This window comes from Nocardia sp. NPDC049707, from assembly GCF_040674855.1.
Classification (GTDB): Bacteria; Actinomycetota; Actinomycetes; order Mycobacteriales; family Mycobacteriaceae; genus Nocardia.
Window position 1 is genome coordinate 1 of record NZ_JBFANN010000040.1, and the last position, 55,635, is coordinate 55,635.

Annotated in this window: 56 protein-coding genes and 4 tRNA genes (1 of these 60 only partly in view); 28 read left to right on the plus strand and 32 right to left on the minus strand. The window is 65.5% G+C overall.

What is annotated here, in order from left to right; translation table 11 throughout:
* Positions 1–114: 114 nt before the first annotated feature.
* The 5 genes from tgt to AB0J29_RS28200 all read right to left on the minus strand — a co-directional run bounded on the left by tgt (position 115) and on the right by AB0J29_RS28200 (position 6,364).
* Positions 115–1,350, minus strand: coding sequence for a tRNA guanosine(34) transglycosylase Tgt (gene tgt / locus AB0J29_RS28180; RefSeq protein WP_364792692.1), 1,236 nt, complete (start codon positions 1,348–1,350; stop codon positions 115–117).
* A 61-nt stretch (positions 1,351–1,411) separates the two neighbouring features.
* Complete coding sequence (locus tag AB0J29_RS28185; protein ID WP_364792695.1) at positions 1,412–3,325, minus strand: ABC transporter ATP-binding protein; 1,914 nt, start codon at positions 3,323–3,325, stop codon at positions 1,412–1,414.
* Positions 3,322–5,133, minus strand: a complete 1,812-nt coding sequence (locus AB0J29_RS28190) for an ABC transporter ATP-binding protein (protein ID WP_364792698.1) — start codon at positions 5,131–5,133, stop codon at positions 3,322–3,324. Before AB0J29_RS28190 ends, AB0J29_RS28185 begins: the two co-directional genes overlap by 4 nt.
* A gap of 104 nt (positions 5,134–5,237) precedes the next feature.
* Positions 5,238–5,732 carry an Rrf2 family transcriptional regulator gene (locus AB0J29_RS28195; RefSeq protein WP_364792701.1) on the minus strand — a complete coding sequence of 165 codons (495 nt, stop codon included), beginning with the start codon at positions 5,730–5,732 and terminating at the stop codon, positions 5,238–5,240.
* Between the two features lie 38 nt (positions 5,733–5,770).
* A complete protein-coding gene (locus AB0J29_RS28200) occupies positions 5,771–6,364 on the minus strand; it encodes a TetR/AcrR family transcriptional regulator (protein WP_364792704.1) in 594 nt (197 codons plus the stop codon).
* A gap of 245 nt (positions 6,365–6,609) precedes the next feature.
* On the opposite strand from AB0J29_RS28200, the gene AB0J29_RS28205 reads away from it, so the two are divergent.
* Positions 6,610–8,907: an MMPL family transporter gene (locus AB0J29_RS28205; RefSeq protein WP_364792707.1), complete on the plus strand. Its 2,298-nt coding sequence runs from the start codon at positions 6,610–6,612 to the stop codon at positions 8,905–8,907.
* Positions 8,908–9,148: 241 nt separating this feature from the next.
* On the opposite strand, the gene AB0J29_RS28210 is transcribed toward AB0J29_RS28205, so the two are convergent.
* Positions 9,149–9,400 (minus strand): hypothetical protein, encoded by a 252-nt coding sequence (locus AB0J29_RS28210; RefSeq protein WP_364792710.1) that lies wholly within the window; start codon positions 9,398–9,400, stop codon positions 9,149–9,151.
* A gap of 698 nt (positions 9,401–10,098) precedes the next feature.
* Here AB0J29_RS28210 and AB0J29_RS28215 point away from each other — a divergent pair.
* Positions 10,099–10,275, plus strand: coding sequence for a hypothetical protein (locus AB0J29_RS28215; protein ID WP_364792713.1), 177 nt, complete (start codon positions 10,099–10,101; stop codon positions 10,273–10,275).
* The gene (locus AB0J29_RS28220; RefSeq protein ID WP_364792716.1) at positions 10,275–10,436 is read left to right on the plus strand and encodes a hypothetical protein; all 162 of its coding nucleotides are present in this window, start codon (positions 10,275–10,277) and stop codon (positions 10,434–10,436) included. Before AB0J29_RS28215 ends, AB0J29_RS28220 begins: the two co-directional genes overlap by 1 nt.
* On the opposite strand, the gene AB0J29_RS28225 is transcribed toward AB0J29_RS28220, so the two are convergent.
* A complete protein-coding gene (locus tag AB0J29_RS28225; RefSeq protein WP_364792720.1) occupies positions 10,433–10,633 on the minus strand; it encodes a hypothetical protein in 201 nt (66 codons plus the stop codon). The genes AB0J29_RS28220 and AB0J29_RS28225 overlap by 4 nt on opposite strands.
* Positions 10,634–10,842: 209 nt before the next feature.
* On the opposite strand from AB0J29_RS28225, the gene AB0J29_RS28230 reads away from it, so the two are divergent.
* A complete protein-coding gene (locus tag AB0J29_RS28230) occupies positions 10,843–11,130 on the plus strand; it encodes a DUF6191 domain-containing protein (protein WP_364792723.1) in 288 nt (95 codons plus the stop codon).
* A gap of 55 nt (positions 11,131–11,185) precedes the next feature.
* A complete protein-coding gene (locus AB0J29_RS28235; RefSeq protein ID WP_364792726.1) occupies positions 11,186–11,371 on the plus strand; it encodes a hypothetical protein in 186 nt (61 codons plus the stop codon).
* Between the two features lie 74 nt (positions 11,372–11,445).
* On the opposite strand, the gene AB0J29_RS28240 is transcribed toward AB0J29_RS28235, so the two are convergent.
* On the minus strand, positions 11,446–11,886 hold the full coding sequence (locus AB0J29_RS28240; protein WP_364792729.1) for a nuclear transport factor 2 family protein: 441 nt from the start codon (positions 11,884–11,886) through the stop codon (positions 11,446–11,448).
* Between the two features lie 336 nt (positions 11,887–12,222).
* Between AB0J29_RS28240 and AB0J29_RS28245 the strand changes: the two genes are divergently transcribed.
* Both AB0J29_RS28245 and AB0J29_RS28250 read left to right on the plus strand, forming a co-directional pair.
* The gene (locus AB0J29_RS28245; RefSeq protein ID WP_364792732.1) at positions 12,223–15,495 is read left to right on the plus strand and encodes a protein kinase; all 3,273 of its coding nucleotides are present in this window, start codon (positions 12,223–12,225) and stop codon (positions 15,493–15,495) included.
* A 55-nt stretch (positions 15,496–15,550) separates the two neighbouring features.
* Positions 15,551–15,781, plus strand: a complete 231-nt coding sequence (locus tag AB0J29_RS28250; protein ID WP_364792735.1) for a hypothetical protein — start codon at positions 15,551–15,553, stop codon at positions 15,779–15,781.
* A 37-nt stretch (positions 15,782–15,818) separates the two neighbouring features.
* Here AB0J29_RS28250 and AB0J29_RS28255 read toward each other — a convergent pair.
* From AB0J29_RS28255 to AB0J29_RS28265, 3 genes are all read right to left on the minus strand, one after another.
* A tRNA-Ser gene (locus tag AB0J29_RS28255) sits at positions 15,819–15,909 on the minus strand.
* Positions 15,910–16,049: 140 nt separating this feature from the next.
* Positions 16,050–16,484: a nucleoside deaminase gene (locus AB0J29_RS28260; RefSeq protein WP_364792890.1), complete on the minus strand. Its 435-nt coding sequence runs from the start codon at positions 16,482–16,484 to the stop codon at positions 16,050–16,052.
* Positions 16,485–16,512: 28 nt separating this feature from the next.
* Complete coding sequence (locus AB0J29_RS28265) at positions 16,513–17,052, minus strand: tRNA adenosine deaminase-associated protein (protein WP_364792738.1); 540 nt, start codon at positions 17,050–17,052, stop codon at positions 16,513–16,515.
* A gap of 58 nt (positions 17,053–17,110) precedes the next feature.
* On the opposite strand from AB0J29_RS28265, the gene AB0J29_RS28270 reads away from it, so the two are divergent.
* Complete coding sequence (locus AB0J29_RS28270) at positions 17,111–18,061, plus strand: prephenate dehydrogenase (protein ID WP_364792741.1); 951 nt, start codon at positions 17,111–17,113, stop codon at positions 18,059–18,061.
* A gap of 169 nt (positions 18,062–18,230) precedes the next feature.
* Here AB0J29_RS28270 and AB0J29_RS28275 read toward each other — a convergent pair whose 3' ends face one another.
* The 5 genes from AB0J29_RS28275 to AB0J29_RS28295 all read right to left on the minus strand — a co-directional run bounded on the left by AB0J29_RS28275 (position 18,231) and on the right by AB0J29_RS28295 (position 26,487).
* Positions 18,231–18,836 carry a putative glycolipid-binding domain-containing protein gene (locus tag AB0J29_RS28275; protein WP_364792744.1) on the minus strand — a complete coding sequence of 202 codons (606 nt, stop codon included), beginning with the start codon at positions 18,834–18,836 and terminating at the stop codon, positions 18,231–18,233.
* A gap of 36 nt (positions 18,837–18,872) precedes the next feature.
* Positions 18,873–21,107, minus strand: a complete 2,235-nt coding sequence (locus AB0J29_RS28280) for an ABC transporter ATP-binding protein (protein WP_364792747.1) — start codon at positions 21,105–21,107, stop codon at positions 18,873–18,875.
* Between the two features lie 2 nt (positions 21,108–21,109).
* Positions 21,110–22,927, minus strand: a complete 1,818-nt coding sequence (locus AB0J29_RS28285) for an ABC transporter ATP-binding protein (RefSeq protein ID WP_364792750.1) — start codon at positions 22,925–22,927, stop codon at positions 21,110–21,112.
* Positions 22,928–23,210: 283 nt separating this feature from the next.
* Positions 23,211–25,127: a long-chain-fatty-acid--AMP ligase FadD32 gene (fadD32, locus tag AB0J29_RS28290; RefSeq protein WP_364792893.1), complete on the minus strand. Its 1,917-nt coding sequence runs from the start codon at positions 25,125–25,127 to the stop codon at positions 23,211–23,213.
* Between the two features lie 109 nt (positions 25,128–25,236).
* Positions 25,237–26,487 carry a KasA/KasB family beta-ketoacyl-ACP synthase gene (locus AB0J29_RS28295; RefSeq protein WP_364792754.1) on the minus strand — a complete coding sequence of 417 codons (1,251 nt, stop codon included), beginning with the start codon at positions 26,485–26,487 and terminating at the stop codon, positions 25,237–25,239.
* Positions 26,488–26,742: 255 nt separating this feature from the next.
* On the opposite strand from AB0J29_RS28295, the gene dcm reads away from it, so the two are divergent.
* Positions 26,743–27,897, plus strand: a complete 1,155-nt coding sequence (dcm, locus tag AB0J29_RS28300) for a DNA (cytosine-5-)-methyltransferase (RefSeq protein ID WP_364792757.1) — start codon at positions 26,743–26,745, stop codon at positions 27,895–27,897.
* A 13-nt stretch (positions 27,898–27,910) separates the two neighbouring features.
* A complete protein-coding gene (locus AB0J29_RS28305) occupies positions 27,911–28,333 on the plus strand; it encodes a very short patch repair endonuclease (protein ID WP_364792760.1) in 423 nt (140 codons plus the stop codon).
* A 101-nt stretch (positions 28,334–28,434) separates the two neighbouring features.
* Here AB0J29_RS28305 and AB0J29_RS28310 read toward each other — a convergent pair whose 3' ends face one another.
* Positions 28,435–28,563, minus strand: a complete 129-nt coding sequence (locus tag AB0J29_RS28310) for a hypothetical protein (protein WP_364792763.1) — start codon at positions 28,561–28,563, stop codon at positions 28,435–28,437.
* A 147-nt stretch (positions 28,564–28,710) separates the two neighbouring features.
* On the opposite strand from AB0J29_RS28310, the gene AB0J29_RS28315 reads away from it, so the two are divergent.
* Positions 28,711–29,421, plus strand: coding sequence for a DUF998 domain-containing protein (locus AB0J29_RS28315; RefSeq protein ID WP_364792766.1), 711 nt, complete (start codon positions 28,711–28,713; stop codon positions 29,419–29,421).
* Between the two features lie 271 nt (positions 29,422–29,692).
* Here AB0J29_RS28315 and AB0J29_RS28320 read toward each other — a convergent pair whose 3' ends face one another.
* The gene (locus AB0J29_RS28320) at positions 29,693–30,187 is read right to left on the minus strand and encodes a MarR family winged helix-turn-helix transcriptional regulator (protein ID WP_364792896.1); all 495 of its coding nucleotides are present in this window, start codon (positions 30,185–30,187) and stop codon (positions 29,693–29,695) included.
* Positions 30,188–30,257: 70 nt separating this feature from the next.
* Between AB0J29_RS28320 and AB0J29_RS28325 the strand changes: the two genes are divergently transcribed.
* Both AB0J29_RS28325 and AB0J29_RS28330 read left to right on the plus strand, forming a co-directional pair.
* Complete coding sequence (locus AB0J29_RS28325) at positions 30,258–30,932, plus strand: hypothetical protein (RefSeq protein ID WP_364792769.1); 675 nt, start codon at positions 30,258–30,260, stop codon at positions 30,930–30,932.
* 4 nt (positions 30,933–30,936) lie between these two features.
* Positions 30,937–31,755 carry an SGNH/GDSL hydrolase family protein gene (locus AB0J29_RS28330; RefSeq protein WP_364792772.1) on the plus strand — a complete coding sequence of 273 codons (819 nt, stop codon included), beginning with the start codon at positions 30,937–30,939 and terminating at the stop codon, positions 31,753–31,755.
* 7 nt (positions 31,756–31,762) lie between these two features.
* On the opposite strand, the gene AB0J29_RS28335 is transcribed toward AB0J29_RS28330, so the two are convergent.
* Positions 31,763–32,017, minus strand: a complete 255-nt coding sequence (locus AB0J29_RS28335) for a hypothetical protein (RefSeq protein ID WP_364792775.1) — start codon at positions 32,015–32,017, stop codon at positions 31,763–31,765.
* Here AB0J29_RS28335 and AB0J29_RS28340 point away from each other — a divergent pair.
* Both AB0J29_RS28340 and AB0J29_RS28345 read left to right on the plus strand, forming a co-directional pair.
* Positions 32,016–32,408 (plus strand): RidA family protein, encoded by a 393-nt coding sequence (locus tag AB0J29_RS28340; RefSeq protein WP_364792778.1) that lies wholly within the window; start codon positions 32,016–32,018, stop codon positions 32,406–32,408. The two genes, AB0J29_RS28335 and AB0J29_RS28340, sit on opposite strands and share 2 nt — an antisense overlap.
* A gap of 45 nt (positions 32,409–32,453) precedes the next feature.
* Positions 32,454–33,179 carry a maleylpyruvate isomerase family mycothiol-dependent enzyme gene (locus AB0J29_RS28345; RefSeq protein WP_364792781.1) on the plus strand — a complete coding sequence of 242 codons (726 nt, stop codon included), beginning with the start codon at positions 32,454–32,456 and terminating at the stop codon, positions 33,177–33,179.
* 155 nt (positions 33,180–33,334) lie between these two features.
* Here the strand turns inward: AB0J29_RS28345 and AB0J29_RS28350 are convergent, their stop codons facing one another.
* Both AB0J29_RS28350 and AB0J29_RS28355 read right to left on the minus strand, forming a co-directional pair.
* Positions 33,335–34,030 (minus strand): DUF2064 domain-containing protein, encoded by a 696-nt coding sequence (locus AB0J29_RS28350; protein WP_364792784.1) that lies wholly within the window; start codon positions 34,028–34,030, stop codon positions 33,335–33,337.
* Positions 34,027–34,698, minus strand: a complete 672-nt coding sequence (locus AB0J29_RS28355) for a glycosyltransferase family 2 protein (protein ID WP_364792787.1) — start codon at positions 34,696–34,698, stop codon at positions 34,027–34,029. The genes AB0J29_RS28350 and AB0J29_RS28355 overlap by 4 nt, the downstream gene beginning before the upstream one ends.
* A gap of 133 nt (positions 34,699–34,831) precedes the next feature.
* Between AB0J29_RS28355 and AB0J29_RS28360 the strand changes: the two genes are divergently transcribed.
* Genes AB0J29_RS28360 through AB0J29_RS28370 form a run of 3 tightly spaced genes read left to right on the plus strand, consistent with a single transcriptional unit; the run spans position 34,832 to position 37,871 of the window.
* Positions 34,832–36,154 (plus strand): hypothetical protein, encoded by a 1,323-nt coding sequence (locus AB0J29_RS28360; RefSeq protein WP_364792899.1) that lies wholly within the window; start codon positions 34,832–34,834, stop codon positions 36,152–36,154.
* A 3-nt stretch (positions 36,155–36,157) separates the two neighbouring features.
* Positions 36,158–36,853, plus strand: a complete 696-nt coding sequence (locus tag AB0J29_RS28365) for a response regulator transcription factor (protein WP_364792790.1) — start codon at positions 36,158–36,160, stop codon at positions 36,851–36,853.
* Positions 36,846–37,871, plus strand: coding sequence for a HAMP domain-containing sensor histidine kinase (locus tag AB0J29_RS28370; protein WP_364792794.1), 1,026 nt, complete (start codon positions 36,846–36,848; stop codon positions 37,869–37,871). The genes AB0J29_RS28365 and AB0J29_RS28370 overlap by 8 nt, the downstream gene beginning before the upstream one ends.
* A 1-nt stretch (position 37,872) precedes the next feature.
* Here AB0J29_RS28370 and AB0J29_RS28375 read toward each other — a convergent pair whose 3' ends face one another.
* The 4 genes from AB0J29_RS28375 to AB0J29_RS28390 form a co-directional block, all read right to left on the minus strand.
* Positions 37,873–38,931: an NAD-dependent epimerase/dehydratase family protein gene (locus tag AB0J29_RS28375; RefSeq protein WP_364792797.1), complete on the minus strand. Its 1,059-nt coding sequence runs from the start codon at positions 38,929–38,931 to the stop codon at positions 37,873–37,875.
* Between the two features lie 310 nt (positions 38,932–39,241).
* Positions 39,242–39,859 carry a hypothetical protein gene (locus AB0J29_RS28380; RefSeq protein ID WP_364792800.1) on the minus strand — a complete coding sequence of 206 codons (618 nt, stop codon included), beginning with the start codon at positions 39,857–39,859 and terminating at the stop codon, positions 39,242–39,244.
* A 2-nt stretch (positions 39,860–39,861) separates the two neighbouring features.
* Entirely contained in the window at positions 39,862–40,185 is a 324-nt protein-coding gene (locus AB0J29_RS28385; RefSeq protein ID WP_364792803.1) for a hypothetical protein, read from the minus strand.
* Positions 40,186–40,231: 46 nt separating this feature from the next.
* Entirely contained in the window at positions 40,232–41,305 is a 1,074-nt protein-coding gene (locus AB0J29_RS28390; RefSeq protein ID WP_364792806.1) for a nitric oxide synthase oxygenase, read from the minus strand.
* A 716-nt stretch (positions 41,306–42,021) separates the two neighbouring features.
* Between AB0J29_RS28390 and AB0J29_RS28395 the strand changes: the two genes are divergently transcribed.
* Positions 42,022–43,086 (plus strand): alpha/beta hydrolase family protein, encoded by a 1,065-nt coding sequence (locus AB0J29_RS28395; protein ID WP_364792809.1) that lies wholly within the window; start codon positions 42,022–42,024, stop codon positions 43,084–43,086.
* Here the strand turns inward: AB0J29_RS28395 and hisC are convergent.
* Positions 43,083–44,165, minus strand: coding sequence for a histidinol-phosphate transaminase (hisC, locus tag AB0J29_RS28400; protein WP_364792812.1), 1,083 nt, complete (start codon positions 44,163–44,165; stop codon positions 43,083–43,085). The two genes, AB0J29_RS28395 and hisC, sit on opposite strands and share 4 nt — an antisense overlap.
* 97 nt (positions 44,166–44,262) lie before the next feature.
* Here hisC and AB0J29_RS28405 point away from each other — a divergent pair, with 97 nt between their 5' ends.
* From AB0J29_RS28405 to AB0J29_RS28420, 4 genes are all read left to right on the plus strand, one after another.
* Positions 44,263–45,003, plus strand: a complete 741-nt coding sequence (locus AB0J29_RS28405) for a dienelactone hydrolase family protein (protein WP_364792815.1) — start codon at positions 44,263–44,265, stop codon at positions 45,001–45,003.
* Positions 45,004–45,094: 91 nt separating this feature from the next.
* Positions 45,095–45,184 (plus strand) — tRNA-Ser (locus AB0J29_RS28410).
* A 39-nt stretch (positions 45,185–45,223) separates the two neighbouring features.
* A tRNA-Arg gene (locus tag AB0J29_RS28415) sits at positions 45,224–45,296 on the plus strand.
* Positions 45,297–45,394: 98 nt separating this feature from the next.
* On the plus strand, positions 45,395–45,721 hold the full coding sequence (locus tag AB0J29_RS28420) for a hypothetical protein (RefSeq protein WP_364792818.1): 327 nt from the start codon (positions 45,395–45,397) through the stop codon (positions 45,719–45,721).
* Between the two features lie 398 nt (positions 45,722–46,119).
* On the opposite strand, the gene AB0J29_RS28425 is transcribed toward AB0J29_RS28420, so the two are convergent.
* Both AB0J29_RS28425 and AB0J29_RS28430 read right to left on the minus strand, forming a co-directional pair.
* Positions 46,120–46,599 (minus strand): hypothetical protein, encoded by a 480-nt coding sequence (locus tag AB0J29_RS28425; RefSeq protein ID WP_364792821.1) that lies wholly within the window; start codon positions 46,597–46,599, stop codon positions 46,120–46,122.
* A gap of 821 nt (positions 46,600–47,420) precedes the next feature.
* Positions 47,421–48,422 (minus strand): NAD(P)H-quinone oxidoreductase, encoded by a 1,002-nt coding sequence (locus AB0J29_RS28430; protein ID WP_364792824.1) that lies wholly within the window; start codon positions 48,420–48,422, stop codon positions 47,421–47,423.
* A gap of 76 nt (positions 48,423–48,498) precedes the next feature.
* Here AB0J29_RS28430 and AB0J29_RS28435 point away from each other — a divergent pair, with 76 nt between their 5' ends.
* The 3 genes from AB0J29_RS28435 (at position 48,499) to AB0J29_RS28445 (ending at position 50,709) form a co-directional block, all read left to right on the plus strand.
* The gene (locus AB0J29_RS28435) at positions 48,499–49,674 is read left to right on the plus strand and encodes a lactate 2-monooxygenase (RefSeq protein ID WP_364792827.1); all 1,176 of its coding nucleotides are present in this window, start codon (positions 48,499–48,501) and stop codon (positions 49,672–49,674) included.
* A 498-nt stretch (positions 49,675–50,172) separates the two neighbouring features.
* Positions 50,173–50,580 carry a MarR family transcriptional regulator gene (locus AB0J29_RS28440; protein WP_364792902.1) on the plus strand — a complete coding sequence of 136 codons (408 nt, stop codon included), beginning with the start codon at positions 50,173–50,175 and terminating at the stop codon, positions 50,578–50,580.
* A gap of 44 nt (positions 50,581–50,624) precedes the next feature.
* A tRNA-Ser gene (locus tag AB0J29_RS28445) sits at positions 50,625–50,709 on the plus strand.
* Positions 50,710–51,204: 495 nt separating this feature from the next.
* Here AB0J29_RS28445 and AB0J29_RS28450 read toward each other — a convergent pair.
* Together AB0J29_RS28450 and AB0J29_RS28455 are read right to left on the minus strand one after the other, a co-directional pair.
* Positions 51,205–51,798 carry a TetR/AcrR family transcriptional regulator gene (locus AB0J29_RS28450; RefSeq protein WP_364792830.1) on the minus strand — a complete coding sequence of 198 codons (594 nt, stop codon included), beginning with the start codon at positions 51,796–51,798 and terminating at the stop codon, positions 51,205–51,207.
* Between the two features lie 114 nt (positions 51,799–51,912).
* Entirely contained in the window at positions 51,913–52,680 is a 768-nt protein-coding gene (locus tag AB0J29_RS28455; RefSeq protein ID WP_364792833.1) for an SDR family NAD(P)-dependent oxidoreductase, read from the minus strand.
* A 132-nt stretch (positions 52,681–52,812) separates the two neighbouring features.
* Here AB0J29_RS28455 and AB0J29_RS28460 point away from each other — a divergent pair, with 132 nt between their 5' ends.
* The gene (locus AB0J29_RS28460) at positions 52,813–53,439 is read left to right on the plus strand and encodes an NAD(P)H-binding protein (RefSeq protein ID WP_364792836.1); all 627 of its coding nucleotides are present in this window, start codon (positions 52,813–52,815) and stop codon (positions 53,437–53,439) included.
* Positions 53,440–54,024: 585 nt separating this feature from the next.
* Here the strand turns inward: AB0J29_RS28460 and AB0J29_RS28465 are convergent.
* Positions 54,025–54,270, minus strand: coding sequence for a hypothetical protein (locus AB0J29_RS28465; RefSeq protein ID WP_364792839.1), 246 nt, complete (start codon positions 54,268–54,270; stop codon positions 54,025–54,027).
* A gap of 505 nt (positions 54,271–54,775) precedes the next feature.
* Between AB0J29_RS28465 and AB0J29_RS28470 the strand changes: the two genes are divergently transcribed.
* Positions 54,776–55,306 carry a nuclear transport factor 2 family protein gene (locus AB0J29_RS28470; protein ID WP_364792842.1) on the plus strand — a complete coding sequence of 177 codons (531 nt, stop codon included), beginning with the start codon at positions 54,776–54,778 and terminating at the stop codon, positions 55,304–55,306.
* 240 nt (positions 55,307–55,546) lie between these two features.
* Here the strand turns inward: AB0J29_RS28470 and AB0J29_RS28475 are convergent, their stop codons facing one another.
* Positions 55,547–55,635, minus strand: the final stretch of a protein-coding gene (locus AB0J29_RS28475) for a cysteine desulfurase-like protein (protein WP_364497554.1). It continues 1,114 nt past the right edge of the window; only the last 89 of its 1,203 coding nucleotides appear in the window; the start codon falls outside the window, past its right edge; the stop codon is at positions 55,547–55,549.

A 55,635-nucleotide genomic window follows, 5' to 3' on the forward strand; every position in this document is an offset into this window, starting at 1 on the left:
TCCGATTTGTTCGGGGTGGTGGTTGCTTGTTGCTGCGACTATGTCGCGAGTCTCGACGACTCGGACGCGAGACTGAAGGGGGCCGCGAACCCGCCGCGCCGAAGGCGCGGCAAATCAGACAGAGCCCTTCCAGCGTCCCAGGGTTTCGGCTTTGTACTCATCGAAATAGCCGCCATCGATGCTCTCGCGAATCTGGTCGACGAGCCGAATCGTGAAGCGCTCATTGTGAATTGTGCACAGGGTCGAGGCCAGCATCTCCTTGGCCTTGAACAGGTGATGTATGTAGGCCCGGGTGTAGTTCGCGCAGGTGTAGCAGTCGCAGGTGTCGTCGATCGGGGTGAAATCGCGGCGGAATCGGGCGTTATTGATATTGAATCTGCCGTCGGCGACATAGATCGCCGCATTGCGCGCGACCCGGGACGGGTTCACACAGTCGAAGGTGTCCGCGCCGTTCTCCACCGCGACGAAGATGTCCTCCGGTTCGCTGATGCCGAGCATATGCCGCGGCTTATCCTCGGGCAGTTCGTCGCAGCACCAGCCGACAATGCTGCCGAGGTTGTGCTTCTCCAGCGCACCGCCGATGCCGTAGCCGTCGAACCCCGTTCCGGCACTACCGCGCAGTGATTCCAGTTCCCGACAAGCCTTGCGGCGCAGGTCTTCGTATTGCGCGCCCTGGATCACCGCGAACAGCGCTTGATATGGGCGATGCGTGCGCGCGGCGGTCAGCCGTTCGTGTTCGTCGATGCAGCGCTGCGCCCATTCGTGCGTGCGCTGCAGTGACTTCTCCTGGTAGGCACGGGTATTCAGCAGTGTGGTCAACTCGTCGAAGGCGAACATGATGTCCGCGCCGAGCTGATGCTGGATGCCCATCGAAACCTCTGGTGTGAACCGGTGTTTCGAGCCGTCGAGATGGGAGCGGAAGGTGACGCCGTCATCGTCGACGGTGGCCAAGCGCTCTTTGCCCGCGGCGATCACGTCATCGCTTCGGACGTCGACCGCCTCCATGGCGAGCACCTTCTTGAAGCCGACTCCCAGCGACATCACCTGGAAGCCGCCGCTGTCGGTGAAGGTCGGGCCGGGCCAGTTCATGAATGTGCTCAGCCCACCCGCCTCGTCCACGATGTCGGATCCGGGCTGCAGGTACAGGTGGTAGGCATTCGCCAGCAGCGCTTGTGCACCGAGTTCCCGCATGGTCTCGGGCAGTACCGCTTTCACCGTCGCCTTGGTACCGACCGGAATGAATGCCGGCGTCGCGATATCACCGTGCGCTGTGCTGATCACGCCCGATCGACCATGTCGTCCCGGGAGACGGGTACCGACGGTGAACGAGAAGCTATCAGGATCAGACACGCGAGTATCCTCCCAGGACCACAATCGGCCGGACGCACCAGGCACCCGGCCGATGTTCCGGTCAGGCCTCGGCGGCTGCCGCGGCGAACTGGGCGTTGTAGAGGCGGTAGTAGGCACCGCGTTCTTCGAGCAGGCGCTCGTGGTTGCCGTGTTCGACGATGCGGCCCGCCTCCATGACGACGATCAGGTCGGCGTCGCGGATGGTGGAGAGGCGGTGGGCGATGACGAAACTGGTGCGGTCCCGCCGCAGCGCCGCGGTCGCGTGCTGGACCAGCGCCTCCGTGCGAGTATCCACCGAACTGGTCGCCTCGTCCAGGACCAGGATGGACGGCTTGGCCAGGAAGGCGCGGGCAATGGTGATCAGCTGCTTCTCGCCCGCGCTGACGCCCGAACCCTCCTCATCGATGACCGTGTCGTAACCGTGCGGCAGCGCGTGGACGAAGCGGTCGACATAGGCGGCGCGCGCAGCCTCGAGAATATCCGCCTCGCTGGCATTCGGATTGCCGTAAGCGATGTTCTCTCGAATGGTGCCCTTGAACAGCCAGGTGTCCTGCAGCACCATGCCGATTCTCGAACGCAGGTGATCGCGGGTGATCTCGGTGATGTCGACACCGTCGATGGTGATGGTGCCCGCATCGAGTTCGTAGAACCGCAGCAGCAGATTCACCAGGGTGGTTTTGCCCGCACCGGTCGGACCGACGATGGCGACCACATGTCCGGGCTCGGCGACCAGCGACAACCGCTCGATGACCGGCGTCTCGGGTTCGTAGCGGAACGACACCGCCTCGAACTCGACCCGGCCGCGATCGACCGGACGGGTGTTCTCCATGACCGGGTCCGGCGACTGTTCCTCGGCATCGAGGATCTCGAAGATCCGCTCGGCCGAGGCGACACCGGATTGCAGCAGGTTGGCCATCGCACCGATTTGGGTCAGCGGCTGGCTGAACTGTCGTGAGTACTGGATGAAGGCCTGTACCTCACCGAGCGACAGATTGCCGGTCGCGACCCGCAGACCGCCGACCAGCGCCACCAGCACGAAGTTCACATTCCCGAGGAACATGATCGAGGGCATGATCAGCCCGGAGATGAACTGCGCCTTGAAACTCGACTCGTAGAGGTCGTTATTGCGCTTATCGAATTCCTGACCGACCTCGCGGTTGCGGCCGAATGCGCTGACCACCTCGTGCCCGGTGAAGGCCTCCTCGACCTGCGCGTTCACCATGCCGGTGTACTTCCACTGGTTGACGAAGTGCGGTTTGGAGCGTTTGGCGATCTGCGTGGTGACCACGATCGCGGCGGGCACGGTGAGCAGGGCGATCACCGCGAGCAGCGGCGAAATCCAGAACATCATGATCAGGATGCCGATCACCGAGAACAGCGAAAGGATCAGCTGGCTCATGGTCTGCTGCAGACTCTGCGACACATTGTCGACGTCATTGGTGACGCGGCTGAGCAGGTCACCGCGCGGAGTGGAATCGAAGTAGCGCAACGGAAGTCGATGGATCTTGTCCTCGACCTCGCTGCGCAGCCGCTTCACCGTGCGGTTGATGACCATATTGAGCAGGAAGGACTGCAACCAGCTGAACACCGCGGCGCCGATATAGAGCAGCAATACCAGCATCAGCACCCGGCCGACCGCGCCGAAATCCACACCGACACCCGGGGTGACATGCATCGCGCCGAGCATGTCGGCGAAGGTGTTGTTCCCCGAGGCCCGCAGCTGCTGGATCGCCTCTTCCTTGGTGATGCCACTGGGCAACTGGCGGCCGACCACACCGTCGAAGACCACATTGGTGGCCTTGCCGAGAAGGTAGGGACCGAGCGTATTCAGCACCACCGAGACGATCGCGAGCCCGACGATCACGCCGACGTATCCGCGCTCCGGCGCCAACCTGCGCAACAGCCGTTTCAGCGACGGACCGAACGATTTCGCCTTCGCGTCCGGCGCACCGGGATTCACCCCTCCGGGTCTCATCGGACCTCCTCCCGCCGGGTCTGGTGCCCGTCTCCGCTCACATCGGGTGGCGATCCGTTGCGCTTGGCGAAGACGACCGCGGCCTCATCGGCGCCGAGCTGCGAGGCGACGATCTCCTGGTATTCCCCGCAATCGCGCATCAACTGCTCATGGGTGCCGATCCCGGCCACCACGCCGTCCTCGAGCACCACGATCTGATCGGCATCGCGGATGGTGGTAACTCGTTGCGCCACAATGATTACCGAGGCGTCCCTGGTCTCCGGCCGCAATGCCTCGCGCAGTCGGGCATCGGTGGCGACATCGAGTGCGGAGAACGAATCGTCGAACAGGTAGACCCGCGGCTTCTTCACCAGCGCCCGCGCAATGGCCAATCGCTGACGCTGTCCGCCCGAAACAGTGGTGCCGCCCTGCGCGACCGGCGTCGCCAGTCCCTGCGGCATATCGCGCACGAAGTCGGCGGCCTGCGCGATCTCCAGACAGCGCCACAGTTCCTCGTCGGTGGCGTCCGGATTGCCGTAGCGCAGATTGCTGGCGATGGTTCCGGAGAACAGATATGCCTTCTGCGGCACCAGCCCGACCTGTGCGCGCAGCACTTCGAGGTCGATATGACGGACATCGGTGCCGCCGACGTAGACCGCGCCGTCGGTCACGTCGATGAGCCGGGGAATCAGATTGACCAGCGTTGTCTTACCCGCACCGGTGGAACCGACGACCGCCGTGGTCGTACCCGGCTCGACCTGGAACCGGATCGCCGAAAGCACCGGCTTCTCCGCACCGGGAAAGGCGAATTCGGCGAATTGCAGATCGACCTGCGCCGGATCGGTCTTGAACGGCTGCGGCAGCCGCGGCGGCACCACCGAGGTCTCGGTCTCGAGCACCTCACCGATCCGGTCGGCCGAGACAGCCGCGCGCGGCGCCATCATGGCCAGGAACGAGGCCATCATGACGGCCGTCAGGATCTGCATGATGTAGGACAGCATCGCGGTGAGCGAGCCGATCTGCATCTCGCCGTCGTTGATCAGATGTCCGCCGAACCAGATCACCGCGACCGCGGTGGCATTGCTGATCAGCATCACCAGCGGGAACATCAGCGCCATCAGCCGCCCGACCCGCAGCGCGGATTCGGTGAGTTCGGTGTTGGCCAGTCCGAAGCGCCAGGTCTCCTGCCGTTCGCGCACGAACGCGCGCACCACTCGGATACCGGTGATCTGCTCGCGTAGCACTCGGTTGACCTCATCGATCCGGTGCTGCATATCGCGGAAACCGGGCACCATCTTCGCCACGATGACACCCATCGAGATGGCCAGTGCGGGCACCGCGATGAGCAGCAGCCAGGACAGGCCGAGATCCTCGCGCAGCGCCATGAAGATGCCGCCGACACACATGATCGGCGCCATCACCAAGATGGTCGCCGACATCACGATCAGCAGCTGAACCTGCTGAATGTCGTTGGTATTGCGGGTGATAAGCGAGGGCGCGCCGAACATACCGACCTCGCGCGCGGAGAAGGTGCCGACTCGATGCAGTACCGCAGCGCGCAGATCCCGACCCGCACCCATCGCGGCCTGCGCGCCGAGATAGACCGAACAGGCCGAGGCGATGATCTGCACGCCGGTTACCGCGAGCATCCACAGTCCGGTGGTCCAGATGTAACCGATATCGCCCTTGGTAACGCCGTTATCGATCAGGTCGGCGTTCAGGGTCGGCAGGTACAGCATCGCGATGACCGAGATGAGTTGTAGGCCGACGACGCCCGCCAATTGGGCCCGATAGGGGGCCAGATGAGTGCGAAGCAGTCTGATCAGCATAATGAAAAGGAGGCTACCGTCATTCCGCCCGGTACGTCGTGAGCATTCGTGACCAGCAGCGATATTGGCGCGTGAGGTTTTCGGCCCGCATGACTCGATGCGAATTATCGCCGCGCCCAGGCACCAGGATCCTCGGTGAGCGCGCGGATGAATTCGGGCAGCCGATCCCGCGCGATGTCGTCGATGGACACATTCTCCAGCACCGCACGAATATTCACCCGCAATGCGATCCACACCCGCTGCAATGGTTCGGCCGCACCCGAATAGCGCACATCCTCAGGACGCTCGCCGCGCACCGAGGCCAGCGGACCCTCGATCGCCCGGATCACGTCGGCGATGGAGATCTGCGCGGCCGGGCGGGCCAGCCAATAGCCGCCATCCGGGCCGCGCCTACTTGTCACCAGATCAGCTCTGCGCAATTCCGCGAGTACGGTCTCCAGCACCTTGGGCGGTATATGCTGCGCGGTCGCGATCGCCTCGGCCTTCACCACCGGCGCGACCTGCACGGCGACCCGATCCGACGCACCGAAGGTCTGTGGTGCGCGGGCGATCTCCAATAGGGTTCGCACCGCGTAATCGACCCTCGCGGTGATGTGCACGGCGGCTACTCCCTGGCCTCTTCGGTGTTCGAACGAATCTACGCGGTCTGACAGCCGGTGAGTACACAGGTGGCCGCATCCAGCAGTGTGCGCTCCACCACGGAATCCTCTACGCCGGGCACGATTTCGTCGGACAACAGCGCGACCCCGAGCACCTCCAACGCCGCACTCGCACGCAGCTCGGCGACAGCGTCGGCGCCGGGTCCGGCGAGCCATTCGCGCAGCACCCGAGTTGAATCCAGCATGTCGGGATACCGGTCGGCCATGACATTGATGATCGCGACGGTGTCGCGGACACACAGCGCACCGGCGTCGCGATGGCGGATCATGCCGCGCAGATAGGCGCGCAGCACAGCGCGCACGCCCTCGGCATCGTGCGGGACCGCATCGATATCCTCGATCACCGAGCGCAGGTGATCGATGATCGGATCGACGATCGCCAGCAGCAGATCGAGCTTCGAGGCGTAGTGATAGTAGAGCGAAGCCTTTGTGATTCCTACCGCATCCGCGACCTCGCGCAGGCTCGTCTGTTCGAATCCTTTGGCCGCGAACAGCCTCACCGCGGCGTCGCGAATTGCCATTTTTGTGCCGCCAGCTGCGACAACAGCGTCTCCCGCTTCACGAACGGTCATCGGATGATCCTCTCATCACTTATGCGCTGAGCTAATGTTGCCACCAGAGTTGAGGTTGTACCTCCGCTTAGCCCCTGGGTAGTCTACCTACCGCACGGTAGGCGGGAAGCGTCAATTGGAGGCGGGGTCGGCAGGGCAATCCCCGCGAGTGCTTGTCTACGCGCCGCGCACCAGCACGTAACTCAGCCACCCGCTAGCGACTTGCCTGCAGGTCGCTCGAAAAGGTCAGCTAGGAGAACCCTTTCGTGTCCGTTTATCTGTACAGATGGGGAAAGTTCGCTTTCCGCAGGAAATGGATAGTGCTTCCGGTCTGGCTTGTCCTGTTCCTGCTGCTCGGCGGACTCGGCACGCAGTTGAAGGAGCCGATGACCAATGACTTCAGCATGCCGGCCCTGCCCTCCGCCCGTGCCAACGACATTCTCGACAAGCACTTCCCCGGTGCCTCCGACGCCTTCAAATTCGACGCCGTCACCGGCACCTACGTCATTGCCGCACCCGATGGCCAGAAGCTGACCGATCCGACGAACCGGGCGGCGCTGACGGCCTTCATCGACAAGCTCGGCACGCTCGACATCGTCGACCACAGCAAGCCGGTGCTGAATCCGGTCGAGGCCGCCGAACAGTCGGGCTGCATCGCCGACCCGGACCCGTCCAAGTGCAGTGGCGCACCGTTGAACGTGCTCAGCAAGACGGCTCCCGATACCGTCGCCTTCTTCAGCGTCCCGTTCACCATCAAGTCGTTCACCGATGTCACCGACGAGCAGCGCCAGGCGGCCTACGCCATCGCCAGCGATGCCCGCAATGCCGGGCTGCAGGTGGAGATGAGCGGCTCGATCGCGATGCAGAACGCGGCCCCGAGCGGTAAGTCCGAGCAGATCGGTATGGGCATCGCACTGGTCGTGATGATCATCGCCTTCGGCGCCATCGTCGCCGCCTTTGTGCCGATCATCACCGCGATCGTCGGCCTCGGCGCGGCCACCTCGCTGATCTTCCTCGGTACCTCGATCATCGAGGTGCCCAGCTTCACGACCTTCCTCGCGTCCATGATCGGCATCGCCCTGTCGATCGACTACGCGTTGTTCATCGTGTCGCGCTACAAGCACGAACTGGCAGTGCAGGATTCGCCGGAGGAGGCGGCCGGTACCGCACTCGGTACGGCGGGTTCCGCGGTGGTGTTCGCCGGTTTGACCGTCATCATCGCGCTCGGCGGACTCAGCATCGTCGGCGTGCAGTTCATGACGTTCATGGGGCTGGGTGGTGCGATTGCCGCGGCGTTCGCGGTGCTCACCGCCATCACGCTGATGCCCGCGTTGCTCGGTGCGTTCGGCCGGTTCCTGTTCAAGCCGAAGCTGCCGATCGTGGCCAAGCACAATCCCGAGGATGACAAGTCGGTCACCAACGGCATGCGCGTCGGCCGGTTGATCGGCAAGGCGCCCGCGGTGACGCTGCTGCTCAGCGTGGTCGTACTCGGTCTGCTCGCGGCACCCGCCGCCGGTCTGAACCTCGGCCTGCCCGGCGACGACAGCCAGCCCAAGACCTCCACCATCCGTAAGGCCTACGAGCTGCGCACCGAGGGTTTCGGCGAGGGCAGCAACGGCGTGCTGAATGTCGCGGTCGACCTCGCCAACGTGCCCGCCGACCGGCGCGAGGCCGCGGTGAACGCGCTGCGGTCCAAGCTCGCCTCCTACTCGGGCATGGACTATGTGACCGAACCCAAGTGGAGTGGTGCGGACAAGGCGGGCGCGCTGCTCGACGGCGTGCCGAAGTCGGGGCCGAACAACCAGGCCACCAAGGATCTGGTCAGTGACGCCCGCGATGCCGAAGCGCAGATGCAGTCCGAGTACGGCATCGAATACGGCATCACCGGCACCACGGCGATCTATGCCGATGTCGACCATGTGCTGCTGAGCAAGATCGTGCCGTACCTGGCGATCGTGGCCGGCGCCGCATTCCTGCTGCTGATCCTGGTATTCCGCTCGATCCTGGTGCCGCTGACCGCGGCGCTCGGCTTCCTGCTCTCCATGGCGGCCACCTTCGGTGCGACGGTGCTGATCTTCCAGGAGGGCAAGCTCGGGCTGATCGAGGATCCACATCCGCTGATCAGCTTCCTGCCGATCATGCTGATCGGCCTGGTGTTCGGTCTGGCCATGGACTACCAGGTATTCCTGGTGACCCGGATGCGTGAGGAATTCGTCAGCGGCAAGTCGCCGAAGGATGCGATGATCGCCGGTTATCACCACGGCGCCCGGGTCGTCACTTCGGCCGCGGTCATCATGATCTCGGTGTTCGGTTCCTTCCTGCTGGAAACCGATGTCACGGCGAAGTCGTTCGGCTTCGCGCTGGCGGCGGGCGTATTGATCGACGCGTTCATCGTCCGGATGCTCGTGATCCCGTCGCTGCTGGTGCTGATGGGCAAGTGGTCCTGGTGGATTCCGAAGTGGCTGGATCGGATCCTGCCGGATATCGACATCGAGGGCACGAAGCTGCGTGAGCTGCAGCAGCGGTCCGCGGAGACGGTGCAGGTGCCGGTCGGCGTGAGCTGATCGGAACCAGCCGCTCGGCCCCGCACCCGGAGATTCGGGTGCGGGGCCGAGTGCGTTTCGGGGCGACCGCGCTTTCACGACGGCCGCGTCTTGTTCTTGTGGGCGGTGCGCAGCAAACTCGGAGAAGTTCGACTCTTCAGCTCCAGCCGACGTGTGTGATCGGTGCGGCAGTTCGTGACATGCTGAGCTTCGAATTCAGAACGCTCCCACTACGAACCGAATTCCGGTGGGAACCAGGGCATCAACGGCTGGGCTGCGGAAGATCACATTCATTGACCTTCGGGTTCACACCCAGGTAGTTGAGTGGACCGGCCAGCGCCGTCACGGCAATGGTGCCGAAACCAGCACAGTTGATCGGGGCGTTGTCGAAGTTATGGCGCTGAACCGCGGCGATAACGCCGATGGCCAGCCAGACCAGCAGGAGCAGTCCTAGCAGTCGGGTCCCAGCAGAAGGCGCTGGTCTCCGGTCGGGCACCCGCTCGCGCATCGTCATCGCTTCCTTTCGCACTCGCGTACCACTCCGAATACCCGAACACGAGACGAACACTCTTCCGGCCGGTGAGTACCTGTACCGACCACCGCATATCGGACATCGACCGGCAAGGTATGCAGCGTTTTCGAGAATCCGACCGGTCCATCGTCATTTACTTAGGACACCTAGCTTTCGGGCTGTGCAGATTCAGCCACGCACGGCTCGCGCGGTGCCAGCGCCCACCCTCATCCTCGCCGCTATGGTCAGTATCCAACTGAGTGCGGGCTTGGCCAAGTACCTGTTCGACGTTATAGGCGTCAGCACTGCGGCGAGCATGCGGTTGGCCGTCTCGATTGCGCTGCTGCTGTGGTGACCCTCGCTGCGCGTCGATCGCGCGACATTGTCCGGCATCATCGGGCTCGGTGCGGCCCTCGCCGGGATGAATCTGTGCTGCCCCTCGAACGGATGCCGCTCGGTTCGGCAGCGACCCTGGACCTTCTCGGACCGCTCACCGTCGCGGTTATCGCCTCGCACCGCTCCCGCGACCTGGTGTGGACACTGCTGGCCGGGCTGGGGGTGCTGATGATGAAAACCGGTGGTCCGGTGTTCTTGACCGGCGTGTTGTTCGCGGTGGCCGCGGGCGCGGGGTGGGGTACCTATATCGCGTGCCCCAGGCGGTCGGAAGGTATGCGTCAGGGCACGACAGTTTGGCGCTCGCGATGGCGTCCGGCGGTTTGCCGGCGCTACCCGTTGCCTTCGCGAACGCGGGTCCAGCACTGTTCGATCCCCTGGTGCTTGTGGCGCTCGCCGGTGTCGCGGTGCTCGCGTCACTGGTGCCGCACGCCATCGAACTCGAAGCGCTGCACCGGATTTCGGCCGCACCTTCGGTGTGTTGATGAGTCCGGAACCGGCGGCCGCGGCTTTGCCCGGCGAAGATCTCGCGCTCGTCCAGTGTGCCGGTATCGGCCTCGTCATCATCGCCTCGGCGGGCGCTGCCGACAGTGTTTCGACGAAAGCTACTGAACCACAGCAGGTTCTGGAGTCGGTACCGGTCTAAGGACTCGGTTGCGGGACGTTGCAGTCGGCGATCTTCGGATTCACGCCCATGTAGTTGAGCGGGCCGGCCAGTACGGTCAGGGCGATCGTGCCGAAGCCCGCGCAGTTGATCGGACCGCTGTCGAAATAGTGTCGCTGCCCCGCCGCGACAACGCCGATGACAAACCAGATCACGATAAGCACGCTGCCAAGTTTCATCTCGCCCAATCTCTCCCGCGGATCACGCGCACGCGGTTGGTCGTTCGGCGAATTATCGCATCGCGTCCGGCCCGCACTCGGTCATTCGGCGCATATCGCACGCGCGGTCGGGCGTGCCCGATTGCGCGGTATGTCGCGCCTATTCGCCGTATACCGCCCGCGGCCCACCTTCCGAGGAACTCCACCGCCGACGGATTCGTTTGTGCGACATGGCAGATTTGCTGGGCTGGACCATTCCCGGTTGGGTCCTACTACTGCTGGCCGTCGCCCTCTACGAAGCCCTGACCCGAAAACGCCGCACACGCCGGACCCCCATCTCCGGCACCTTCACCGACGAGTTCACCGCCATGTTCTACGGGACCAAGCGCATGGAACTGGACCACCGCGATTCGGTGTCGATGCTGCGGGACGAACAGAACCAGGGCGCTCCCCCTCGCGTCGGCGTCGACCTGGAACGTCAGGCCGCTGTCCTGCGTCGGCAGGATCCCGAGCAGTAATCCAGGCGACCCCGCACTGCGAACATATCCGGAGCCAAGCGCATACCATCGTGTTATGGGTGGTATGAGGATCCGGATTGCCGTCCGACGTCCACAAGAAATGGCCCCGTTCATCGATACGCACAGCGACAATCGGACCGCGAGCGTCCTGGAAGCGCTGGCGCACTTGCGGCGCCGCCGGATGTCCGAAGCTGGAGCGATCACCATCGGTGTGCGCCAGGCTTTCCCGAACGTGGACTAGCAGCGACCGATCCACCGGACCTGGCCCGAAAAGGGTGCGCCGGGCCCGCGGGAGAACTCATGCCCAATACCGAATCAGCTGCGGCAGCGGCGATTACAGGCGCCTTTGTTCATCGGAGGGCCGTCCGGCCGCCTCGGCGGCAATCTACGAGGGCTGACGGATCTCGGTGACGATGGTGTAGAGCTCGATGATGACGCCGTCCTTGATACGAGCGATATCCATGCCGTTGACCACCGACGGTTGGTTGGCGGGCCCGTATTGGAACCCGAGGTGGCCGATATCGTCGAGTTCCGACGCTGGGCCCAAGGGGGGAAGATCCAGTCCGGGTTTTCGGCACGCACCTCTGCGGCGCGGCGTTCGAGGTCCTTGCGCCCGTGGACAATTCGGCCCGGTTCGTGCCACACCACGTCTTCGTGATAGGTCTCGGCGATGGCCACAGCCCGACGGGCCGGGCCGGGTTCGTTGAATACGTCGAGAAGGTTGCGTCGCATGAGGTCGGCGGGGGAACGGTTCATGGCGAGTCCTTTCAGGCGGAGTAATTACCAATTTGAACGTTCCACTCAGTTAGTCCCGGTCGATCTCAGACTGCCCGGCTCCGTTCGAAGCTTGCAATACCACTTGGTGAGCAGGCGAGGACTGGAGCGGTGGCGGAGGGATTTGAATCACCCCGCGTCATCGGCGCTGGATCCAGCCGCATTTTCGGCCGGTAGCGGCTGATATGGATACCAAGCATTCGCAATACCGAACGGGTGGTTCGTTTCCCGTGGTTGGCGATACGCTGAGTGTTGTCGGAAAGGTGAGCGTATGCCGCCTGGGTTTCGTATATATGCCGAGTGGATTGCCCGCCGCTGATGGTCGAGGATGATCCGCTGCGGACCCGCCGTGACGTGAGTGTGCCCATCGCGGGGGAGATGAGCGCGTGCGGGTTCGAGGATGCCGAAGAGATCGGTCGCGGTGGTTTCGGTGTGGTGTACCGGTGCACGCGGGTGGCGCTGGATCGTACGGTGGCGGTGAAGGTGCTGACCGCGGAGTTGGATGCCGACAACCAGGCGCGGTTTTTCCGTGAGCAGCGGGCGATGGGCCGGTTGACCGGGCATCCGAACATCGTGACGGTGCTGCAGGCGGGGGTCACCGCCAGCGGGCGGCCGTTTCTGGTGATGCCGTATCACGAGTTGGATTCGCTGGATGCGTGGATCCGCAGGAACGGCCCGGTGCCGATCGAGACGGTGTTGTGGGTCGGGGTGAAGATCGCTGGTGCGCTCGACAGCGCACATCAGCTCGGGATCGTGCATCGCGACGTCAAGCCGGGCAATATCCTGCTCACCGACTGCGGTGAACCGGCGTTGACCGATTTCGGTATCGCCCACATCGCGGGCGTATTCGAGACAACCACGGGTGTGTTGACGGCCTCCCCGGCGTTCACCGCCCCGGAGGTGCTCGGTGGCGATGCCGCGACGCCGGCTGCGGATGTGTACGGGCTCGGTGCGACCTTGTTCTGCGCGTTGACCGGACATGCGGCGTTCGAGCGGCGCAGTGGTGATCAGGTGGTGGCTCAGTTTTTGCGCATCACCGGTCAGCCGGTGCCGGACCTGCGCGAGGGCGGTATCCCCAGCGACCTGGCGGCGGTGGTGGAGTCGGCGATGAACCAGGATCCGCGGCAGCGGCCGTCGGCGGCGGGGTTGGGCGAGCTGATCCGGCAGGTGCACCGGGACCACGGATACCAGGTCGGTGCGATGGCCCTGCACGGGAAACCGGCGACGGCTCGAGGGCTACGGGACCACATACCGCCGGTGCGGGAACCGACTCGGCCGTCAACGGCTGGGAGTCGCGGCAGTACCGGTGAGCTGCCGGACGAGCTGACCACTTTCGTCGACCGCCGCGCTGAGACGTCGCAGATAAAGAACCTCCTGCCCGTGTCTCGACTGGTGACGTTGGCCGGGATCGGTGGTGTCGGCAAGACCCGGCTGGCATTGCGGGCGGCGTCGAATGCTCGATCGAGTTTCGCGGATGGGGTGTTGTTGGTCGAGCTGGCCGACGTGCGGGACCCGGCACTGCTGATCGACGTCGTGGCGGCAACGTTGGGCCTGCGCGACGATTCGACGCGGCCGATGCAGCAAATGCTGGTCGAGTTCCTGCGGCCCCGGGAAGCGCTGCTCGTTCTCGACAACGGCGAGCAGGTGGTGGACGCATTGGCCGCGCTGGTCGAGACATTGTTGCTGACGTGCCCGAGCCTGCGGATTCTGGTGACCAGCCGGGAACCATTGGATGTCGCCGGGGAAGCGGTGCTACGGGTATCGCCGCTGGCCGTACCCGACTCCCACGGTGCGGCGACGCTGCGGGGGCTGCCCCAATACGATGCGGTGACGTTGTTCGCCGAGCGCGCCATGGCGGTGGTGCCGGGTTTCGAGGTCACCGAGGACAACAAGGCGGCGGTGGCGGGGATCTGTGCCCGGTTGGACGGGTTGCCGTTGGCGATCGAGTTGGCCGCGGCGCGGATGCACACGATGTCGCCGGAGCAGATCCTGGCGCGATTGGCCGACCGGTTTGCTCTGCTCACCCGTAGCAGCCGCACGGCGCCGCGGCGGCAGCAGACACTGCGGTGGTGCATCGATTGGAGCTACCAGTTGTGCACGCCGGTCGAGCAGCGGTTGTGGGCCGGGTTGTCGGTGTTCGCCGGCGGTTTCGAACTCGACGCCGCCGAACAGGTGTGCGGCGGCGACCTGGCGCCGGAGAGTCTGCTGGACGCGTTGTCGTCGCTGGTAGATAAGTCGATCGTGCTGCGGGAGGAACTCGATGGTGTCGTGCGTTTCCGAATGCTCGAGACGGTGCGCGACTACGGACGGGACAAGCTGAACGAGTCCGGTGAATACCAGGATCTGCGTCGCCGGCACATCGACTGGTACCAGCGGTTGGTGCTGGACGCGGCGGACGGGTGGATCAGCGACCGGCAGCCCGATTGGCTGGCTCAGCTAGAGCGTGAGCAACCGAATATGCGACAGGCGTTCGAATTCTGTCTGTCCGACGACAACGCAGACTCGGCCGAGGCCGGGCTGCGTACCGCCGCCGCTTTGTTGCCGTTCTGGATCTTCCGGGGTCTGTACGGTGAAGGCCGGCGCTGGCTCGATCGTGTCCTCGCCCACCCCGGCGCGCGCTCGGTACCCGACCGTTTCTCAGCGCTTCATACCAGCAGTGTCATGGCCTCGATGCAGGGAGACCTTCAGGTGGCGGCTACCTTGTTGGAGCAGGCGCGCACACTGGCCGAACAGGATCCCACTCCCGAAAACCAGGCAATGCTTGCCTACGCCGACGGCACGCTGGCGCTGTATCGAGATGAACCTGCTCGCACCGTCTTCTTCCTCGAGCCTGCCCTCGAGATGCTCAGCTCGAGCACGCGAGAATACCTCTATGTTGGTGCGTTGAGCACGCTCGGCTGGGCACACACCGCGCTGGGCGACACCAGGCGGGCAATCGAGTATTACGAGAAAATACTTTCCATCACCGAAGCATGCGGCGAGTCGCTGCTCCGGTCGACCGCGCTGTGGGGGATGGGTATGGTCGTCGCGCTGCAAGGCCAGCGGTCCCACGCACAACAGCTGCTGCAGGAATCGCTGCGGGTCAACCGGCGCGTGCGCAGCCCCTTCATCGCGGCGCTCGATCTCGAGGGGCTGGCCTGGACCACCGCCGATGGCGAAGGTGAGCGCGCGGCCGTCCTGATGGGTGCCGCGGGAAATCTGCTGCGGTCCGACTCCGGTGTTTCGGCCTTCTCCCCGCAGCTGTACCACGCTCACGACGAGCGTGAGCGTATGGTGCGTCGCGCGGTGGGTGACCGACGATTCGACGTGGCGTTCCGTCGCGGCCATGCATTGGGGATGACTGCTGCGGTCGCCTACGCGTTGGGCGAACAGCCACTCAACCGGGCGCTGGCGTCGGCTCCGGCAGCGGAGCTGACCAAACGTGAGCGGCAGATCGCGGACCTTGTAGCCCAGGGACTCACCAACAAGCAGATCGCCGCCAAGTTGGTGATCTCGCAACGAACCGCGCAGGGGCATGTCGAGAACATTCTGAGCAAGCTCGGTTTCACCAATCGCGCGCAGATCGCGGCCTGGATCGTAGCCCAGGCCTAGCTTGGCTTTCGAGGGCGCGACGAGAGCGTAGGGCGTTCTGGCGAGCATTCTGGATATGACCGTGGAGCCGAAGCGACTCATCCCGAAGAACCATGCCCGCGGCAAGCCGATCTCGCAGATGCTGCCGAACCCGACTGCTCGGACACAGGGATGCCAAGGAACGCTCAACACGTACTCGGATTTGTTCGATGACGACCTGGATAAGCTGGCCGACGCGATAGACAAGGCATACGGCTACGCCCAAAATGTGCCCGCGGACGCCGAACCGGAGGAGCCAGCGCTATAGAAAAAGCCCTCCACCTGCACGAACAGATGAAGGGCTTTGGCGGTGGCGGAGGGATTTGAACCCTCGGAGGGGGGTTACCCCTCACACGCTTTCGAGGCGTGCTCCTTAGGCCGCTCGGACACGCCACCGCCGACAACCATACCGGACCCGGGTCGGATCGCTAAATCGCCTGCAGAGGCCGGTGGCGGGGATGCTTTCCGGGCGCTGAGGCGTGCGTAAACACCCGGTGGGTAGTTGCGCAGAGCGCCTGGGCTCCGGGGGAGAACGGTCACCGTTGGGTGCGGAAGAAGTTGTCGAGGAGGGTGGCGCATTCGGCTTCCAGAATGCCGCCGCGGACTTGCGGGCGGTGATTGAGACGACGGTCACGGACTACGTCCCAAAGGGAGCCGACGGCACCGGTTTTCGGCTCCCATGCGCCGAAGACCAAGCGGCCGACGCGGGCGAGCACCAGCGCGCCCGCGCACATGGTGCACGGCTCCAGGGTTACCGCGAGCGTGGTGCCTTCCAGCCGCCAACTGTCGCCGACGACCGCGGCGGCGCGGCGCAGGGCGAGGATCTCCGCGTGCGCGGTCGGGTCGCCGAGGGCCTCCCTGGCATTGGCCGCGCGCGCCAGCTCGCGGCCGTCGGCATCGAAGACGACGGCACCGACCGGCACATCGCGATCGCCCGCATCGGCCGCGGCGGCGATCGCGGCGCGAACCATATCGGTGTCGTCGATGCGCAGACCCACGTCAGCGGGGCAGCTTGTCCAGCACCGCCGAAAGTTCGTTGGCGAAGCCGAGCCGCTGGGCGATCATGCCGAGCTGCTCATCCGGATAGAGATCGGTCTCGGCGAGGATCACGCTGAGCACAGGTTCGGGCAGGCCGAGGTCGGCGAGAACGCCGAGGTCGCCCTCCTCCCATGGCTCGATATCGTCGAGTTCGTCCGGATCGATGTCAGGGATTTCGACATTGAGGGCCTCGAGTACGTCGGCAGCGATGTCGTAATCGATCGCGGCCGTCGCATCCGAGACCAGCATCCGGGTGCCGCTCGGCGCGGGCCGGAGCACGATGAAGAACTCGTCATCGATATCCAGCAATCCGAACACCGCACCGGAACTGCGCAATGCTTTGAGTTCTGTTTCCGCGGCGGACAAATCGCTGAGCGCGGCTCGAGTGAGCGGACTGCATCGCCATTTTCCGTCTTCGCGGACAACCGCGACTGCGAACCCTTCCACGTCGTCGTAATCCTCCGACGCAGCCTTGTTCGTCCCCGAGCGCTGTGCTGCCATGGCCGCAACGGTAGTCGGCTCGAGCCGAAATGTTGAAGTCGTATGCGAATCTGATCCGATGACTCCTCACCAGAAAGCACCGGTGTGTGTCCTCGGGACCGGCCTGATCGGCGGCTCGATACTGCGCGCCGCCGTCGGCGCGGATTATGACGCGTGGGGTTACAACAGGTCAGAGGCGGGTGCGCGGGCCGCGCGGGCGGACGGATTCGATATCACGGGGGATCTACTCGGGGTGCTGACCCGAGCCGCCGATACCGATGCGCTGATCGTGGTCGCCGTGCCGATGCCCGCGGTGGACCACATCCTCGCCGAGGTGGCCACCTTCGCGCCGCGCTGCTCGCTCACCGATGTGGTGAGTGTCAAGGCACCGGTGGCCGAGGCGGTGCGTAGGCACGGGCTCGCGGCCCGTTACGTCGGCGGGCATCCGATGGCCGGTACTTCCGAATCCGGTTGGGCGGCTACCGATCCCGGCCTGTTCCGGGATGCGGTGTGGGCGGTCGGCGTGGATGCGGGCACCCATCCCGAACCATGGCGTCGAGTGGTGCGGCTGGCACTGGCCTGCGGTGCGGTGGTCACCCCGGTAATCGCGGACGAGCACGACCGGGCGGTGGCCCGGATCTCGCACCTGCCGCATGTCCTGGCCGAGGCGCTGGCCGTGGCCGGTGCGGCGGGTGGCAACCTGGCGCTCGGACTGGCGGCGGGTTCGTTCCGCGATGGCACCCGGGTCGCCGCCACCGCCCCCGACCTGGTCCGCGCCATCTGCGAACCGAACGCCACCGCCCTGCTGGAGGTGCTGGAGGAGACTCTCACCGTACTGAGCGCGGCCCGCGACAGCCTCCGCGCCGAAGGCACCCTGGTCGACCTCGTCGAAGCCGGACACGACGCCCGCGAACGCTACGAAACCACGCAGCGTTGGGAAATCACCGATATCCACCCCGGCGACCACAACTGGCTCGAGGCGCTGCGTGAGGCAGGCCAACGCGGCGGAGTGATCACCGAACTGGGCTGAACGCAGCGGTCGGTGCTCCATACGACACACGAGGCGACCCCATGGCGGCCGACACGACACACGCGAACGTCATGAAGCCATGCAGCGTTGAGAAATCACGGTCAACCCCACTGGCTCGAGACGGTGCACGCGATAGGCCAACGCGGCGAGTGATGTGCGCGGCGTCGGGTCAGATGCGTTCGGCGAGACCTGGGTAGTCGAGGAGGAAGCCGTCGGCGTCGACGGTTACGGTGGCGCTGGAGACGGGGGACAGCACACTGATGCCGGTCGCGCCGCTGCTGTAGGTGAGGCTGGCTTCCTGGACCAGGAGGTCGGGGAGGCGGACGTAGACGACCGGGACCTGGATGTCATCGACGGCGTTCTGGAGGCCGAAGCGGCGGATCGGGAGGGTGTTGAAGAACGGGCTGAGCACTACGTCGACATCGAGGGCGCCCGCGAAGGTGGAGCGGACGTGCCCGCCACCGGCGTCGATGAGCCAGTAGTTCTCCTCGTCTCTGGCGATCGAGGCATGGCGTTCCCCGGCGGCGGCGGTGCTGCGCAGGGATAGCCGCTTGGTGACGCCGTTCTCGTCGGTAACCAGGTCATAGGACGCACTGAAGGCGGGATGGTCCGCACAGTCGCCGCCGATCATGCGACCGGCGGCGCGGATGCGGTTGCCATTGAGGGTCACGCGGACGGACTCCATCCGCGACGCGTTGTGTGCGCGCCACGTGAGGATCGCCGGCCACCGCGATGTCGCCGGCTGGCTGTCGGGGCCGAAGTCTGGGTTCGTCACATATCTACCGTAAGCGACGCGGGCGCCGAACCAGCATCACACCAGCGACTCACGCCATGCCGCGTGCAGACTGGCGTACCGACCGGTGCCCGCGATGAGCTCGCTGGGCGTGCCATCCTCGACGATCCGACCTGATTCCAGCACCAGCACGCGGTCGGCGATGGCGACCGTGGAGAGCCGGTGCGCGATGATCACGGCGGTGCGGTCGCGCAACACCGTCTCCAGTGCCCGTTGGATCAGCCGCTCGCTCGGAATGTCCAGGCTCGAGGTCGCCTCGTCCAGCACGATCACCGCGGGATCCGCGAGGAACACCCTGGCGAACGCGACCAGCTGACGCTGGCCCGCCGACAATCGCCCACCGCGTTTGCGCACATCGGTGTCGAAGCCCTTGGGCAACGCGGTGACGAAGTCGTAGAGCCCGACCGCGCGCGCCGCCGCGAACACCTCCGCATCACTGGCCTCCGGCCGACCGAACCGAATGTTGTCGGCCACCGACCCGGAGAACAGATACGACTCCTGCGTGACCATCACGACATTGCGCCGCAGATCCGCGTCGGACAACCGCCGCAGGTCGATACCGTCCAACGTCACCGCGCCGCCCGATGGGTCGTAGAACCGCGTCAGCAACTTGGCCAGCGTGGACTTGCCGGCACCGGTCGCACCGACCAGGGCGATCACCTGCCCGGCCGGAATCTCCAGCGAGAACTCTGGCAGCACCGGCCGCGCCCGCCCACGCTCCCCGGGTTGCGGCACAACACTTTCGATCTCGGCAGCCGCCGGGCCGCCCAGCGTCGCCCCAGCCGAACTCGGCAGTGCCGCCCCAGGGCTCTCCGAAACGACCTTCGCGTGCGAGCGCCCAGCGGAATCCGAGAGTTCTAGATCGGCCAGCGCGATGCCATCCACCGCGGACCCAGCCCCGCTCGGCAACACCACATCTGAGCCCACCACCACAGCGGCCGAATCCGGCAGCTCGAGATCGACCAGCGCAATCCCGCCCACCGCGGACCCAACCTCGCTCGGCAACACCACATCTGAGCCCACCGCCACAGAGCCGGAATCCGACTGAACAAGCACCGCATCCGGCGACTCGGAGGATGGCGGGGCTGGAGATCCGTAGCCGAACCACACTGTGTCCATTCGCACGGCACCGGTTGCCTTCGCCAGCGCGATCGGCTGCTCTGGTTCCCGGACCGAGGGCTCCTCCTCCAGTACGCCGGAGATCTTCTCCAGCGCCGCGGCCGCGGACTGGTAGGCGTTGAATACCTGGGCGAGTTCGTCCAGCGGGCCGTAGAACTCGTTGAGGTACAACAGGTATGCCGCGAGGACACCTACGGCGAGATTGCCCTCGATCACCTGCCAGGCGCCGACCATGATGACGATCACCGTGGTCAGATTGCCGAGCAGCCGGGTGAGACCGGCATAGTCGCCCATGCCGCGCATCGCGGCGGTAGTCGCCTGGAGGTATTCGGCATCCTCGGTGGCCAGTACCGATTCGTTGCGGCCCTCGCGACGGAAGGCCTGTACCGCGCGCATGCCGCCCATCGACTCCACGAACTGCACAACCACTTTCGCGATGGCGCCGCGGGTGCGCCGGTAGCCCGCCCGCTGCCTGCGCTGCGCCCAGCGGGTGACCAGCGCCAATGGCACGAATCCGAGCAGCACGATGGCGGCGAGGGTCTGGTCGAGGTAGATCAGCAGCACCGCGATGCTGAGCACCGAAAGGATCGCGCTCAGCGCCTGATTCAGCGCGCTCTCCAGCAGCTGCTGCAGCGTCTCGATATCACCGGTCAGCCGCGCGACTGCCTTGCCGGAGGTGTACTGCTCATGGAATGCCACGCTGAGCCGCTGCATATGCGCGAACAGCCGAACCCGCAGATCGAAAAGCACACTCTGGCTGAGCCTTCCGGAGATCCGCAGAAAGACGAAGGTGGTGCAAACGCCGAGGCCGACGGCGCCCAGATAACCGGCGACAGTGCGCGCCAAGGGCGCCCAGTTCCCCGCGCCCCCCTCGGCGATGCCGACGTCGAGTCCGTGCGCGACGAACAGCGGCGCCGACACCATCGCGGCATTGTCGAGCACGATCAGCAGCATGGCGAAGACCGCGAGTTTGCGATACGGCCGGACCAGGCTCAGCAGCAAGCGCCGAGATCGACCGGCCAGCACCAGATTTCCGGTCTCGGTGACCGCCTTGTCCTCGTTGGCGATGCCGCGCCAATCGGCGATCTCGTCGCGGTCGGCCGAATCGTCGGCGGGTACGGTGGTTTCGGTCATGGTCATGATTCACCCCCCATCAGTTCGCGGTAGCGACTGCTGGTTTCGAGTAGTTGATCGTGGGCGCCCTCGGCGACGATCCGGCCCTCGGCGAGCAGCGCAACGCGGTCGGCCAGTGCCGCGGTCGAAGGTCGGTGCGCCACCAGCAATGTGGTGGCTCCGGCCAGCACCGTGCGCAGCCGCTCCTGTACGCGCTCCTCGGTTTCCACATCGAGTGCGGACAGCGGATCGTCGAGCACCATGATCCGAGTCCGCTCCCCTGCACTTTCGCGCGCGAGTACCGCGCGGGCCAGGGCCAGCCGCTGACGCTGACCACCGGACAGGCTCAGCCCCTGCTCGCCGATTCGGGTATCCAGTCCCCACGGCAGATCGTGCACGAAATCGGTGGCCTGAGCGACGTCCAACGCGCGCCGCACATCGTCGTCGGTGGCCTCCGGATCGCCGAGCGCGACGTTTTCCCGCACACTCGCCGAGAACAGCACCGGCTCCTCGAATGCCACCGAGACCAGCGAACGCAGATCGGACACCCGCATCGATGCGATATCTATGCCGTCGATGGTGATCGCGCCCTCGGTCACGTCGTAGAGCCGCGGAATCAGGTTGAGCAGCGCGGTCTTTCCGCTACCGGTCGCGCCGACCAGCGCAACCGTCTCACCTGGTCGCACCTTCAGTGAAATATCCCGCAGTACTTCACCCTTCGCGTCCGGAAAGGCGAAACGCACTCCATGCATGGTCAGTTCACCGCGGACCTGCTCCGGCAGTGCCACTGGATCCGCGGGATCGGTGATTTCGACCGGGGTGTCGATGATCTCCCAGAACCGGTCCGCCGCCGTGCGCGCGTCGTTCCACTCGGCGAGCAGGAAGCCGGTCCAGATGATCGGCCACTGCAAGAAGGTCGCCAGCGTGATGCATGCGACCAAGGTGCCGAGCGTCATCATGTCGTGCGCGACCGCGTAACCGCCGTAGCCGAGCGCGAAGGCGATGGCCAGCTTCGGCAGGCACACCATTGCCGACCAGAGCGTGGCATCCAGCCGTACCTTGAGCAGTTCGGTCTGCTGCAATTCCCGCGACTGCGCGGTGAACCGCCCGCCGAAGAACGCGCCGCGACCGAAGGCCTTGAGCACCCGGATACCCTGCGCGGACTCCTCAGCGGTGGTGGCCAGGTCGCCGGCCTGATCCTGCGAGCGCCGTGAAGCCACGCTGTAGCGCCGCTCGAACCGCAGGCAGATGTAGGACAGCGGGATGGCGATGACCGCGAAGGTCAGCCCGATCTGCCAGCTCAGCGCGAACAGCACCACCAAACCGATCGGGATCACGATGAAATGGATGATCAGGAGCGGCCCGGCGAAGGCGACAAACCGCTTCATGGTGCCCATATCGTCGACCGCGCGCGAGAGCAACTGGCCGGATTCCCAGGCATCATGACGCCCGATCGAGAGCGTCTGCAACTTGCGGAAGATCTTGGCGCGCATATCGATCTCGAACTGGGCCGCGGGCTTCGAGATCAGCCACCGCCGACCCCATACTCCCCATGCCTCCAGCAGACCGAGCGACAACACCAGCAGCACCGGGAGTACGACGCCGCCGAAATCGCGCCGTTGGATCGGGCCGTCGATAATCCGCGCGATGACCAGCGGAATCGTGATCGCCGTCAGGGTGGCGAGCACCGCGAACGTTGTCGCGCCGAGCAGCGCGGCCCGATGCGGCCGCAGATACGGCCAGAACCGACGGAGCGAATGCAGGCGGACCGGCGCCGCGGCGGGCCGCTCCGGTCTCTCGACCTCCGTGTCGGCCGACGGCGTATCGAGCGTGAGTGACAAAGCTCCCCCTCGTGATCGGCGTAGCTCGGCTGTGTCGCGAACGGTTCCCAGTGATGTTCGCACCGGGGTCCGACATTTCAGCGTGGCATCGGTTCCGGGATCGGCCAACCGATTTTTCGCCACGTCCACAGCCAACAACCTCGAGTAACCTCGAGGTCAAGAACCCCCGGCAACACCCCGGAGCCGCGCCAGGGACACAGACTCACCGACCGCACACGACATCGGCGCCCGGATCCCGGGCGCCGATGGCCGCCGCTTGCATTGTACCGACGATAACCCCAGCTCAGACGGTCGAATGTGCCTGCTCCACCGGCACGTCCGGGAAGTCTTGCTGCTGATAGCCGCCGCGCAGGGTGCCCTCCGAATACGCGGCGCGGCAGGCGCGTCGAGCGATCTTGCCGCTGGACGTGCGCGGAATCGAACCCGCCGGAACCAGCAGCAGATCGCGCACCGCGACACCGTGGCGCTGTGCGATCGCGGCCCGCACGATATCGGCGATCGGCTCCGGATCCAGCTTCGCCGCACCGGTGCCACGCTCTGCCACGATGACCAATTGCTCCGAGGTGTCATCGGCATCGAAGGTGAGTCCGGAACGGCTGCCCTGTTCGAATACCGATTGGGGCAATTGATTCGCGGGCACCGAGAATGCCGCGATGAATCCGGGTCGCAGCGCGGCGCTGGATTCCTGCGCCGAGATTTCCAGGTCCTGCGGATAGTGGTTGCGCCCGTCGACGATCACCAGATCCTTTACCCGGCCGGTGATATACAACTCGCCGTCCAGGTAGACGCCGAAATCACCGGTGCGCATCCACTTCGCGTCCGGATCGGTGCCCTGTGCGTGACTGCCCTCCGGCACGCGCCGCGTCACTGTGTTGTGGAAGGTCGCGGCGGTTTCGTCCGGCCGGTCCCAATAGCCGATACCCATATTGTCGCCGTGTAGCCAAATTTCGCCGACCTCGCCGTCACCGCGTTCGATGCCGGTTTCCGGATCGACGATCACCGCCCATTGCGATAGCGCCACATAGCCACAGGAAACCTGCGCGATCGAATTCTCTGTGCCCTTCGGCACTTCCACCATCCGACCCGCATTGAGCTCTTTGCGATCGACATAGACGACTTTCGCCTCGTCCTCGGCCTTGGTCGCGGAGACGAACAGCGTCGCCTCCGCCATGCCATAGCAGGGCTTCAGCGCGGTCCTGGACAGACCGTAGGGCGCGAACGCCTCGTTGAATTTCTGCATCGACGACACCGAAACCGGCTCGCTGCCGTTGATCAACCCGATCACATTCGAAAGATCCAGTTCCTCACCGTCTTTCGGCTTACCCCGGTCGGCGGCATGCTCGTACGCGAAATTCGGTGCGGCCGCGAAGGTTCCGGCGCCATCGGAGGCCGCGGCCAATTCCTTGATCCAGCGATACGGCCGCCGCACGAACGCATTCGGCGACATGATCGTGATGAACCCGCCGCCGACGGTCGGCAGGATCACGGAAAGCAGACCCATGTCGTGGAACAGCGGCAGCCAGGTGACGCCGCGCGAATTCTCTTGCACCCCAATGGCATCGATCATCTGCAGCAGGTTGGTGCCGACCGCACGGTGGGTGATCTCGACACCGGCCGGGATCCTCGTGGAACCCGAGGTGTACTGCAGATAGGCGACGCTGTCGATATTGATGTCCGGTCGCACCCAGGTCGTGCCGACGCTGTCCGGAATCGCGTCCACGGCAATAATGCGCGGACGCTGCGCCGCCGGGAGGTGCCGGAAAAAGTTCCGCACCCCCGCCGCAGCCGAACCGACAGTCAGAATCGCCGATGGCGTGCAGTCATTGAGCACCGCGTGCAGGCGATCGGTGTGGCCCTGCTCGTCCGGATCGAACAGCGGGACCGCGATATTGCCCGCATAGATTGCCGCGAAGATCGAGACGACGTAGTCCAGCCCCTGCGGGGCCAACACCGCCACCCGCTCACCCTGCCGGGTCACCTGCTGCAGCCTGGCCGCGACGGCACGCAGCCGCACGCCGAATTCGTGCCAGGTCAATTCGATGTACTCGCCGTCGCGCTCGCGCGAGTAGTCGATGTAGCGGTAGGCGAGGCCGTCGCCGTTCTCCGCGCTGTGCTTGTCGACGAAGTCGATCAGGGTCCTATCGCCACGGATTTTGATATTGCCCTGATCGTCTAAATAGTCGTCGAAGGTCTCGTCGATCATCGCCTTATCCTTTTGCCAACGCAGGCACTCAGGCCATGCGATTACACCGAACACAGGTCGATAACGAAACGTCGGGAAGGCTAGCAGGTGCGCCTTCCCGACTTGCTCAGTACCGCCCGAAGGCGATCGCGACGTTATGTCCACCGAAACCGAAGGAGTTGTTCACGGCGTAGTCGATTCGTCCGGGTCGGGCGCGGCCCTTGACCACGTCGAGCTCGATTTCCGGATCCTGATTGTCCAGATTCAGCGTCGGCGGAACGATGCTTTCGCGCACCGAGAGCACCGTCAGCACCGATTCGAGAGCGCCGACCGCGCCGATCGAGTGGCCAAGTGCGGATTTCGGCGCATAGACCGAAACATGATCACCCACGGCGGCGTTGATGGCCAGTGCCTCGGCGGTATCGCCGACCGGGGTCGCGGTCGCGTGCGCATTGACGTGGCCGACATCGCTTTTGGTGATCCCTGCCTTCTGGATGGCCCTCGTCATCGCTCGCGCGGCGCCCTTGCCGTCGAGATCCGGCGCGACCAAATGGAAGGCGTCGGAGGTGATTGCGGCACCCATCAGCCGCGCGTGAATCGTCGCACCGCGCGCCTTGGCGTGCTCCTCGGTTTCGATGATCATCATCGCGCCGGCCTCACCGAAGACGAATCCGTCGCGATCCTTGTCGAACGGTCGCGAGGCGGCCCTCGGGTCCTCGTTGCGAGTACTCATGGCGCGCATCATGGTGAACGCCGCGATCGGCACGGCCTGGATGGAGCCCTCGACGCCGCCGGTCACCACCATGTCGGCATCACCCATAACGATCATCTGCCAGGCATTGGCGATGGCCTCCGAACCCGACGAGCAGGCCGAGACCCGTGTCATCACCCCCGCTTTCGCACCGAGTTCCATGCCGACGCAGGCGGCCGAGCCGTTGGGCATGATGCGCTGCACGGTCAGCGGCGACACATTGCGGTAGCCGCCGTTCTGCAGCCGGTCGCGTGCGGCCGTGATGAATTCGCCGCCGCCGAGGCCGGTGCCGACGGAGACGCCGAGGCGGTTCTTGTCCACCTCCGGACTGTCCGCATTGCGCCAGACCTCACGGGCCAGCACCACGGCCATCTGCTCCACATAGGACAGGTGGCGCGCCTCCTGTCTGGTGAGGCAATCCGACGGCTTGACCTTCAGATGTCCGCCGATGCGCACGGGTAGCTCGAATTGCTCGACGAAACCGTCGTCGAGGACATCGATACCGCTCGCGCCGTTGAGCAGCCCCCTCCAGGTGGAGTCGACATCACCCGCGATTGAAGTGGTCGCCGCCAGACTGGTCACGACAACGTTGGGATAGTTCCCGTTCTTGGTAGACGGAATCTGCATTTCGCTCACTTTCCTGGCGTCACTCTTCGGGGTAAACCGGGAACTGCGCGTCGACGCTGAAGCGCCGGAAGGTCATCGAACGACGGAGCAAACCGCTACTCGACCGTGAGCATTATTGGGGGCATCCGGTCGGATCTGGTGCTCGACACACTACCGTGGCCGTCGCTGGCCGTTGCATTCACTGCTCGAGTAACCTGCTGAGCGGATACGCAGCGCTGGTGGCTCCGCGCGATCCGCGAGCAACCGCGAGAAGGGATGACTGTGACGGGCGGGCGGATGGTCGGGCTGTTCGCCGGAATCGGCGGACTGGAGCTCGGCCTTGGCCACCACGGCTGGCATACCGAGTTGCTCTGCGAAATCGATCCCGGTGCGCAGGCGGTGCTCGCCGCGCGCTTTCCCGGAATTCCGTTGCAGGGGGACATCACTCGGCTACGTGCCCTGCCCGCCGGCACCGAGCTGGTCGCCGCCGGATTTCCCTGCCAGGACCTGTCGCAGGCCGGACGCACCGCGGGCATCACCGGCAAGCGCTCCGGTCTGGTGGACCAGGTGTTCCGGTTGGTGCGCCGTCAGCGTGGACCGCGCTGGGTGTTGATCGAGAATGTGCCGTTCATGCTGCAGCTGGGCCGCGGGGCCGCCATGCGGCATATCACCAGCGCGCTGGAGGAACTCGGCTACACCTGGGCATACCGGGTGGTGGACGCGCGCGCGTTCGGACTGCCACAGCGCCGTCAGCGAGTGCTGATGCTGGCCTCGCGCACCGAGGATCCGCGCCGGGTGCTGTTCGGCGATGATGCCGGACCGCTCGATCTCGGTGACCCGGAACAGGATCCGTGCGGCTTCTACTGGACCGAGGGCGTGCGCGGGCTCGGCTGGGCGGTGAATGCGGTCCCCACCCTCAAGGGCGGTTCGGCGCTGGGCATCGCGAGTCCGCCTGCGGTGCGGTTGCCATCGGGTGAGATCGTCACGCCCGGCATCGTCGACGGTGAGCGGCTACAGGGCTTCGACGCCGACTGGACCGAACCGGCGACCAGGGCGCCCGGAATTCGGCACGGGCATCGGTGGAAGCTGATCGGGAATGCGGTGAGTGTGCGGATGGCGTCCTGGGTCGGCTCCCGGCTGGCCGAACCACTGGACCCGATTCCGGCCGCTGAACCACTACCGCCGGGACAGCCATGGCCGGTCGCCGCCTGGGGCCGCGCGGGTAGCGCCTACCGGGTGCCGGTTTCGACCTGGCCGGTGCACGAGCCGTATGAGGATCTGCAGCATTTCCTGACCGATTCGCGACTGCTCTCGGCCCGCGCGACCGCCGGGTTCCTGCGGCGCACCGGAATGGGCAATCTACGGTTCCCGCCCGGATTTCTGGCCGATGTGGAGAGTCATCTCGATCGCATGGGCGGCTGGGCGGCATGAGGTTCGGTACGTCATGAACCCGGTTCGGCGGCCACGCACCGACGCCGCGACCAGTGCGCGGATGGCCCGCCAGCGGCGGACCGGAACCCGGCCCGAACTCGCGCTGCGCCGGGAATTGCATCGACGCGGATTGCGCTATTTCGTCGATCGCGCACCCTTGCGCGGGCAGCGTCGGCGCGCGGATCTGGTGTTTCCCAGGCTGCACGTCGCGGTGTACGTGGACGGATGTTTCTGGCATCGGTGCCCGCAGCACGCGACCGATCCGAAGAACAACGCACAGTGGTGGGCAGAAAAATTGACGGGAAATGTGGCCCGTGACCGCGCTACCGACGCGGCACTGGCGGCCGCGGGCTGGCTGGTGATCCGCGTGTGGGAACATGAGGACCCCATCGTGGCGGCGAACCGTATCCAGGCCGTATTGGCCGAACGGCGCTAGCTGACTCTTTCGAGCGACCTGCAAGCAATCGCTAGCTGACCCTTTCGAGCGACCTGCAAGCAATCGCTAGCTGACCCTTTCGAGCGACCTGCAAGCAATCGCTAGCGGTGCTCCCGCACCCGCACCAGCGAGCGCGGCGCGTGCGCGGCCAGGTACCCGGATACCGCCATTACCGTCAGCATCAGTATCAGCATCAGCATTCCGGCGATTTCCGTTGCGATTCCGCTCATGGGACCTCCTTAGGCCTACCAACCATCACCGACGGACCTGACAGAACCCTGTGTTCGAGATGGTAATGAGGTGTGAACGACCTGTCGGTCCGGACACACAGACCTACTGTTGAACGCCGGACCAACGAGGAGACGGAGAATGGTCCAGTGACTGATCGCCGGAGGCTACCCGAACGACACGTCCGGGTGGCCTGCGCGCTCATCGCGGCGGCGATCGCGATCGCCGGAATCTGCTACTCGTCGTGGTTGCTGGAGTTCGTGCTGAAGATCGATGTCGATCCGGTCAACTCGTTCCTGAGTGAGCTCGATGCCGAGGGCAAACCGCATCGCGAGGTGTTCGCGACCGCCGACAAGATCGTCGGCGCCTTGCTGATGCCGGCCGCGCTCGCCGGGCTGCTCTTATTTCCGCGCCGCAAATACACCACCATCGGCTGGGTCGCACTGTTCTGTTTCGGCGCGGCGACCATCGGTGACGTACTGCTCCCGCTGCGCGATTGCACCCCGCAGAACAACTCCGAATGCGGCGGCGGTGGCAGCGAATTGTTCCCGCAGTTGCATCAGCCGCACGCGCTGACCAGCACCATCGCGGTCACCGCGATCGCCGTCGCGACCTTCGCCTTCAGCGTGGCCGCCTTCCGCTATCAGCGCTGGCGGATCCTGCGCGAGACCGGTGTGGTGGTGCTGGTGATCGGGTCGGTGGCGACCGTGTGGATGTTGGTCACCGACAACCTGACCGGCCATTACGCGCTCGGAATCGCCCAGCGAATCCAGGTCGCATCGATGTCGCTGTGGCTGATCACGTTGGCGGCCGCGGTGATTCTGGAAGGCCGCGAGTGGGTCGAAAGTGATTCGGGCTAGCCGACTTTGATCTCGACCGCGTGGGTGTCGAGTTTCGCCGGCAGTTCGGTGGTATCGACCTCGAAGATTTCGCCGGTGTGCTACGACCTCGTTGCCCGGCGGCGATGCGTCGACGGTGACGATATCGGCGGGCAGACCCGGGAAGCGCCGCACCGCGCGCACTGAGAGGGCGCCGGCCTGGCCGATAAGGTTCGCTGATCACGCCCGCGCTGTTGGTCGAGATGGAGGCCGACGTAATCGTCGGCGAATACCCGGGAGAATCCCCGGCAGCTCAGGACCTGCGGTAGCCGGGGTGCACATCATTGTCGAGTCCCTGCTGTGCAGCGATGCGGACCAGCAGCGCGGCCAGCTGGTCGCGTTCCTCGGGGGTGAGGGCCGAGGTGAAATCGGCCTCGTGGGCCTGAAGCACGGGCCACAGGCTGATCATCAACTCGCGCGCGGCCGCGGTCGGATGCAGCTCCTGATTGCGCCGGTCGGTGGTGCTGCGGCGGCGTTCGACTAGGCCCTTGTCGGCGAGGCGGTCGATGAGAGCGACCACGCGGCTCGGTACCACACCCAATTTCTCGGCCAGCGCGCGCTGGCTGCCGCCCGGATCCATCGCGATCATCCGCAGCACGCCGACGTCGGGGGGTGTGAGTCCCAGCGAGGCGATGCGCTCGCTGAACCGCTGGGCCGCATGCGATCCGAGCTGGGCGAGGAGGAATGCGACCTGTGGTCCGCCCGATCGCTGCGGTGCGGGGTTCCCACCCGCTTGCTCGAATGCCATCACCGATATATCGTACAACCCCAGAATAGTTCACGATGATGAATGATTCACGTAAGGGAAGGGAAAATTGATGACAACACAAGCCCTCGCCTCCGCATCTCCGCCCATCGGCCGCACCTTCGGTCCACCCGGTGTCTTCGCGGCGGTGTCGGCGGGACTGTTCGTGGCCGGGCTGCTCGCGAGCATCGCCGTCGCGGGCGGCGCGGTCTTCCCCTCGCCGTTCAGCGATCCGGCGGCGGCGCTCGCCTACTTCACCGACCACGCCGACGCCGTCCGTATCGGCGCGACGCTGCAATTCGCCTCGGTGATTCCGGCCTCGCTCTTCCTCGCACTGACGGTGCTGCGGCTGCGCCAGCTCGGCACCCTGGCGCTGATCGGCGGCGTGCTCGCGAATGCGGCGCTGCTGATGTCGGCCGTGATGACCTGGGTCCTCACCATGCCGGCCACCGTCGAGAATCCGGCCCTGGTCCGTGCGGTGCACACGCTCGCCTTCCTGGCCGGCGGACCGGCCAACGTGGTGCCGACCGGACTGCTCATCGCAGGCATCGCCTTCCCCTTGCGCGCGGTCCGGACCTGGCTACCTCGCATCGGCCTGGCCATCGCGGTGGTCGCGCTGGCCACCACCGCGACGCTGATGCGCACCGAGGTCGCCTTCCTGCTGCCGATCGCGCGGTTCACCGGCATGGCCTGGTTGATCGCCGCCGGCTTCCTCGCCTCGAATTCCCCCGCTACCGAAACGGAGTGATGACATGACCAATCCGCTGACCGAAAAACTCGTCCGCTTCCAGCGTCCAGAACGCTCGCTGCCGTACCTGCCCGGCCTCGGCTCCGACCGCATCGCGCCGCTGTTCGGACTGGACATCGTCGAATACGACAAGCTCTGCCAGTCCTTCGACGACCAGGCGCGCGAGGCCGCGCGAGCCCTCCTCGACGACGATGCGGTCGCAGCCGCGGTCGACGCACTGCCGCTCCAGCCCGGCCAGCACGTGCTGGCGCTCGGCGAGAGTTCCACTGCCGACCGGCTGTCATGGTTCGAGATCCTGCGTCACCTGATCGAGCTGCGGCGGCCCGCCGATCGCATCCGGCTCAGCAATTTCGCGATATCCGGCGCGACGACCACGCAGACGCTGAACCTCCTGCCCGTCCTCGGCTTCAATCGCCCCGACTGGGTGTTCTGCCAGCTCGGCACCAACGATGTGCAGCGCGTCGGCGGCCGGGAGGGCCAGCGCCTGGTCAGCCGGCCGGAGACGGAACGCAATCTGCGCGTGCTGCGCGACCGGGGTCTCGTGCTGACCAACGCGCAGTGGGTCTGGCTGACCCCGACCGCCATCGACGAGGACCGGGTCGCGGACTACGAGCCCTTCCGCCGCAACGGCATCACCTGGACCAGTGCCGATATCGCCGATGTCGCGATGCTGGCGCGGGAGCTGCCGGATCGGACCATCGACGTCGAGGACGACACCGTGTCGGCCGGCGAGGCGCCGCTGCTGCTCGACGACGGTGTACACGCCTCGGTGGCGGGGCAGCAGGCGGTGGCCGCCTCGTTCGTCGCTGCCCTCGCTGACTGACCAACTGTCAGCCGAACGATTTCCAGCGGTAAGATTTCCAATCATCTTGTGCCACTTGTAATTTCGGTGCAAAGAGACGCAGGGTGAGTGAGAACGGGGACCGGATGCCGGGATGGGCAGCTAGTTGCCTTGCGGGACGGCTGGGGCCGAGATCGGCGTGCTGCACGGCGATCTCGACCGAGCCGCGTGCTGCTGGAACGATCGGCGGGTGGCGGGCCCCCGGCTTCAGCCGTGCGGGGACATCAAGCCATGCTGTCGCCATGGGTGATCGGATGAATATCGCGTCGGGTTCGGAGTTCGAGGACATCGTCGGCTACTCGCGGGCGGTGCGCGTCGGCAATACGGTCGCCGTCAGCGGTACCACGGCCTCGTTGCCCGGCGGCAATGCGGTCGGCGGCGACGATATCGGCGAGCAGACCCGGGAAGCGCTGCGCCGCATCGGCACCGCGCTCACCGAGGCCGGTGCCCGCCTGGCCGATGTGGTTCGGACGCGCATCTTCGTCACCGATATCGCGCGCTGGCCCGAGGTCGCGAAGGCGCACGCCGAGGTATTCGGCGATATCCGCCCGGCCGCATCCATGTACGAGATCAAGGCGTTGATCACGCCCGCGCTGTTGGTCGAGATCGAGGCCGACGCAATCGTCGACGTGTAGCAGTTCGGGTGACGGTTCCGGGTTCGGATCGCTAGTCTCGATCTTGTGACCGAGGCGCCGGGGACCACCGTTCAACTCGAAACCGTCGCCGAGGCGACGAACCGTCTGCTCGACACCATTCGTGGGCTCGACGATGACGTGACTGTGCCGTCGTTGCTGCCCGGGTGGACGCGGGGGCATCTGCTCGCGCATATCGCGCGCAACGCCGACAGTCTGGTCAATTTGTTGCTCTGGGCGCGGACCGGGATCGAAACACCGCAGTACGCGAGCATGTTCATCCGAGATGCCGATATCGAGGCGGGTGCGCCGCGGCCACTGGCCGAGCAATTGGCCGATAACGAAGCGGCGGCGAATCGCTGGCTGGCGCTCGCGCAGACCACTCCCGAGCAGGCCTGGACGGCCACCGTTCGGACCAGGCAGGGTAGGCCCATTCCGGCGGCCGAGGTCATCTGGATGCGGCTGCAAGAGGTGGAGATCCATCATGTCGATTTGGCGGCCGGTTACCAACCTGGCGACTGGCCAATGGATTTCGTCGCTCGGCTGCTGCCGCGGGCTGTCGCCGACTTGACCGAGCGGTATGCCGATGAGGCTGATTCCGCGGCTGCGTTCGAGGTGCGAACCATTGATACGGGCTTCGCCACGACCATCGGCAGAGGATCCCCGGACCACACCATCAGTGGGCCCGCGTCTGCCCTGCTGGCGTGGCTGCTCGGTCGTTCGGAGGGCGCGGGGCTCAGTGGCGCACTGCCGACGCTGCCCGCGTGGAAATGACATTTCACACGAGGATCAGGGCGACTGCCAGTCCGAGCAGGTAGTTGCGGTCCAAGACGGTGGGGTTACTCAGCATCCGTTTGCCGGACGCCGGAGTGCTCGGGGTGATGCGGCGGCACGGCCCGCCAGCGCGAGATCGACGATATCGGTACCGCTCATCGATGTGCCAACAGGGCGTTGTGCAGCTGCTGGATCAAGTGCGCGAACCGGCCGCCGGAGGCACGCGCAACCTGGAGTGCGTCGGCGAAGGTGTCGACATCGTTGTAGTGCGGCAGCGCGCGCACACGAAGGTCACAGCACTGCATGGCATCTCGAGTGAGTTCGCCGGTTCGATCGGTCGACATGGGAACGTCGACAAGGGTTCGTGCGGCCTGTGGTGCCGGCAGCCCGAGCGCCCACCAGCCGCCGTCGTCGGCGGGGCCGAGCAGTGCGTCGCCGCGTAAGACGAGTTCGCGGGCGGCCCAGGTCAGCACCTCCGGGCCGATCTGCGGCGTATCCATACCGATCTGCAGTACCGGCAATCCGTACCGCGCGGCGTCGGCGTGTGCATTGGCCAAGCGCTCACCGAACGATGCGCCACGCTGCGCGATGACCTCGAAGTCGGTTAACGCCCTTGCTACTTCATCCGCGCACTCCGCCTCCGCGAGCTCCCCGGTGAACGCGACGATGTGGTGCGCGACCGGACTGCGCGACATCGATTCCAAGGTATCCAGCAGCGACACCGCGGCGACCTGCGCCGCTTCATGCGGTGAAAGCGGCGGTGTCAGACGAGTTTTGGCGAGTCCGGCAATCGGGGCTTTGGCCAGCACGAGCAGTGTCGCGGCCACTGGCGACGGTCGGAACGATTTCATCGCAACACCGCCAGGAAGTCGCGGGTCGCGCGCAGAGTGCCGAGCCACGATCCCGATACCTTCGAAACACCGCCCGCCCGTGGCCGATACGCGATATCGCGTTCGACAACGCGCCATCCCGCCCCCGCCGCACCGATCAATAGCTGTAGTGGATAGCCGGAGCGAGTATGCAGCGGTCCGAGGGAGAGCAGCGCGGCTCGGCGGGCCACCCGCATGGCACCGATGTCGTGCACGGGCAGCCCGTATCGGCGACGCAGTCGCCCGGCGATGACCAGATTGCCGAGCCGCGCATGCCACGGCCACACCCCCCGACGTACCGGCTTGCGCCGTCCGACCGCCAAATCGGCACCCGCACGCACCAATGCGACCAGCGGCGGCAACTCGCCCGGATCCATCGATCCGTCACCATCGAGAAAGGCGACCACATCTGTGCTGGCCGAGGCAAGCCCGGCCTGCACGGCGGCGCCGTAGCCGGGTCGCGCCTCGGAGACGACCGCCGCGCCGCACCGGCGGGCCACCGCGGCCGTCGCATCGGTCGAACCGTTGTCCACGACCAGCGCGTGGAAGCCGGCCGGGATGGCCGCGAGCACACCTGGCAACGCCTCAGCTTCGTCTCGGCACGGGATGACCACAGTCACGCCGTCCGGGTTGTGGAGGGTCTCGGTCACCTTGTCGACGCTAGGCCAGCCCGGCCGAATCGAGGCCGCAAAACTGGTGACGAAACAGTGACGTCCGCGCGCAGAAGCGCTAGAGCACCGGTTTTACCCGCGCTGCGGCCCTATCGTGAGCTTCGTGCATGACGTGACGCAGGCCGTGGCGCGGCCACGCGGCCGGGTACGCGGCGAGTATCTGGGAGCAGGTATCGCCGCCGCACTCACCCTGGCCGCATTCGCGGTTCCGCGAATCGCCAGCGAACAGTGGCGGAGCAAGCTCTACGCGGGTGCCGCCCCTCTTTTCGGCAATTGGTTGACGCACGTCGGCTGGGGTTCGGTACCGGCCATCGCGATCGCGATACCGGTGATCCGGTTCGGGCCCGCGATGGCCAACCTTTTGCCCTGGCGACGACTGCTCGCCGTGTCCTGGATAACCGCTCTGGCCTGGGCTTTCGCTTTGGCCATGATCGACGGCTGGCAGCGCGGCTTCGCCGGACGACTCACCGACTCCCACGAATATCTGCATGAGGTCCCCGGCGTCCGTGATATCCCGGCCATGCTGCGCGGTTTCGCCGGCCGCATTCCGGATTTCCAACCGGATTCCTGGACCACCCACGTCTCCGGGCATCCACCGGGCGCACTGCTGTTCTTCGTCCTGCTCGATCGCATCGGCCTGCGCGGCGGAGCGTGGGCGGGACTGGCGTGTCTGCTGATCGGATCCAGCGCCATCGTCGCGGTCGCGGTCGCGTTGCGCGCACTCGGTGCCGAGGATCGGGCCCGAAAGGCATTGCCGTTCTTGACGATAGCGCCCGCCGCGATTTGGATCGCGGTTTCAGCGGACGCCATGTTCGCCGGTGTCACGGCATGGGCGGTGGCGCTGCTCGCACTCGCGATCCGGCGGCCGTGGATCGCGGTCGCCGCCGGTGTGCTCTTCGGGCTCGGCATATACCTCAGCTACGGCCTCGTGATCATGGCTCTCCCCGCCGTCGCGGTCCTGATCGTGGGCCGAACCGTCCGGCCGCTACTGCCTGCCGTATTCGGCGCGCTGATCATCGTGGTGGCCTTTACGCTGGCCGGTTTCTGGTGGCTGGATGGCTATCACCTGGTGGTCGAGCGCTACTACCAGGGCATCGCCGCCGAGCGGCCGTACGCGTACTGGGTCTGGGCGAATCTCGCGGCCACCGTCTGTGCCGTCGGCCTGGCCACGGCAGCCGGTTTACCGAGCGCGCTCGCGCACCAACGCAGACCCGGCGATGCGACCGCGCTCTTGGTTGCGGCGGCGATATGCGCGATATTGGTGGCGGACCTCAGTGGCCTGAGCAAGGCAGAGACCGAACGCATCTGGCTGCCGTTCGACGTCTGGCTGCTTGCCGCGACCGCGTTTCTGCCGCGATCCACCGCCCGAGTCTGGCTGTTCGTACAAGCGCTCGGCACCCTCGTACTGGCCCACACGATCCTGACGAATTGGTAATCCATGTGCATTCTGATCGCCGACGACGACCCGCTGGTCCGTGATGTGGTGCGGCGCTATCTCGAACGCGACGGGCTGACCGTTGTCGAAACCGCGGACGGCGCGTCGACCCTGGCGCAACTCATCGAACCCACCGGCGACCCCGTCGAGCTGGCCGTCCTCGACGTGATGATGCCCGCGCCCGACGGCATCGAGATCTGCCGCGCGGTGCGTTCCGGCCCTCGCCCGGACACCCCGATCATCCTGCTCACCGCGCTCGGCGACGAGGACGATCGGGTACTCGGGCTGGAGGCGGGTGCCGACGACTACGTCACCAAGCCGTTCAGCGCCCGCGAGCTGGCGTTGCGGGTCGCGTCGGTGCTGCGACGTTCGCAGGCGACGCGACAGCCGAGCACGGAGGTGCTGCGCGACGGCGCGGTCGAGGTGCGGCGGGATTCGCAGTCGGTGCTGGTGGACGGCAGGCCGGTCGATCTGACCGCGCGCGAATACGATCTGCTCGTCTTCCTGTTGCGCCACCCGCACCAGGTGTTCAGCCGGGAGGAATTGCTGGCCAAGGTGTGGGGCTGGGATTTCGGCGACCTGTCCACGGTCACCGTGCACATCAAGCGTCTGCGGGCGAAACTCGGGGACCGGCACCGGATCGAGACGGTGTGGGGCCGCGGCTATATCTGGGGCCGGAATGGAGAATCCAGTGGCTGAGAACACCCTCCAATTGATCGGCTACACGCTGGCCTGTTCGCTTCCGATCGTCGCCATCGGCACCGCGATTCTGCGCGCCACCAGCGATCGCTCCATGACCACGAGCATGGCGGTGCTGGTGCTGATCCCGACGCTGTCCACGCTCGCGGGCATCATCGGGGTCAGCGGGTTGATGTTCACCGACGAACTCGAGCGCACGGCCGTCGTGCTCGGGGTGGTCGCGGCGGTCACCATACCCGCCGCCCTGTTGCTCGGACGAAAGCAGGCCCGAAAGACGGTCTGGGAGAAGCAGATCCGTGAACAGGAACGGATCGCGGAGCGCTCGCGCCGCGAACTCGTCGCCTGGGTGAGCCACGATCTGCGGACCCCGCTGGCCGGTATCCGCGCGATGGCCGAGGGACTTTCCGACGGCGTGGTGACCGGCACCGCCGACGTGGCGCGCTACGCGGAACAGATTGTGCGCGAAACGGATCGGCTGTCGGTCATGGTCGACGATCTGTTCGAGATGTCGAAGATCAACGCGGGTACGCTGCGTCTGGAACTGGAGCCGGTCGATCTGCGCGAATTGATCGATGAGGTGCTGGCCGCCAACCGACCGAATGCCGAACGCGCCGAAGTTCTGCTGCGCGCGGAACTACCCGACTCCGAAATCGTTGTCGCGGCCAGCGATCGCGCCCTCGGCCGGGTGCTGACCAACCTCGTGTCCAATGCCATCGCGCACACCCCGCCCGGCGGCCAGGTCGCGATATCCGCGGGCACCTCCGGCGGCCAGGCGTGGGCGCGCGTCGACGACACCGGTCCGGGCATCGCCGAGGCCGATTTGCCGCGAATCTTCGAAGTCGCCTATCGCGGCACCGCCGCCCGCTCCCCCGTCGCGTCCGACGGGGTGTCCTCCGGGAGCGGTATGGGTCTCGCGATAGCGGCCGGTCTGGTCGAGGCACACCACGGCGATATCACCGCCGAGAATCGAGAGCATGGCTGCCGCTTCGAAGTTCGGCTACCACTCAGCGGACACTGAGCTACGCCACCGGCGCACCCGCCCCCGCGACCGCGCGCAACGGCGCGAAGGCGAACCCGGCAAGACCTTCGAGTGGATCCACCCGCGCGGTGAATCCCAGAATGCGTTGCGCCTGTTCGGGACTCGCGACGATATGCCGCACATCACCGGGGCGGTAGCGTCCGGTGATCACCGGTTCGGGACCGCCGCGCGCCGCGGCCAAGGCGCTGGCAACCGCGCCGATGGTCATCGGACGTCCCGAGGCGATATTGAGCGGAACGAACCCGGTGTGCGCGTATTCGACCGCCGCGAGATTCGCCGCCGCGATATCGCTGACGTGCACGAAATCCCGTGCCTGCCGTCCGTCTTCGAAAACCTGCGGCGGCTTACCCGCCTCCAGCGCCGATCGGAAGATCGCGGCAACTCCGGAATAGGGTGTATCCCTTGGCATATCGGGGCCATAGACGTTGTGATAGCGCAATGCGATGACCCCGGACTCGGTTACCGCCGCCCACGCGGCCGCATAGTGCTCCTGGGCCACTTTCGCCGCCGCATAAAGACTCCGCGGCCGCAACGGCGCATTCTCCGGCACCGCCGCCCAACTCAACACCTCATCCGAATCCGGATCCCGATGCTCGAACATCCCATTCTCGAGATCCCCGCGCCTGCGCACTCCGACCTCGACCGCCCCGGCCCGAACCCCGCGATACCGCCCCTCCCCATAAACCACCATCGACGAAGCCAATACCAACCGCCGACACCCTGCCCGATGCATAGCCGCCAATAAGACCGCGGTCCCCAGGTCATTGTGGCTCGCATAAGCGGGCGCGTCCTGCGCACTCACCCCCGCACCCACCACCGCGGCCTGATGACAAACCACATCGATCCCCCGCAATACCGAATCCAGCGCCGCCGCATCCCGCACATCAACCAACCGCACCCGCTCGGGAACAGCCGCACCGACCCCATGCGCCGCGGGCAACATCACATCGACCGCCACCACCTCATGTCCGGCACCGATCAACTCCTGATGCACCCGCGCCCCGATAAACCCGGCCGCACCGGTCAGTAACACCCGCATATCAGCACCACCCCAGGTTTCGGTGTGCCACCCGCGCGCAAGCCACTCCATTGTTTTGCGAGGTCATGTCCCCGATTCTGCGGCCAATCCCGCAATAATCGCCGCAACCCGGCCCGGTCGTCAGACTTTTGTCACGATCCCGGACCGGTGTCGTTTCGGTCAGCGCGGCGAACCGGATATGCCCGCAACGGCCGACGACAGCACGAGAAGCAGCGCTGGACCGCCCCCGAGTCCCGAAAGACTTCGGGGCGGACGCGCCTGTTACCTACCGCCAGTGACGATCCCGGGAGCGGACTCCGTCGCGCCTTGCTCAAGCGCCGCGGGAAAGGAAGCGCACAGGCGGTGGGGTTCGGTAACCGAAAGCTTTGATGAAACGGGCGCCGACCTGCGCTTGGCCGGCTTCGAGCGCTTCGGCGCCGACGGTGTTCATGACTCGGGTAATGACATTGAAAAGGGTGGCTACCCAGACGGCTTCGTCGAACGCCTCGGCGGTGACACCGGCCTGGCGGACCATCTCGGCGTCGCCGGGCGTGAGACCGTCGGGGTCGCGGGCCATTTTGCCGACGAATTCGAGCATGGCGCGGGCTTCGGGGCGCAGGGGCGAGTTATCGCCGTCGGCCAGGGCTTCGTCGACCAGATCGCCCGCCATATAGGCGCCCGCGATACCACGGTGGGCGGACTGGCAGAAGGGGCATTCATTGGACTGGGACGTCCTGATCGCGAAGATTTCGCGTTCGGCGACGGTCCAGCACGACGGTCCGCGCATGGCGTCCTGGATGAGGTCCGACATCGGGGTGCCGAAGTAGCGGTGCCGGTAGCAGCAGACCTTCATGATCGCGGGCGCCTCGACGCCGCCCAACCGCCGCATGGTCGCGAACATGATTCGGGCCGGGAGTTCTTGACCGGATTCCACCGCGTCGAGCCACATTTCTACCGCTCCTCCCAAGAACGGCGGGCGGCGCGCAGCCGTCGGTCGGCGGCACCGTAGGCCGCGACGACTGCGGCCTCGAAGATCTCGTCGTCGCCGCGGCCCGCCGCGGCCAGCGTCGCAATGTTCTTTTCGGTGATCCGATACGAGCGTTCGGCGACCAATTCGACGAAGCCGGCCAGGTCGTCGGGGACCCCGGCCGCCTCTTGCGCACCCGAGGCCCGCGCTCGGATCGACCGCCGCACCTCGACCGGCAGCCGCCCCGGCGCATCCGCGAGATGCGCACCGAATGCTTCCCATTTCGAGTCCATAGGACGCCGTGCCATGGCCTCATTCTCGTCCATCGACCGCACTACCGCTGCCGAACGAAGATCAGACATCACCTTCGTCACCTAAGTCCCTGCGCACGAAATTCGGGCGCAGATCCGGCTCCGGTTCGTCGTAGTAACGGTGGAAGGTCGGGGTCACGCCCGACGAGATCGGCGGGTTGATCCAGCTCCAATCGGTCGGGCATTTGCGGCCCGCGGCCTGCTCCCGATCGACATGGTCGCAGAACTGTTTGGCGACCGTGTGATGGTCGACGATGTACACCCCAGCCTTCCGAAAGCTGTACAGCACAGCGCGATTCAATTCGACCAGGGCCTGATCGCGCCACAGTGAACGTTCGTGTCTGGTATCCAGGCACATCATGTCGGCGATCAGCGGCAACATGTTGTACCGGGTGGTGTCGCTGAGATTGCGTGCGCCGATTTCGGCGCCCATGTACCAGCCGTTGAACGGCGCGAACGGGTAGGTGATGCCGCCGATCTCCAGGTTCATATTCGAAACGGCCGGCAGCGCATGCCATTTCAGGCCGAGGTCGGCGAACCAGTCCAATTCGGGATGTTCGAGTTCGACCTCGCGGGCCAGTTCGGGCGGGACGTCGAACCAGCGGATCGACTCGTCCGGTGTGCTGATGAGCACCGGCAGAATATCGAAGGGCGTGCCCGCGCCGCGCCAGCCGAGCTTCCTAGCGAATTCGGTGATCGCGATATTGGCGGGGTCACCGGTGACAGTGCCGTCGCCGTTGCGATAACCGGCATAGCGGATGAGCTGTGGGTTGACGATCCGGAATTCGCGGCCATCGGCCTGACGTGGTGGGCCGACAGTGATCATCGATTGGATGGCGCCGCCGTTGGTCGCCATATGCAGGTGCTGCCAGCAGACCTCGGCCAGATCGCGGGCCGAGCGCACCCGCCGTGCGTCGAGCAATTTCAGTGATCGCCAGTGCTTTCGCCCGACGCAGCGGGCGTGGTTGCGCCATGCGAGCTTGGCGCCGACGAGGATCTCCTCGGCGGTCTGCACGTAGCTGCCGGTTTGTTGGAGCTGTTCCAATGCGGTTCGGCGGCGGTGCGCGGATAGATGCGCGAGTTCGGGCGATCGGAAGAACTCATCGCACTCCCGCATCCGTCTATTCGGATCGAGACCGAAAGGCTTTGTATCAGCGGCGCTTTCGAGCAATACGTCGGGTGACGCTTGATTCACGGTGTTCTCCGGTCGGACATCAGATACTGCGGCTGAACAGACAGGCATTGATCGAGCAGAGAATTCGCGCGCGGAGCGCGGCTGACACCGGGCCACGGCGGAGGTCCGCGCGGTAGCCTCCGCGTTGCGGGAAATCCGGATCGGGCAGACGATTCCGCAAGCGCAGTGGGGCAGGCTGTCGGGTTGCCGGGCGCGCACATGGCAGCACTACCTGGCTGCTGCCGTGTGCTGTCCGTGATCATGCTCGCCCCAATCGACGCCTGAAAACGCCCGCACCGAAGGGTAAGACCGGTGTGCTGACCGTGTGCTCGAATTCGACATAATGCCTGTTCGTAATCTGCCTACCCGTGGACAGTCGCTCGCAACTGTTCACCGGCCCACTTGAACCAGACCGACCTGTACGTTGCGATCGACAACACCCACCCGAAAGTTGTTGGTGGACAACGGCCGAATTCGACACCGTGACCGAGGTCGGTCCGCTGGCGATGGCGGGCGGCGATTCAGCGCTCCGCCGGAACGGAACACAGCTGACAAGTGCCCTTGCCACAAAGTAGCCAGACTTGGTGGCCTACATCACATACCGACCGGCATGGTCATGGCTGCACGTCCACCTTGGCATTTCTGGCAGGATGGTCCGCATGCTGTCTCGGCGCGAGGTGCGGCGTTGGGTCTCCAGCGCCATAGTCAGCGTCGCACTGATTGCCGGTGCGGCGGGATTCGGCCCACCCCAGGTGCTAGCCGCGCCTGGCGATCAGCCCCGCCCGAATACCGGATCGGCGGATGGTCCCTCGCCCGCGGAGCCGACCGTGCCCGGCGTGACGCACGCTTCGATCGATCGGATCGTGCCCGTCAACGACCGGTGGCTGCGGGTCTGGGTGAATTCACCCGCGATGAGTCGCGCCGTCGAGGTGCAGGTGTTACTGCCGCGTACGCAGGACCATCCGCGACCGACCGTCTACATGCTCGACGGGCGCAGTGCCGAGGCAGAGAGCAATAACTGGACCGAGCTCGGGCACGCGGACAAGTTCTTCGAAGATAAAGACGTGAACGTGGTGCTGACGGTCGGCGGACCGGCCAGCTTCTACGCCGACTGGCAGCACCCGGATCCGGTGCTCGGCACCAACATGTGGGAAACCTTCCTGACGAAGGAACTGCCGCCGCTGATCGATGCGAAGTTCAACGGCAACGGACGCAATGCCGTCATGGGCGTCTCCATGGGCGCCGAGGCCGCGATGATGCTGGCTTTCCGGCAGCCGAAGCTGTACACCGCGATTGCCGCGCACAGCGGATGTTTCTCGATGGGAACCGATCTCGGACAGGCACAGGCCCGCGCGGTCATCGCGACCTACCGCGGCGGACCGGACAATATGTTCGGCGATCAGCACAATCCCGCCTGGCTGGACCATGACGTGCTGCTGCACGCGGAAGCGTTGCGCGGCAAGGCGATCTATCTGTCGGTCGGTAGCGGACTACCCGGCAAATACGACACCCCGAACAACCCGGATGTGGTCAGCACCATCGGATTCGGCGGTCCGCTGGAGGCCGCGACCAATGCCTGCAGCCGCAGGCTGGCCGATCGGCTCACCGAGCTCGAGATTCCGTTGACCGCGAATTTCCGGGCAACCGGGACGCATTCGTGGCCGTACTGGGCCGACGAGTTGGGTCTGTCCTGGCCGACGATCTCCGGGGCGTTGGGCGTCTAGCCGATTCCGAAGCGCGCCGACACATCCGGATCGGTCGCGAACCGCAGGAACTGTTCGTTCTCGTGCGAATCACCGATGGTCACCCGCACGCCATCGGTGCCGTACGGCCGCAGCAGCACCCCGGCCTCCGCGCTCAGCTCGCCGTATTCGGCGCTGCGCGGGCCAAGCGGCAGCCACAGGAAGTTCGACTCGCTCGGCGGCACTTCGTAGCCCACGGCGAGCAGTTCCGCGCGCACCCGATCGCGTTCGGCGACGAGCGTATCGGTGCGATCGAGCAGTTCGTGCCGCGCCTCCAGCGAGGCGATCGCGGCGGCCTGGGCAACCCGGTTCACGCTGAACGGAATGTGCACCTTCATCAGCGCGGTGATCACCGCCGGATCGCCGACCGCATAACCGGCACGCAGTCCCGCCAGACCGTACGCCTTGGAGAAGGTCCGCAGCACAACGACATTGGGCCGATCACGCCCGAGTTCGACACCATTCGGGCGTTGCCCTGGGGTGAGCCGCAGGTATTCGAAATAGGCCTCGTCCAGCACGATCAGCACGCGCTCCGGGATCGCGTCCAGGAAGCGGACCAGCTCGGCCTCGCCGAGCGCGGTGCCGGTCGGGTTGTTCGGATTGCAGACGAAGATCAACTTGGTGTGCTCGGTGACCGCGGCGGCCATCGCGTCCAGATCGTGCACGTGCTCCGGGGTGAGCGGTACCCGCACGGCGGTCGCATTGCCGACCTGGGTGACGATCGGATACGCCTCGAAGGAGCGCCAAGCGAACAGCACCTCGTCGGTCGGGGCAGCACAGGTGATCTGCACCAGTTCCTGGCACAGCGCGACGCTGCCACAGCCGACCGCGACATTCACGGACGAGACGCCGAGGAAGTCCGCAATGGCCGCGCGCAGCTCGGTGGCCTGATTGTCCGGGTAGCGGTTCGCCAGTTCCGCGGCCTCGGCGATGGCCTTGGCGGCGGCCGGGAGCGGACCGAAGGTGGTCTCGTTGCTGGCGAGCTTGACCGCGCCAGGATGGTTGCGGCCGGGGACGTACGCCGGGATCGAATCGAGGTCCGGCCGGATGTGCGCTGTCACAGTTTCAACCATAGGCCCGGTACCGGAAAATCGGGTCGACAGGGCCGCTCACGTGCAATTTCTCGCGCAGATCAGCGGATCCACCTACGCTGGTTCCATGTCGGGCATTTACGACGATATTGCGCCGCTACGTAGTCGCGACGACATTATTTCCGGTTCGGACGCACAAGAATCAACCGACAATCGGCATCGGATCGCCAGCGCCCTGGTGCCCATCACGGTGGCGGAGCCGGAGGGCAATGCGCGGGGCGGCATCGTGGTGCTGCACGAAGCCCGGGAGTTCACCGGGTCATTGCTGGAACTGATGAAAGCCCTGGCATCCGAAGGCTGGATGGTGGTGACGCCCAACTTGTTCCATCGCAGCAGCAGCGAGCCGGCGCAGGAGGTTTTCGGAGATGAACTCTTCGACGATTTCGACGCCTGCTTCGACTGGCTCACCCGCCGCGGCGTCTTCCCGGACTGCATCGGCGTGCTCGGCTTCGACCACGCGGGCACCGCCGCCTTCCTGGTGGCGACCAATCGCCCCGTCGGCGCCGCGGTCAGTGTCGCCGCATCCGGCATCGTCGAACCGCTCACCGACGAAGCCGACGCCCTCATCCGCGCGGCCCCGAATCTGCAGGCGCCATGGCTCGGACTCTTCAGCGCCGAAGACCCGGACACCCCGCCCGCCCAAGTCGATCAACTCCGGGACGCCGCCGCCCGCGCCGCGGTCGCCAGCCTCGTGGTGACCTATCCCGGCCTGCACTACCGCGCCTACCGATCCGGCGGCGACGAAGACTTCGATCTCGTCGATTCCCAGGCCCGGATTTTCGATTGGTTCGACAGCAATCTTCGGTGATTACCTGGCGTTTTGCGATCTGGACGTCGGCTACTGTAACCTTCCTGTTCGGCGGTTCGAAAGGACCGGTGCCCTCGAAGAGAAGGCTCCAGGAGGCGTGCCAGAGCGGCCGAATGGGACTCACTGCTAATGAGTTGTCCCTTCACGGGGACCGGAGGTTCAAATCCTCTCGCCTCCGCCACACCCCGGTTCGCCGGGTTGTACAACTGAACACAGGCATGCGCCCGTAGCTCAACGGATAGAGCATCTGACTACGGATCAGAAGGTTAGGGGTTCGAATCCCTTCGGGCGCACAGGAACTACAGGTCTGGTCGAGCATTATTGCTCAACCAGGCCTGTTTGTTCGAGCCATGCCAGATCTGTGGCATCGCATGTCTCTCCGGGAGGAATCATGGCCAAGTCGACGGCCTACACCGCTGCGGTTTCTGCAGCAGCCGCCGCGTTAATCCTTCTGCCCGCCGCACCCGCACACGCCCAGTCCATTCCCTGCGCCAGGGCCGTCAACCTGGTCAACGCCGCGATCGATGTGAGCGGCGGAAACCTGGACGTCGAGATAGCGACAAATCTCTCCGACCGACTGAGGGTCCCGGCTGAGTTCGCCCAGGGCGAGGAGAAGGCTGCCATCACCGCCTACGCCGACGCGCTGATCGATGAGAACATCACCGATCTCAACCCCTACACCGACGAACTCAATCGCGTCTGCGGCGCCGCATCGTAACCAGGGGAAATCGCGAGATATCTCCTGATTCGGGTCCATAGCGCAAGGAAAGCCGGTGCGCTATGGGTTCGATTCGTAGCGGGAACCGCGCCTGCGTAATCCCCGACACCACAGCAACTTCCACCGCAGCAGCTTCGGCCACCGCCACCCCAGCACCGACCAACCCGATCAGGTGGTCACCGAACCGGGCCACATCCTCGAAAACGACACGGTCGCCTCTCAATCGAGAGTGTCGTGACGACGGCGTGAACCCAAGGCTGGGCGGGGCTTTTCGTGCCTGCCGGTGCGCAAGTAGGCCACCGAGATGCCCGCGACCCGCTGGATCAGTTCCAATTCATCCGTATTCAGTGCAGTTTCGGCCCTGAGCCGTCGGTCGATGGCTACGCCACCCCGCGTGGTCAGCTGTGGGCCGCGAACTCGTCGGCGTCCGCGCGGGCGATGGCAGCCTCGACGATGGCGTAGTCGGCCTGGTCGAGCGCGTAGAGCGCGAAATCGACCGCGACCGTGGCGTCGTTCTCGGCGTTCTCGGCATAGCGTTCTGCGCTCCGGCGGTCATGTTCGGCTTTGTGCTCTGCGACCTTGGTACGGACAGTGGCGAAGTGGCTGTCAACTGCGGTGCGCAGCTCCTGCCCCCTCGACTGGACATCCGACTGTGCCTTCGCGATCTTCTGGTCGGCCTTGGCGCGGTGGGACTTCATGGCGGCTGTCATCGTGTCCCGCTGTTTCTGCAGCCGTGTCCGGTTTTTCGCTGCGGCGGCGTCGATAACGTCTTCGGTCTTCTTCGCGCGCTTGGACAGGTCATTGAACTGCTCGGAGAGATTTACCATTTGAAGGCCCCTCTCGGTGTCGATTCCGGTGTCGTCGTTCACGACGATCAATGCCCCCCTCCCACTGTAGACCGCTATGGCGGACCGGGTGTCGATGATGCGGTCGCCGACCTGGCTGTCCCTACCACAGCATCGTGCCTGGTCGGGCTGGCTGCCGGTGCCTCGCGGCCCGGTCACCCCGGCGGTTCATGACGACATCCACGACGCCAACGATGACGACAGCCGAGCATCTTCACTCCCCGAACTACACCACTTCCGCCGATACATCGTGACTGGTCGCGCGATCTCGTAATGCGGTGGTCTGCCAGCCCGCCTCTAGGCCGTCGCACGCCTCGAACGGCCAAGTCCGCCGAGCAGTAGCGCGGCGGGTATGCACAGCTCAGGCCCGCTTTTTACATGAAACGACCAGGCCACCGGAACCCTGCTGCAAGACCACCCAGATTTACGACTAGCCAACAGACGCAGTCGCCGACGACCGGACCGCTTCATCCAGTCGGGTCAGGTCAGCATCGGATCCACCACTGCACGCGGTCGGCCAGATTCCACCACGAAACAAACTGCGTATCTTCGGATTTCAGCTCCCAGCGCGCTGCGAGCCATCGAAAAACGCGTCATCGCCGGTCTTTCCGCCCTTCGGCTCTCCGATGTAGACCAGCCGTTCGCCACCTCCGGCCGCGAACGCCGAAAGCGCGTCCGACGCCTTCGTGTTGCCCCACCCGGGTGGCCAGCAGAGCTGCATACATCATCCGAGCCGCCAGTTCGACGCGCAGCGGCGGTCGAGTGCCGGCATCGGTCTGTTGCAGGAAACCCGTTCCATGCCAACCAGATTCGAGTCGCATCCACCACCAGGCGGCTAGTTCTGAACGACCGGGTCAGGCATCGTGGATGTTCAGAAGTACCTTGCCGAAGGTTTCGGAGGAGTCCAGGAGGCGGTGGGCCTCGGCGGCTTCGGTGATGGGGAGTTCGGCGTGGATGACCGGGGCGATGGTGCCGTCGGCGATCAAGGGCCAGATGCGGCGGTTCAGCTCGGCGATGATGGTGGCCTTGCTTTCGGGGCCGGTGGCGGGGCGGTTGCGGACATTATTGGCGTGGATCGTGCCCCATTTCGACAGCAGCGCAGCGAGATTCAGCTCCGCGCTGACGCCGCCCTGCATGCCGATCACCACGAGGCGGCCGTGCGGTGCCAGCGCCTCGACGTTTCGGGACAGGTAGGCCGCACCCATGATGTCGAGAATGATGTCGGCGCCGGGACCGCCCGCACCGTCCTCGGCGCGGATCGCGGCCACGAAGTCGTCCTCGCGGTAGTTGATCAGTACGCTCGCGCCCAACTCGCGGCACCGCTTCAGCTTCTGCGCCGAGCCCGCGGTAACCGCCACACGCGCACCCTGGCTCACCGCGACTTGAATGGCGTGCGTACCGATTCCGCTGCCGCCGCCATGAATCAGCACCAACTGCCCCACGTGCAGCCCGGCGGTCATCGCGAGATTCGACCAGACCGTCGCAGCCGCCTCGGGCAGCGCGGCCGCCGCACCGAGGTCGAGTCCGTCGGGCACCGGCAGCACCTGCGTCGCGGCGACGACAACCTGCTCCGCATACCCGCCCCCGGACAGCAGCGCGCACACCCGATCGCCGACATGCCAATCCCGCACCCCAGCACCGACCTCGGCGATGACGCCCGAACACTCCAACCCCATGACCTCACTGGCCCCGGGCGGCGGCGGATAGAACCCCCGCCGCTGCAGCAGATCCGCGCGATTCACCCCCGCCGCGGCAACCTCGATCAGCACCTCCCCATGCCCTGGCACCGGATCCGCCGTCTCGACCCACTCCATCACCTCGGGTCCCCCGAACCCGTTCAGCTTGATAGCGCGCACCGTCCCATCCTGCCTCGTGGGCAACAATATGGCGAGCTGCCTGCGGGGATGGGGGCGGCGGACTAGCGTTTCTGACGTGGGCAGCTTTGTCGACTTCCAGAACGAGATCTACCTGGCGGGACTGGGTGGTGCGGTCCCCGAATTGCCGTTGACGGCTGCGGGTTTGGAAGAGCGGGCGCGCGAGTTGCTGGGTAGCGAAGCCTTCGCCTATGTGGCGGGGAGCGCGTCGGCGGAGCGCACGGCGGCAGTCAATCGGTCCGCATTCGACCGGTACCGGATCATGCCCCGGATGTTGCGTGGCACTTCGGGGCCGGGCGCGCGCGATCTGTCGGTGGAGGTGCTCGGGACGCGACTGGCCGCGCCGGTGCTGACCGCGCCGATCGGGGTGCTGGAGCTGCTGCATGAGGGCGGCGAGGTGATCGTCGCGGAGGTTACGAAGGAACTCGGCATCGGTACCGTGCTCTCGACGCTGGCCTCGTCCACCATCGAGGATGTCGGCGCGGCGGCCGGTAGCTGGTGGTATCAGCTGTACTGGCCCGCCGATAACGAGCTGGCCAGATCCTTCGTCGAGCGCGCGGTGCGGGCGGGTGCGTCGGCCATTGTCGTCACCGTCGACACCCCGAGTCTCGGCTGGCGACCCCGCGATCTGGAGTTCGCACATCTGCCGTTCCTGCACGGCAAGGGCATCACCAACTATCTGTCGGATCCGGTCTTCCGCGCGAAGCTTCCCGCGCCACCTGAAGAGAGTGCGGATGCGATGCGGGCCGCGATCCTCACCTGGAGCGACCTGTTCGGCAACCACGCCCTGCGGCCCGCCGACCTCGCCCGCCTCCGGGAGTGGACCGATCTACCGATCGCGGTCAAGGGCATCCTGCATCCGGACGACGCCCGCCAAGTGGTCGACGCGGGCGCCGACGCGGTGGTCGTCAGCAACCACGGCGGCCGCCAGGTCGACGGCGCCATCGCCGCACTCGATGCCCTCCCCGCCGTGGTCGCCACCGTCGGCGACCGCGCGGACGTGCTGTTCGACTCCGGCATCCGCACGGGCTCGGACATGGTCACAGCGCTGGCACTCGGCGCGAAGGCGGTGCTCTACGGCCGCCCGTGGGCGTACGGTCTCGGCATCGGAGGCCGAGCTGGGGTGCGTCACGCGCTGCGCGTCCTGCTCGCGGACTTCGACTCCGTGATGGGCCTGTCCGGATGCGCGAGCCCGGCCGCGCTCGGCCGCGCACTGATCGCGACAGCCCGCTGAGCCTCGGGTTCCGGCCTTGGAACTTGCGTCGTTCGGTATTGCAATGATCGCGCGCTGGTTCGCTCAGTATCGGATTGCACGCCGAGTCCGAGGCAAGGTCTTCTGATCGCGACGGCCCGCTGAGCCTCTGCTGTCGGCTTCGGAACCTGCCCAGATCCGCGTGGCAATCACGTGTCAGCTCGCTCAGTCGTCGGGTTGCGAGCCCAGGGTAGGTCTTTTCGCGGATCGCGACAGCCCGCTGAGCCTTCCAGCTCCGGCCTCGGAACCTGCACAGATCCGCGTTTCAACGACCGCGCGCAGGTTCGCCCGCATGCCGAGCCCGGCGCAAGTTTCGCGGGGTTGAATGATCGTTTGTCCAGGTCTTTGGTGCCCGCTAGGGCAGGGTTTGCCCTGTTCAAGCGGGCTTAGAATGGACCCGTGCAAGCCGAACCGAACAGTCACGCGCCCGTCGAACCGAAGTGGCTCTCGTCGTCGCAGCAGCGTGCCTGGCGGGCTTATATGGACGGTAACCAACGCTTGGCCACGGTACTCAACCGTCAACTGCAACGCGATTCCGACCTCACCCTCGCCGAATACCGGATCCTCGTCCTGCTCTCCGAGGCCCCCGCCCGCTCACTGCGCATGAGCGAACTGGCCGACGGCGTGCTGTCCTCGCGGAGCCGACTCACCCATCAGATCCGCCGCTTGGAGATCCAGCGGATGGTCCGCCGCAATACCTGTCTCGAGGACGGCCGCGGCGTACTCGCCGAACTCACCGAGGAAGGTCTGCGTCGGCTGGAGGCCGCCGCCCCCGGTCACGTCGAAGCGGTCCGCCGCAACTTCATCGACCTACTGAATCCGGAACAACTCGCGGTGGTCGGCGAGGTCTTCGCCCGTGTCGACGACGAGATCGGCAATACCGACTGACCCCTCGGCAGCCGGCGCACGGCGCCGGGTACGCTCGTTGGCCTGGAGACGTGGCAGAGCGGCCGAATGCACTCGCCTTGAAAGCGAGCGTCGCGAGAGCGACCGGGGGTTCAAATCCCTCCGTCTCCGCAGGAAACCACAGGGCGGGCAGGGTTTTCGAGCTCTGTCCGGCCAGCGGTCAACAGGAACCAGGTGCTGAGCGCCGTTGATCATGGTGTGCGAAAGGCCCGGACCTCGCATTACCTTCTGAGGGTGTATCTCTCGATCCCCGGTTGGGGCGGAGTTGGGCGATGCGGGCGTGGCCTGGTTGCATCGCGATCAATCGTCCAGCAGCAGCTGATCATTGAATGAACCTGCTATGTCGGTCGCAAGATTCGGCTCGATGGCGACATGTTTTTGCTGTGAGGAAGGCTCAGGCGCGTTCGCGTGACTCCCGCTGCCGGACGGCGGGATTCTTGGAAGTCGGAGTGGTCTGGTGTTCGGTCACCGACGCCCTGGTCACCGTCATCCACTGAGCGTGACTGCCGAAGCCCGACAAACGACAGTGCTGCCACGCCACAGGTCACCTGAACGCGCACACTACCGATTGCGCTGGAAGGGATGTGCGCTTCGATACCGCCGGCCTCAACACGTCGACGGCGATGGCGGAATCGCCAAGGCGGCATCGAGGAGCGCCCGTATGGCTGTGGCGGCTTCGGGGATGGGACGGTCTGCCGCCATGGAATCGAAGACCTCGAAGCTGGTCAATGTGTACAGGGTGGGAGCGAAGAGCGGCCCGGCGTCGAGCCGGGTAGCGATAGCTGTGGCGGCGGCGCGACGCCGGGCGGCGCGTCCCGCGACGACCTCGCCGACATCAGGGTCCAGGGCGGCGAGCCCACGCAGGCGGCGTGTGCATTCCCGATCGAACGCCCAGAAGTCGGCCATGACCTCGACAAACATATGAAGGGACCTACGTGCGTCGGGCTGACCGAATGCCTCGGCGATCCGCTGCATGCCCCCGCCCTCGGCCAGCTCGTCACACAGCGCCTCCAACAAGCCGATCTTGGTACCGAACTGGTAGTACACGGTGGCACGCGAGACATCAGCCTGGCGAGCGATCGCATCTATGGCGACCATCCCTTTGGTGACCAGTAGATCGCGGGTGGCTGCGAGGATGCGGGCGCGGGTCTCGTCCACCAATTCGCGTCGACGACCCATGTTGTATGGCCTTGGGCTCATCCGTACCTCTCACCTGCTCGGCCGGTCGCCGAGCGGGCGGGCTTGCGAGCAGTATCGCTGACACCGCATCCGATCGATCGCCTCCCCGATCGGGGCATCGACCAGCGAAGAACGCTACATCATCACCCGGCCGCCACTGATATCGATCGTCTGACCAGTAATCCATGAGGACGCGTCCGATGCAAGGAAGAGCGCGGCCTGCGCCACGTCGGCCGGCTCGCCGAGGCGACCGAGCGGGTGTGCCGCTGCGACCCGCCGCTGGACATCAGCCGACATTTGCACGGCCGTCCGTTCGGTGCGAACCGCGCCGGGGGCGAGGCAGTTGACCCGGACCTGGGAACTGGCCACCTCCAAGGCCAGCTGTCGGGTGAACATCAAAACGCCTGCCTTGGCTGCCCCGTAAGCCGCACTTGCCCCGCCGGGCAACCGCCCTGCCGTGGAGGCCATGGTGACAATCGAACCGCGCCCCTCATCGACCATGGGCCGCAGGAATGCCTGCACGGTCAGGAAGGTCGCGGTGAGGTTGTCTGCCAACGTCGCGCGCCAACGCTGCGGCTCCAGGTCGATCGTTGGTGTCGGTCGGCCGTCACCGCCCGCGAAGGCGAGCAATACAGATGCGGGCTGTTGCCAGGCGCTCGTGATGGTGGTGGCGGCCGCGGCGAGCGCGTCCTCTTCGGTGCAGTCGGCCGGCACCGCCAGTGCCGTGCCGCCGTCCTGCTCGATGTCACCGACCACCGCGGCGAGCGCCGCCTCGTCCCGGCCGATCACCGCGACCCTTGCTCCCTGTCGAGCGAACTCGCGGCCCGCGGCGGCCCCGATACCGCGTGAGCCGCCGGTCACCACCACCACGCGCCCCTTCAGATCCGGATATTGCGCGCCCATGAGTTCTCCCTGAGTTCGTCAGTGTTCGGCGCCGAAGCACGTCCGCCGAGCTATTATTCATACACACTATCTGATTGAATAAATTTTCGACGCCGGTCACCCGACCGTGCAGGGCAACGAAGAGGCAAGCACATGAACGTTCTGGTGGTAGGAGCCGCGGGTCGCACGGGGGGCTTGCTGGTTGATCGAGCACTGCAGGATGGCCACACGGTCACAGGGCTGGCTCGCGATCCGAGTCGGGTGACCACCCGGCCTGGTGTGAACACAGTGCGCGGCGATGTCCACAATCCGGCCGATCTGGCGACAGCCATGGCGGGGCAGAACGCGGTCGCGGTGGCACTTGGCGTGCTCGGTCGCGGTCGCACGACACTGTTCTCCGACGGCCTCGGCAACATCGTCGCTGCGGCGCAGAACGCTGGGACGCGTCGGCTGATCGTCATGTCGTCGGCAGGTCTGTCCACCGACCACCTACCGTTCCTCCAACGCCAGGTCACCCATTTGGTGGCAGCACGCGTCTACGGTGAAATCCACGCCGACCTGGCCCGAATGGAGACGGTGGTGGCCGACTCCGGGCTGGACTGGACAATCGTGCGCGTGCCGATGCTCGTGGACGGCGAGCCGACTCCCACGTATCAGCTGTCGGTGGGCGGACACCTCGCCAAGGCAGGAACGGCAGTGCGGGCCAATGTCGCGGATTGGATCGTCCGAAATCTGGCAGAGCCGTCCACCTATCGGCAGCGCGTCGAAATCGGCGGATAGCCGCGCGGATGGCGACTGTTCGAGGTAGGCGGGCCGCAGCTTGACCATGCTCGCGGCAACCGAAGCAGTTCGCGCCGGCTCACCACCGTGAGCCCGGCGCGATCGGCCGGATAGATATCAGGCGCCGGCCGACCGAGATTGGATCAGCGCTGCCCCGAACCAGCCGGGTCCCGATTCAACCGACGTTCATTTCGAGCGTTGGTGATACGGGCACACAGTGCCGATCGTAGGCAGCGCCTCGAGGATCGGCACGGGTGCATGTCGGGTGGGCATCGATGTACGGGGCATGTCCAATCAATCACTCGAGTATTCGCCCAGATGCGCACCCACCGCGCCGCACACGCCAGCGTCGGGAATCAGCGAAATGACTGTCCGGCGCGAGCTTTCAGGTGCGACCAATGTCGCACCTGAACCCGGTCACCGGAATCGACGGCAAGACGAACACTTCGCCTGCGCCGAAACCGCCTGCCACCAAGGTGATTTCGGCGGACGAATCGGCCGAGCTAAACGCGTCTCCCGCGCGATGTCTCCGGCACGGGCAGTTGGGTATCGCCGCTGCCCGAGGACACCATCCCAGCCAGCGTTCTACCCCAGCTCTGCGTCCTTGGACCACCTGCCGACAGTCGGCGGCTTCGCGGCGCGAACCCGGACGTCGTACAGGACCGTCTGCGTTGTAGAAGTCGTGAGCCTACCGAGGAACCACTCCATGCCCAGGAGGCCGATGGACTCCCCGGACTTGTTGTCGCGCACCGAGAACGTGGGCTCATCAAATATCACGCCTTCCTCGGCAAGGTCGAGTTTCCATATGGGGTGCAAGGTTTGGTCGGTCATGGGATGAGGTTAGCCACAGCTGCTACCGAACGTGGCTCGCAGCGGTCCGGACCTCCGACGACCGTGCGCGCTCGCGTCGCCGACATCGACGACCTAGGGGTAGTCGGGATATCCCTATTCATCTGCTGCGGGGCCGAGATTCGATGTGTGGACTCCCTACTTGCCGGGATAGGGGCGGTGCCGAGGCATTGATCCTCGTCGGCACTGTCGGAGGTCGGGCATCTGAAGACCGGCAGCAGCCGCGATTTCACGTCCCGTCGGGGAATTCCTCGGCCGACATGTGATTGCCGAACTCGAAGGCGTCGATTCACATCGGCTCGACGACGAGGATCTGCTGTGCACCCTGCTCACTGTGAGCACATTGTGCACGGCGCGATCCGACGCTGAGTCTCGTGGTTGCTGTCGTGGCACCTCACATTCATCCTGGCTGTGTCGTCGGGCTACTGAAACTACAGGGACCGCCGCCAGGAAGCCGTTGCGGTCGGGATTCTCGAATGGAGACACGATGACTTCGAATGAGCACGAGATCAGAGCATTCTTGGAGAGCCGCACCGACGCCCAGCGGTCGAAGGACATCGATCGACTCATGTCGTTCTATTCTCCCGACATCGTCTATTACGATGCCGTTGCCCCTCTCCGGTTTACGGGAACCGACGAAGTACGCCGCAACTTCGTGCGATGGTTCGACGGCTACAACGGCCCTATCGGCCTGGAAACGCACGACCTGACCATCGTCACAAGTGACGACGTCGCGTTCGCCAATATGCTTCATCTGGATTCAGGAAAGCACAAGGGCGGCATCGAGTTGTCGATATGGGTGCGAGAGACGGTTTGCCTTCGACGATCGAACGGCAAGTGGTCGATTACGCACGAACATATCTCGCTTCCGATCAACCCGGCGAACTTTCAAGTCTGGTTCGCGTCCGAGAAAGACTCGCCTGCTCAGGGTGGCAAAGGCGTGTTTCAGATGGTCATGGCCAGTGTGATCGATCGCTTCCGCGCCCTGTGGCGCAAGGCTACTGCGAGGTTGATGTGACCTGCGAAGCGCCAGTCGCCGATATCGAATGACGCAACGGCACCCATCACCGCTGCGAACAAAGGTCCGCTCATACCGCTTATCGAGCGGTTTTCCGCTGTGCACAGCCGGTAGAGGCTGCGCTGGGCACTCGGTCGTCGATCGCCTGGTGCGGCCTGATCGTGTTGTAGACGACCCGGAATAGGTGCACCTCCAGCCGAAGCGATATCGACGCCGTGCACCGCGATGCGGCGCCCGCGGTCACTCCAGTGCGGCCAGCGCCCGACCGAGCTGATCGATCTCGAATTTCGTTGTGTACGGGGCCAAGCCGACGGTGACGGCCCCGCCTT

Excerpts from the sequence above, each read along its gene's own strand:
- AB0J29_RS28185 (WP_364792695.1), bottom strand. The coding sequence starts at position 3,325 with ATGAGACCCGGAGGGGTGAATCCCGGTGCGCCGGACGCGAAGGCGAAA.
- AB0J29_RS28190 (WP_364792698.1), bottom strand. The coding sequence starts at position 5,133 with ATGCTGATCAGACTGCTTCGCACTCATCTGGCCCCCTATCGGGCCCAA.
- AB0J29_RS28200 (WP_364792704.1), bottom strand. The coding sequence starts at position 6,364 with ATGACCGTTCGTGAAGCGGGAGACGCTGTTGTCGCAGCTGGCGGCACA.
- AB0J29_RS28210 (WP_364792710.1), bottom strand. The coding sequence starts at position 9,400 with ATGACGATGCGCGAGCGGGTGCCCGACCGGAGACCAGCGCCTTCTGCT.
- AB0J29_RS28215 (WP_364792713.1), top strand. The coding sequence starts at position 10,099 with ATGGCGTCCGGCGGTTTGCCGGCGCTACCCGTTGCCTTCGCGAACGCG.
- AB0J29_RS28220 (WP_364792716.1), top strand. The coding sequence starts at position 10,275 with ATGAGTCCGGAACCGGCGGCCGCGGCTTTGCCCGGCGAAGATCTCGCG.
- AB0J29_RS28225 (WP_364792720.1), bottom strand. The coding sequence starts at position 10,633 with ATGAAACTTGGCAGCGTGCTTATCGTGATCTGGTTTGTCATCGGCGTT.
- AB0J29_RS28230 (WP_364792723.1), top strand. The coding sequence starts at position 10,843 with ATGGCAGATTTGCTGGGCTGGACCATTCCCGGTTGGGTCCTACTACTG.
- AB0J29_RS28235 (WP_364792726.1), top strand. The coding sequence starts at position 11,186 with ATGGGTGGTATGAGGATCCGGATTGCCGTCCGACGTCCACAAGAAATG.
- AB0J29_RS28240 (WP_364792729.1), bottom strand. The coding sequence starts at position 11,886 with ATGAACCGTTCCCCCGCCGACCTCATGCGACGCAACCTTCTCGACGTA.
- AB0J29_RS28245 (WP_364792732.1), top strand. The coding sequence starts at position 12,223 with ATGGTCGAGGATGATCCGCTGCGGACCCGCCGTGACGTGAGTGTGCCC.
- AB0J29_RS28250 (WP_364792735.1), top strand. The coding sequence starts at position 15,551 with ATGACCGTGGAGCCGAAGCGACTCATCCCGAAGAACCATGCCCGCGGC.
- AB0J29_RS28260 (WP_364792890.1), bottom strand. The coding sequence starts at position 16,484 with ATGGTTCGCGCCGCGATCGCCGCCGCGGCCGATGCGGGCGATCGCGAT.
- AB0J29_RS28265 (WP_364792738.1), bottom strand. The coding sequence starts at position 17,052 with ATGGCAGCACAGCGCTCGGGGACGAACAAGGCTGCGTCGGAGGATTAC.
- AB0J29_RS28270 (WP_364792741.1), top strand. The coding sequence starts at position 17,111 with ATGACTCCTCACCAGAAAGCACCGGTGTGTGTCCTCGGGACCGGCCTG.
- AB0J29_RS28280 (WP_364792747.1), bottom strand. The coding sequence starts at position 21,107 with ATGACCGAAACCACCGTACCCGCCGACGATTCGGCCGACCGCGACGAG.
- AB0J29_RS28295 (WP_364792754.1), bottom strand. The coding sequence starts at position 26,487 with ATGCAGATTCCGTCTACCAAGAACGGGAACTATCCCAACGTTGTCGTG.
- dcm (WP_364792757.1), top strand. The coding sequence starts at position 26,743 with ATGACTGTGACGGGCGGGCGGATGGTCGGGCTGTTCGCCGGAATCGGC.
- AB0J29_RS28305 (WP_364792760.1), top strand. The coding sequence starts at position 27,911 with ATGAACCCGGTTCGGCGGCCACGCACCGACGCCGCGACCAGTGCGCGG.
- AB0J29_RS28310 (WP_364792763.1), bottom strand. The coding sequence starts at position 28,563 with ATGAGCGGAATCGCAACGGAAATCGCCGGAATGCTGATGCTGATACTG.
- AB0J29_RS28320 (WP_364792896.1), bottom strand. The coding sequence starts at position 30,187 with ATGGCATTCGAGCAAGCGGGTGGGAACCCCGCACCGCAGCGATCGGGC.
- AB0J29_RS28325 (WP_364792769.1), top strand. The coding sequence starts at position 30,258 with ATGACAACACAAGCCCTCGCCTCCGCATCTCCGCCCATCGGCCGCACC.
- AB0J29_RS28330 (WP_364792772.1), top strand. The coding sequence starts at position 30,937 with ATGACCAATCCGCTGACCGAAAAACTCGTCCGCTTCCAGCGTCCAGAA.
- AB0J29_RS28340 (WP_364792778.1), top strand. The coding sequence starts at position 32,016 with ATGGGTGATCGGATGAATATCGCGTCGGGTTCGGAGTTCGAGGACATC.
- AB0J29_RS28335 (WP_364792775.1), bottom strand. The coding sequence starts at position 32,017 with ATGGCGACAGCATGGCTTGATGTCCCCGCACGGCTGAAGCCGGGGGCC.
- AB0J29_RS28350 (WP_364792784.1), bottom strand. The coding sequence starts at position 34,030 with ATGAAATCGTTCCGACCGTCGCCAGTGGCCGCGACACTGCTCGTGCTG.
- AB0J29_RS28365 (WP_364792790.1), top strand. The coding sequence starts at position 36,158 with ATGTGCATTCTGATCGCCGACGACGACCCGCTGGTCCGTGATGTGGTG.
- AB0J29_RS28375 (WP_364792797.1), bottom strand. The coding sequence starts at position 38,931 with ATGCGGGTGTTACTGACCGGTGCGGCCGGGTTTATCGGGGCGCGGGTG.
- AB0J29_RS28380 (WP_364792800.1), bottom strand. The coding sequence starts at position 39,859 with ATGTGGCTCGACGCGGTGGAATCCGGTCAAGAACTCCCGGCCCGAATC.
- AB0J29_RS28385 (WP_364792803.1), bottom strand. The coding sequence starts at position 40,185 with ATGGCACGGCGTCCTATGGACTCGAAATGGGAAGCATTCGGTGCGCAT.
- AB0J29_RS28390 (WP_364792806.1), bottom strand. The coding sequence starts at position 41,305 with ATGCGGGAGTGCGATGAGTTCTTCCGATCGCCCGAACTCGCGCATCTA.
- AB0J29_RS28395 (WP_364792809.1), top strand. The coding sequence starts at position 42,022 with ATGCTGTCTCGGCGCGAGGTGCGGCGTTGGGTCTCCAGCGCCATAGTC.
- AB0J29_RS28405 (WP_364792815.1), top strand. The coding sequence starts at position 44,263 with ATGTCGGGCATTTACGACGATATTGCGCCGCTACGTAGTCGCGACGAC.
- AB0J29_RS28420 (WP_364792818.1), top strand. The coding sequence starts at position 45,395 with ATGGCCAAGTCGACGGCCTACACCGCTGCGGTTTCTGCAGCAGCCGCC.
- AB0J29_RS28440 (WP_364792902.1), top strand. The coding sequence starts at position 50,173 with ATGGACGGTAACCAACGCTTGGCCACGGTACTCAACCGTCAACTGCAA.
- AB0J29_RS28450 (WP_364792830.1), bottom strand. The coding sequence starts at position 51,798 with ATGAGCCCAAGGCCATACAACATGGGTCGTCGACGCGAATTGGTGGAC.
- AB0J29_RS28455 (WP_364792833.1), bottom strand. The coding sequence starts at position 52,680 with ATGGGCGCGCAATATCCGGATCTGAAGGGGCGCGTGGTGGTGGTGACC.
- AB0J29_RS28460 (WP_364792836.1), top strand. The coding sequence starts at position 52,813 with ATGAACGTTCTGGTGGTAGGAGCCGCGGGTCGCACGGGGGGCTTGCTG.
- AB0J29_RS28465 (WP_364792839.1), bottom strand. The coding sequence starts at position 54,270 with ATGACCGACCAAACCTTGCACCCCATATGGAAACTCGACCTTGCCGAG.
- AB0J29_RS28470 (WP_364792842.1), top strand. The coding sequence starts at position 54,776 with ATGACTTCGAATGAGCACGAGATCAGAGCATTCTTGGAGAGCCGCACC.